Origin of the sequence: Microbacterium sp. B35-30 (assembly GCF_010634855.1) — a bacterium.
Lineage (GTDB): Bacteria > Actinomycetota > Actinomycetes > Actinomycetales > Microbacteriaceae > Microbacterium.
Genome location: NZ_MWLQ01000041.1, coordinates 1 through 44,005 on the forward strand (window position 1 = coordinate 1; position 44,005 = coordinate 44,005).

Sequence of the window (44,005 nt, forward strand, 5' to 3'; positions counted from 1 at the left end):
CCTGCGGCCCAGTGCCGACGGTGGTGCGGTCGTCGCCGAGTTCGCGGTCGCGCTGCCCGCCATCGTGCTGGTGCTCGTCCTCGGCGTCGGGGCGCTCGCCGGAGCGGCACGCCAGGTGCGGCTGCAGGACGCCGTCGCCGATGCCGCACGCCTCAGCGCCCGCGGCGAGCCCGATCAGCGAGCACGTGACGCCGTGTCGGCGGCGGTGGCGGGGGCGTCCGTGGAGATCGCCCCACGCGGCGACCTGGTGTGCGTGAGCGCATCGGCATCTGCACTGTTCGGCTTCCGGATCGAGGCCACCGGCTGCGCCCTCGGCGGTGGACTGTGAGCGGCGGACTGTGAGCGGGTGCGAGCGCGCCCGGCTCACCCGCCCAGGGCCCTGCGTCGGCGGTTGCCGCGCCATCGGGACCGAGCGCGATGCCGCGCGGCGCGGCGGCGCGCGTTCGGCCCGCGCAGGAGCCCACACAGACGGCGGCGGCGCCTGATGCCGGGAACCATGGCCGTCACCGGTATCGTGGCCGCCGCAGCACTCCTCACGTCCGGGCTCGCGATGGCGGGGGCTGCGGCCGTCGCGGGGCAGCGTCTCGCGTCGGCAGCGGACGCCGGCGCGCTGGCGGCCGCGGATGCCGCGTCCGGCGCGGTCCCCGGCATCCCGTGCGCCCGTGCGGCAGAGGTCGCGGGCACGTTCGGAGCGGTCGTGGACGCCTGCGATCTCGACGAACTGGTCGCGACGATCACCGTCTCGCTGCAGCTCGGACCGGTCACCGCGCGGACCTCCGCCCGTGCGGGCCCCCCACCCTGATCCGGGCTCACAGCGCCCGTACCGAGAACTGGCGTGTATGGTTTGCGTCGAAGAAAGGACGCCCCCGTTGGCAGAAGGCAAGAAGCTCGTCATCGTCGAGTCACCGACGAAGATGAAGTCGATCCAGGGGTATCTCGGCGACGGCTACGAGGTGCTGAGCTCGGTCGGCCATATCCGCGACCTCGCGGACAAGCGCGACATCCCGGCAGACAAGAAGCAGGCGTACGGGAAGTACTCGATCGATGTCGACAACGGCTTCGACCCTTATTACGTCGAGAGCGAGCGCGGCAAGAAGACCGTCGCCGAGCTCAAGCGCGCGCTGAAGGGGGCGGACGAGCTCCTGCTCGCCACCGATGAAGATCGCGAAGGCGAAGCCATCGCATGGCATCTGCTGCAGACGCTGAAGCCCAAGGTGCCGGTCAAGCGCATGGTGTTCCACGAGATCACCAAGGACGCCATCCAGGCTGCTGTCCGGAACACGCGCGAGCTCGACCTCGCGCTCGTCGACGCCCAGGAGACCCGCCGCATCCTCGACCGCCTGTACGGCTGGGACGTCAGCCCCGTGCTCTGGTTCAAAGTGCAGCAGGGCACGTCGGCCGGGCGCGTCCAGTCCGCCGCGACGCGGCTCGTGGTCGACCGGGAACGCGAGCGGATGGCGTTCGTGTCGGCGTCCTACTGGGACATCGAGGCGCTCGCCGCGCCCAACCGCCCGCAGGGCATCGACGAGTCGTTCTCGACGCGTCTGGCGCGCGTCGACGGCGCCGTGCTCGCCCGCGGCACCGACTTCGACGACAAGGGCCAGCTGAAGAAGGCCGTGGTCGTGCTCGACGAGGCGCAGGTGCGCGAGCTCGCCGCGGCGATCGAAGCGGCGGCCGAGGCATCCGTCACCGCGCTCGAGTCCAAGCCCGGAACCCGCAGCCCCAAGCCCCCTTTCACGACCTCGACGCTCCAGCAGGAGGCCGGTCGCAAGCTCTCGATGAGCGCAAAGCACGCCATGGGCGTCGCACAGCGGCTCTACGAGAAGGGGTACATCACTTATATGCGCACCGACTCGACCGCGCTGTCGACGCAGGCCATCCAGGCCGCGCGCGAGCAGGCGGTCGCGATGTACGGCGCCGCGTCGGTGCCGCTCAACCCGCGCACCTACCGCAACAACAGCAAGAACGCGCAAGAGGCGCACGAGGCGATCCGCCCGTCGGGCGAGACGTTCCGGACCCCCTCCGACGTCTCGGGGCAGCTCGATCGCGACGAGCTGCGCCTGTACGACCTCATCTGGAAGCGCACGATGGCCAGCCAGATGTCCGACGCGAAGTACGAGACCACCACCGTGACCCTCGAGGTCGCGGCAGGCGCCCGCCGCGCCGAGTTCACGGCATCCGGAACCGTCTACACGTTCAAGGGCTTCCTCGAGGCGTACGAAGAAGGCCGCGACGAGAAGCGCAGCGACGTCGACAAGTCCGACGACCAGGCGCTTCCGGCGATGGCGGTGGGCGACGTGCTGCGCCTGCGCGACGTCGAGCCGAAGGGGCACTCCACGAGCCCCAAGCCGCGCTACACCGAGGCGAGCCTGGTCAAGGCGCTCGAGGAGAAGGGCATCGGCCGCCCTTCGACCTTCGCCAGCATCATCGACGTGATCCTGAACCGCGGCTACGTCACCAAGCGCGGTCAGGCGCTGATCCCGAGCTGGCTCGCGTTCAGCGTGGTGCGCCTGCTCGAGCAGCACTTCGCCGACCTCGTCGACTACGACTTCACCGCGGCGCTCGAGGACGACCTCGACGCGATCGCGCGTGGCGAGCAGAAGCGCCAGGACTGGCTGAAGGACTTCTACTTCGGCTCCGACGACCAGGTGGGCCTTCGCAACATCGTCGACAACCTCGGCGAGATCGACGCCCGCGCGCTCAACTCGACGCCCATCGGCGATGTCGCCACGCTCCGGTTCGGCAAGTACGGCCCCTACCTCGAGGTGGCCGACAAGGAGAATCCGGATGCCGAGCCCCGGCGCGTCAACATCCCCGAGGACCTCGCCCCCGACGAGCTGACCCCGGCACGCGCGCAGGAGCTCATCGACGCCCCGGTCGCGGGCGACCGCGTGCTGGGGGAGAACCCCGCCAACGGCAAGCTCGTGGTCGTGAAGGACGGCCGCTTCGGCCCGTATGTGCAGGAGACCGACCCGCCCGTGGCGGAAGAGGTCGACGAGGCGACAGGCGAGGTCGTCGCGGTCGCCGAGCCCGAGCCGGCGCCGAAGAAGCGCGGCGCCAAGAAGGAAGCGGCGCCCAAGCCGCGCACGGCGTCGCTCTTCAAGTCGATGTCGGTCGACACCATCGACCTCGACACCGCGCTGCAGCTGCTCGACCTGCCCCGCTCCGTGGGTATCGACCCCGAGACCCAGACGCCGATCACCGCGCAGAACGGCCGCTACGGTCCGTACCTCAAGAAGGGCACCGATTCGCGCACGCTGCAGAGCGAGCAGCAGATCTTCGACATCACGCTCGAAGAGGCGCTCGCGGTCTACGCCCAGCCGAAGTACGGCGCGCGCGGCGCGAGCTCGGCCCTCAAGGAGTTCGAGGCCGACCCGACCAGCGGCAAGGCGATCAAGCTCAAGGACGGTCGCTTCGGGCCGTACGTCACCGACGGCGAGACGAACGCGACGATCCCGCGCGGCGAGGACGCGATGGAGGTCACGTTCGAGCGTGCCGTGCAGCTCCTGGCCGACAAGCGGGCGAAGGGTCCGGCGAAGCGCCCCGCGCGGCGCACGACCACCACCCGCAAGCCCGCGGCGAAGAAGTGACGGCGGACCCGGCCCCGCGATCCGCGCCCGCCGAGGGCCCACAGGCGGCCACCGGGCTGTTCGTCACGTTCGAGGGCGGTGACGGCGTCGGCAAGACCACCCAGGCGGCGCTTCTCGAGGAATGGCTGACGGATGCCGGCCGCACGGTCGTGCGCACCCGCGAGCCGGGCGGCACCGAGGTGGGCGTGCTGATCCGCGACATCGTCCTGCATCACCGGGGCGAGGTCGCGCCGCGCGCCGAAGCGCTGCTGTACGCCGCCGACCGGGCCCACCACATCGAGACCCTCGTGCGCCCGGCCCTCTCCCGGGGCGAGGTCGTGATCCAGGACCGCTACCTCGACTCGTCGGTCGCCTACCAGGGCGCCGGGCGTGTGCTCGGCCGCGACGAGGTGCGCGACCTCTCGCTGTGGGCGACCGAAGGCCTGCTTCCCGACGTCACCGTGCTCCTGGACCTCGACCCGGCGGCCGCCCGCGCGCGGCTCGACGCCGACGACAAGCCCTTCGACCGGCTCGAGGCCGAGAAGGAGCACTTCCACGCGCGCGTGCGGGCCGAGTTCCTCTCCCTCGCCGACGCGGAGCCCGACCGCTTCCTCGTGCTGGACGCGTCCCGGCCGGCCGACGAGCTCGCTGCCGCTGTGCGCGAGCGCGTGCAGACCCTGCTGGGCTGACCGTACGCCGGGCCGCCGGCGTCCGTTCCGAGTTCAGGTGATTACGCCGGGGTAGGAGAGTTGCCCGCAGATCGTCCTGCCTTCGCCACATCTCCTGATCTGTTGACGCGCGGATGCCCCCGTGCGGAGGGATGCTCCGGGAGGGATGCCCTGACGGATGTCCCGTGCGGACGGACTTCCCCGAGGCGGGGTGGTTCCCGCGCTTGTGTCTGTTGCGAGATCAGGTGATTTCACCGGGGTAGGACGTTTGGCCGCAGATCGTCCTGCCTTCGCCACATCTCCTGACCTCGAGACGTGGTCGCGCAGGGCATCGACCGAAGCGCGCGCTGTCAGCCCCCGCGGTTAGGCTGGGCGGGATGGATGCCGCGACCCTGCCCGCCGACGCGAACGAGCGCGACGCGCGCGACGCCGCGGGTGGCGGAGCGGCCGTGCCGTGGGGTGATGTGTGGGGGCAGCCGGAGGCGGTCGCCGCACTGCGGGAGGCGGCATCCGACCCCGCGTCGATGACCCACGCGTGGCTCATCACCGGACCTCCCGGCTCGGGCCGTTCGACGCTGGCGCACGCGTTCGCCGCGGCGCTCATCGCCGAGCCAGGCGACGAGCGAGCGATGCAGCAGGTGCTGGCCGGCACCCACCCCGATCTCACGGCGCTGCGCACCGAGGGCGTCATCATCTCGATCAAGGACGCCCGCGCGCTGGTGGAGCGCTCGTACTTCTCGCCCTCGCTCGGCCGGTACCGCGTCATCGTCATGGAAGACGCCGACCGCATGGCCGAGCGCACCTCTAACGTGTTGCTGAAAGCCCTCGAAGAGCCTCCCGAGCGCACCGTGTGGGTGCTCTGCGCGCCGAGCGATGCCGACCTCCTACCCACGATCCGCTCCCGTGTGCGCACGCTGCGCCTGCGCGAGCCCGACATCGCCGACGTGGCCGACCTGATCGTGCGGCGCAGCGGAGTCGATCCGGCGATCGCCGAGCAGTCCGCCCGGCACGCGCAGCGTCACATCGGCATGGCCCAGCGGCTGGCGACGGATGCCGCAGCCCGCGCGCGTCGCGACGCCACCCTGCGAGGGGTGCTGGCCGTGCGAGGGGTCGGCGACGCGGTCGAGGTGGCCGGCGCGATCGTCTCTGCCGCGACCGATGACGCCAAGGCGCTCACGGCGGAGCGGGACGAGGCCGAGCGCTCGTCGCTCCTGCGCACGCTCGGCATCGCCGAGGGCGGAGCGATCCCACCGGCGGTGCGCTCGCAGCTCTCGGCGCTCGAGGACGAGCAGAGGCGCCGCGCCACCCGCAGCCTGCGCGACGGCATCGATCGCGTGCTGACCGACCTGGAGTCGATGTTCCGCGACGTGCTGATGCTGCAGTTCGGCCGGGACGCCGTGCTCATCAACCGGGAACTCGAGTCCGACCTGCGCGCCCTCGCCGCGGCGTGGACGCCCGAGCGCACCCTGACGGTCGTCGACCGCATCGGCGTGACCCGTGAGAACCTCGAACTCAACGCCGCCCCCGCACTCGCCCTCGAGAGCATGCTCGTCACCGTTGCGAGCGGAAGGATCCCGTGAACACGACCCGCCCCCGCCGACCCGGCTCCTCGCAGTCCGGCAGGCTCGGCATCAGGACGAAGGCCGTGGCGGTCGTGGCCGGCCTCGTCGCGGCATCCGTCGCCCTGAGCGGCTGCCTCTCCAGCATGATCCCCGATGCGGCGCCTCGCCCCACCACGAGCAAGACGGCCGACACCGACGGGGTGCCGGCCGAGCTGCTGCCGTACTACGAGCAGACGCTCGACTGGAGCTCCTGCAGCGGTGACTTCGACTGCGCCACCGTCACCGCACCGCTGGACTGGGCCGATCCGTCGAAGGGCGACATCGAGCTCTCGCTGATCCGCAGTCGCGCCGAGGGCGGCGGCGAGCCGATCGGATCCCTTCTGACGAATCCCGGCGGGCCCGGGTCCAGCGGAGTGGCGCTGATCCGCGACTCGGTGTCGTTCGCGGTGAGCGACCCGGTGCGCCAGCAGTTCGATGTCATCGGCTTCGATCCCCGCGGCGTCGGCGAGTCGACCGCCGTGACGTGCTACGACGCGGCGGACATGGACGCCTACCTGTTCGACATCCCCGAGAACGAGCGCGGGACGGATGCCTGGACCGACGAGCTGCTCGCACGCCACGCGGCCTTCGGCGAGGCGTGCGAGGCGAGCAGCGACAGCATCCTCCCGTACATCACGACCGACAACTCCGCTCGCGACATGGACATGATGCGCGCCGTGCTGGGCGACGAGCAGTTGAACTACCTCGGCTACTCGTACGGCACGTTCCTGGGTGCGACCTACGCCAAGCTGTTCCCCGAGAAGGTCGGACGCCTCGTGCTCGACGGTGCCATCGATCCGTCGATTCCGGGGCTGGATGTCGGCATCACGCAGGGGATCGGCTTCGAGTCGGCGCTGCGGGCATACATGGCGGACTGCCTGAACGACGATGAGTGCCCGTTCCGCGGAAGCGTCGATCAGGCGATGACCGATCTCGGCACGCTCCTCGCGGAGGTGGACGGCAACCCCATCCCCAACGCGGACGGCCGCATGCTCGGCGCCGACTCGCTCATGACCACGATCGTCTCGGCACTGTATTCGCAGGACAGCTGGAGCTACCTCACCATGGCGCTCACCGAGGTCCTCCAGGGCAACGCCGACCTGGCCTTCCAGCTGGCGGACTTTTACTACAACCGGCAGGACGGCGCCTACCTCGACAACTCGACCGAGGCCTTCCGCGCGTACAACTGCATGGACTATCCCGTGGACGCGACCGAGCAGCAGCAGGCCGATGCCCAGGCGCTGCTGGCGGCCGAGGCACCGACGGTCGCACCGTACTGGAGCGGCCCGGATCCCTGCGAGGTCTGGCCGTACCCGGCGACGGGCGTCCGGGAGCGCATCACCGCCGAGGGCGCCGCTCCGATCGTCGTGGTGGGCACCACGAACGATCCCGCGACTCCGTACGAGTGGTCGGTGTCACTGGCCGAGCAGCTGTCGTCCGGCGTCCTGGTGACCCGCGTCGGCGAGGGACACACCGGCTACAACAAGGGCAACGCGTGCGTGGACTCGGCCGTCGAGACCTACCTGCTCGACGGCACCCCGCCCGAGGACGGCCTGCGCTGCGAATAGGAGCCGGAAGCGTGGCGACCGCCTATCCCCGAGGTGGGCCCACGCGCCCCGAGGCTCCGCGCAGCGCGAAGCGATGCGTGGAGAGGGCGTGGGGAGGATGCCGCAGCCGCAGCATCCGCTTCTCTCATCGGTGGCGGGGTCGCCCCAGCGGTCAGCGGCGCAGCACGCGACGTGCGAGTGCGTTGCCGATGAACTGCACGGCCTGGACGATCACGATGATGACGAGCACCGCCGCCCACGTGACCCACGGGTTGAACTGCTTGAAGCCGTAGACGATCGCGAACTCGCCGAGGCCTCCGGCGGCCACCGCGCCGGCGATGGCTGTCATGTCGACGAGGGCCACGACGATGAACGTGTAGCCGAGGATCAGGGGGCCGAGGGCCTCGCGGGGGAGCAGGCGCAGGAGAATCCGTGAGCGGCTGGCGCCGGTGGCGCGGGCGGCCTCGATGACACCGGGGCGGACCGTGAGCAGATTCTGCTCGACGATGCGGCTGATCGCGAACAGCGACGCGATGGTGATCGCGAAGATGCCGAACTCCGGCCCGATGCCCGGGATGCCGAGGCTCCGGGCGATCGGCTGCACCGCGGCGAGCAGGATCACGAACGGGATCGGGCGGAAGAAGTTGACGATCACGTTGATGGTCCCGAAGAGGAACCGGTTCGGGAAGAGACTCCCGGGTCGCGTCGCGTAGAGCGCCAGCCCGACGAACAGGCCCGCGATGCCGCCGAACACGAGGCTCAGCGACACCACGTACAGGGTCTCGGCCGTTGCGGCCCAGAGCTCGGGAAGCAGATCGACGAGCCTATCCACGGGCGTCCTCCTCGATGAGCGGCGCGAACGCCGAAGCGGCGTCGATCGCCTGCTGCACGGCATCCGGCTCTCCGGTCAGTGCCAGGGTGAGATGCCCGAAAACGCGCCCGGCGATGTCGTTGATCCCGCCGTGGATGAGCTCGAACCGCACGCCGTGCGACGAGAGCGCGGCGAACACGTCGGCCTGGGTGACATCCCCCTCGCGCACGGTGAACGTGACGATCCGCCCGGGGTGGCGATCCTGCAGCGTGCGCAGCTGGTCGCCGGCGGGCACGTCCTCGATGATGCTGGCGACGAACCTGCGTGTCGCCGCGTGCCGGGGCGCCGAGAGCACGTCGAAGACCGCGCCGCTCTCGATGACGCGGCCGTTCTCCATCACGACGACCCGGTCGGCGAGCGTGCGGATGACGTCCATCTCGTGCGTGATGACGAGGATGGTGACGCCGAGCTCCGCGTTGATGCGTGCGAGGAGCGCGAGCACCTCTTGCGTCGTGTCGGGGTCGAGCGCGCTGGTCGCCTCGTCCGCGAGCAGGATCCGCGGGCTCGTCGCAAGAGCGCGGGCGATGCCGACGCGCTGCTTCTGCCCGCCCGAGAGCTGCTCGGGGTAGCTGCGGGCCTTGTCGGCGAGCCCGACGAAGCGCAGCAGCTCATCGACGCGCGCCGCGATCTCGGCCCGCGGGCGCCCGGCGACCTCAAGGGGGTAGGCGACGTTCTTCGCCACAGTGCGCGATTCGAAGAGGTTGAACTGCTGGAAGATCATGCCGATGTCGCCGCGCAGCTCACGCAGCTCGCGCTCGCGAAGGCGCGTGATGTCGCGGCCGTCGATCTCGACGGTGCCGGCGGTGGGGGTCTCCAGCGCGTTCACCAGGCGCAGCACGGTGCTCTTGCCGGCGCCCGAGTAGCCGATGATGCCGCACACCTCGCCTGCTGCCACGTCGAGCGAGACGTCGTCGACGGCGACGACGTCTGCGCCGTCCTTGGCGGATGCCGGAAAGGTCTTGGTCACGCCGGTCAGGCGGATGAGGGTCATGGGTGCTCCTCGGCGGAACGCGCGTATGCGGCCCGGGCGCTCGAGGCGCCGGCGGGCCGCACAGGCGAGTGCCGCGGTGTGGCGGGCTTACGAGTTGGCGCGGATGTCGTCCTCGACGTCGGTGAGCGACGTGAGGAGCTCGTCGACGGGCGTCTTGACGAGGACGGCGGTGCCGCCCGACGCCTCCAGGACGCCGTCCTGCACGGCCTTGGTGTTCTGATAGATCTCCACGAGCTTGAGGTAGGTCGGGTTGTCGGCGTCCTCCGCCTTCGCGGCGAAGATGTTGATGTACGGGAAGGCCGACGGGTCGGCGGGGTCGTCCTGCGCGAGCAGCTCGTCCTCCGTCAGACCGGACTTCGTGACGAAGTCGTTGTTCACGATCGCGCCGGCGAAGTCGGGAAGCGACGACGCGGTGAAGTCCGCGGCGACAGCTTCGACGCGCACCTTCGACTCCGCCTCGATGACCTCGGCAGGAGTCGAGAAGGGTGAGCCGCCGTCCTCGAGTTCGATGAGGCCCGCGGACTGCAGCACCAGCAGGGCGCGCGCGCCGTTCGACTCGTCGTTGGGAATGGCGACCGTCGAGCCCTCGGGGATGTCGTCGACGGAGTCGTACTGGGTCGAGTAGAGGCCGAGCGGGTAGATCGCCGTGGCGCCGATCGGCTGCAGGTCGTCGCCGCTCTGCACGTTGTAGGTGGCGAGGTAGATGATGTGCTGAAACTGGTTGAGGTCCAGCTCGCCCGCAGACAGAGCGGGGTTGGGCTGCGAGTACTCCGTGAAGTCGACGAGCTCCACCTCGATGCCCTCTTCGGCGGCGGCCTCCTTGTAGGTTTCCCAGTACGGTTCCCCGGCGCCGACGACGCCGATGCGCACGACCTCGTCCCCGGCGGGGGCGTCGGCCGCGGCATCCGTCCCGCTACCGGCACAGCCGGCGAGGAGGAGGGCGAGGGGGAGTGCGAGTGCTGCTGCTGCGGTGAGCTTCTTGGGCGTGGACATGTGCGTGCTCCTGTGGATCGAGGCCCGTGTCGGCGGGTGGCCGCGTGCTCGATCCACCGGACCGCGCACGCTTCGTCGCGGACCGCGTTCGAACCTACGTGGCGTCCGCCTCTCGTCCGAACCCGGCCGTAACACGTCGACACCGAGCGGCTGCCGGCGCGGCAGCGGTGCGCCCGCCGCGGTGCACCCCGCGGTGTTCGCGAGCACTCCCGAGACCCTGTAAGATCGTTGCTTGTGCATCGCGCAAGCGAGGCGCGCCACCTTAGCTCAGTCGGCAGAGCGATTCACTCGTAATGAATAGGTCAAGGGTTCGATTCCCTTAGGTGGCTCAGAACCGGAACGGCCGCGGGAGCGGCCGTTTTCCGTATGCGAAGGACGGTGGTGCGGTGCCCCAGGCGATCGACGCCCTCGCCGAGATCTTCTCGTGGATCGGGTTCGGCATGGGCGCGCTGCTCGCCGGAGTCGCGCTCATCATGTACCTGTTCGACGGCACCTGGGTGCCGGTGCGGGCCGTCGTCGAGGCGTCCGAGCACGGTCGGCTGGTGCGCTGGTTCGACGAGGACGGCGGCGTGGGCGAGGCGCATCTGACCCACGAGCAGCAGCACCACATCGGCGACGCCGACATGACCGACATCTTCATCCGCCGAGGGTCCCTCAACCGGATGCGGCTGACGCAGGGGTCGCCGGCTGTCCGCGCGGTGGCACTCCTCGCCGTCGGGATGCTCGGGCTCGGCGTCGTCGCCCTGGTGACCTCGCTCGTCATGCTGTTCGCGCGCGGCTGACCGGGAACGCCCGCGCCCAGGAACCACGAGCGGGTGTATTTCCGCCGGCGGAAATACACCCTCTCGCGATTCGTTCCTTGCGCGATGCATCTGGCGTGCACGGCGCAGCTCAGGCGACGGCGAGCATGCCTCCGGCGGCGAGGGCGAGACCGAGGCCCACCCACTGGACGACGGCGACGCGCTCCCGCAGGACGACGGCCGCGAGCAGGATCGTGCCGGCGGGGTAGAGCGCAGTCAGCGCCGAGACCACCGCCAGGTCGCCGGTCCGCAGCGCCAGGAGCATGAGGGCGTTGGCGGCGGCATCCGCGATTCCGCACGCGATCGCGAGCGACCACGCCTGACGCGCCGTCGCGACCGTGGGGCGGGGATCGGTCGTCGCATGCTCGGGATCGGCGTGTCCGCTCGGGACAACGCCGAGCTGTGCGCCGGCGACGTGCAGAACCGACCGCGCGGGTGCGCCCCGCCGGACCGCCGCGACGGCGAGGATGCCGATAACACCTACCGTGACGACCGCGCTGGTGGCGCGGCCGGTGAGCAGGGGCACCAGGCCGCCGCCGGCGGAGGTCTGGTCGACGATGATGAGGAAGGCGCCGATCGCGAGACCTGCGCCGGCCGCCATCGCGAGCCCGCGCGCATTCGGCCGCACGATCCTCTCGCCGGGGATGAACCCGACGAGGACGACCGCGACCAGGGCGACGGCGAGCCCGGCGTACCCGATCGGCGCCAGCGCATCGCCCTTGACGAGCAGACCCCACAGCATCGGCGCGATCGCCGAGACGACCGCCGTCAGCGGCGAAAGGATGCTCATCGGCCCGATCGCGAGGCAGGCGTACAGCAGGGCGACCGCGACCACTCCGACCATGCCGGCGAGAACGCCCCATGCGACATCCGCGACCGTCCACACGCCGCCTACGAGAGGCTGCACGAGCAGCAGCGCGAGGAACCCCGAAAGAGCCGCCACGGCGGTGACGACGATCGCGCGCAGCCGCCGTGCCGCCAGGCCGCCGAGGAAGTCCGCGGAGCCGTAGACCACGGCGCCTATCAGGGCGAGGGCAGCGGAGAGCATCGCGACTCAGCATAGGAGCCGTGCGGGCCACGGGGTCGTTGCACCAACTTCGTTTCCGCAAAGCGATTTCGCTAGATAAGCTAGCGATATGTCTTCGCCTCACCACGCGAACCGCCGACCTTCCGGCTGGCTGCGCATCGGCATCCCGGCCCTTCTCGTGCTGATCTGGCTGGCCGCGGGATCGATCGGAGGGCCGTACTTCGGGAAGGTCGACGAGGTGTCGACCAACGACCGTTCGAGCTTCCTGCCCGAGAACGCGGATGCCACACAGGTGAACGAGAGGCTGACGGACTTCCTCGGCGAAGACAGCATCCCCGCCGTCGTGGTCGTCACCGGCGACGGTGAGCTCTCGGAGGATGACGTCGCCGACGCACAGGCGCTGGCCGACGACATCGCGGCGATCGACGGCGTGCAGGAAGGCGTGTCGCCGCCGATCCTGTCGGACGACGGTGAGGCCGTGCAGATCTTCGTCCCCATCGATGCCGCTGGCGAGGTGGGCGAGATCGTCGACGAGATCCGGACGCTCGTCGCCGACGAACTGCCTGAGGGGCTGGACGGGTGGGTCACCGGACCGGCGGGGTTCACGGCGGATCTGGTGGAGGGCTTCCTCGGCATCGACGGGCTGCTCCTCGGTGTGGCCCTGCTCGCCGTCTTCCTGATCCTCGTGATCGTCTACCGCTCACCCCTGCTGCCGGTCCTGGTGCTCCTCACGTCGATGTTCGCCCTGTGCGCAGCGCTCCTCACCGTGTGGTGGCTCGCGTACGCCGGCATCGTGGTGCTCAACGGGCAGGTGCAGGGCATTCTGTTCATCCTCGTCATCGGCGCCGCGACGGACTACGCGCTGCTGTACGTCGCCCGCTTCCGCGAGTCCATCGCGACGGGCGCGTCGAAGTGGGATGCGACGCTCTCGGCGTGGCGCGGAGCGTTCGAGCCGATCCTCGCGTCGGGCGGCACGGTGATCGCCGGCTTGCTGTGCCTGCTGCTCTCGGATCTGGCGACCAACCGCGCTCTCGGGCCGATCGCCTCGATCGGGATCGCCTTCTCGGTGCTCTCGGCGCTGACGTTCCTGCCGGCGCTGCTGGCCCTCTGCGGCCGCGCCGCCTTCTGGCCCTTCATCCCGAAGCAGCCGCTCGCCATGATCCCCGACGATCTGACCGAGCCGGTCAAGGGACTCTGGCCGCGGCAGGCGCGGTTCGTCGCGCGGAACGCGCGCGTCGTGTGGATCGCGTGCACGATCGTGCTGCTCGCCGGCGCGATCGGCATCACCCAGCTCAAGGCGGACGGCGTGCCCACGAGCGATCTCGTACTGGGGTCGTCTGAGGCGCGCGACGGCCAGGAGGTGCTCGCCGAGCACTTCCCGGCCGGCTCGGGGTCTCCCGTCTACGTGATCCTCCCCGAGGAAGACCTCGCCGGCGCCGTCGAGGTGCTGGCGGCGTCGGAAGGCATCGATTCCGTGGCGGTCGCCTCCGACGACTCCCCGACCGGCCAGGCAGGCGTCGAGGTCGAAGGCGGCGAGCCGGTGCTCACGGCGGTCGGCCCGCCCGGCACGCCTGCTCCGGAGGCGACGGTCTCGGACGGCGACGTGCTGGTGATCGGGACGCTGACGGATGCCGCAGACTCTGTCGCCGCTGAGGACACGGTGCGCGAGCTGCGCGCCGACCTCGATGACGCGCTCGGTGCGGGAACGGCGATCGTCGGCGGCGAGACGGCGACCGACATCGACACCAATGACACGTCGACGCGCGACCGGACGGTCATCATCCCGGTCATCCTGCTGGTGATCCTCCTGATCCTGATGCTGCTGCTGCGGTCGGTCCTGGCTCCCGTGCTGCTCATCGCGACGGTGATCCTGTCGTTCGCCACCGCGCTCGGGGTCAGTGCGCTCGTCTTCAACACGGTCTTCGGATTCCCCGGCGCCGACCCCGCGGTGCCGCTGTACGGGTTCGTCTTCCTCGTCGCCCTGGGTGTGGACTACAACATCTTCCTCATGTCGCGCGTGCGGGAGGAGTCCCTCGTCCACGGGACGAGATCGGGCATCCTGCGGGGTCTCGTCGCGACCGGCGGCGTCATCACCTCGGCCGGTCTCGTGCTCGCGGCGACCTTCGCGGCGCTGGGCGTCATCCCGATCCTGTTCCTGGTGCAGCTCGCCTTCATCGTCGCGTTCGGTGTGCTGCTCGACACCTTCGTGGTGCGGTCGCTCCTCGTGCCCGCCCTGTCCTACGACATCGGACGAGCGATCTGGTGGCCGTCGAAGCTCGCGCGACGGCAACCGGAAGCCGGCCCTTCGACAAGCTCAGGGACCAGGTCAGATCAGCCTGCCTCACCGGTCGCCGAGCCTGTCGAAGCGCAACTGCCGGTGGATGCCCCGCTGCCGGCCGACACGGATGCCGAGCTCGTGGCCGACGACGGGCACCCTCTCACCCGGGAGGAGTACAGGCGTACGCTCGAACCATGAGCAAGGCGCTGTTCATCGTCGATGTCCAGAACGACTTCACCGAGGGCGGTGCCCTCGGTGTAGAGGGTGGGGATGCCGTCGCGCAGCGCATCTCGGAGTACCTGGTCACGCACGGCGAGGAGTACGCCGTCATCGTCGCCTCGCGCGACTGGCACCACGGCGAGGGCGACAACGGCGGGCACTTCAGTCCCGAGCCCGACTTCGTCGACACGTGGCCCGTTCACTGCGTGAGCGGCACGGAGGGTGCCGAGTACGACCCCGGCCTCGACACCTCCGCGGTGACGCATCACGTCAAGAAGGGTCAGGGCAGGCCGGCGTACTCGCTGTTCGAGGGCACGACCGACGACGGGGTGACGGTGACCCACCTGCTCGAGGAGCACGGCGTCGTGGACGTCGACGTGGTGGGCCTTGCGACGGACTACTGCGTGCGTGCGTCGGCCCTCGACGCCATCGAGCACGGGCGGCACGTGCGGGTCCTCACCGACCTCGTCGCCGGGGTGGCTCCGGAATCGAGCGACGCCGCGCTCGCCGAGCTCGCGCACGCGGGGGCGGAGTTGAGCCACTCCGGTCTCTCCGGCGGTGACTGAGCCCGCCGGTGGGTCGCCGACGGCCGTGGGCGTCCGCGCGGCGCTCGAGGCCGCGGCATCCGCTGACGAACGGGCCAAGATCCAGCGGCGCATGACCGATCAGCGCACCGAGATCCTCGGCGTGCGCATGGGCACCGTCTTCGACATCGCCAGGACGAATGCACGGATGCCGCTGGCCGAGGTCGACCGGCTGCTCGACTCGGATGTCTACGAGCTGCGCGTGGCGGCGGTGTCGATCCTCGACTTCCAGGCCCGAACGAAGGATGCCGACCGCGCCGCGCTGTACGACCTCTGGATGCGGCGCCTGGACCGCATCGACACGTGGGACTACATCGACCGTGCGGCTCCGCGCGTGATCGGCGGATATCTGCTCGACAAGCCCCGCGACGTGCTGTTCGACCTCGCGCGGTCGGAGGATCGGTGGCACCGCCGCACGGCGATCACCGCGGCGTTCTGGATCATCCGCGCCGGCGACCTCGACGATCCGCTGGCGCTCTGCGACGTGCTGGCTGCGGATCCCGAGCACCTGGTGCAGACGAACGTGGGGGTGGCGCTGCGCGAGATCGGGCGGGTCGACCGCGTGCGGCTCGAGGAGTTCCTCGCGCGTCGCGGCGACGATCTGAGTGCTCATGCGCGGCGAACCGCGCGCTCCGCCCTGACATGATGCGCACCACACGTTAGCCTCGGGTCTTGTGACTGCGATCCGCCCACTCGCCCCTGCCGACCGCGAGGCCTGGCTGCCGCTCTGGCGCGGCTACCTCGCGTTCTACGAATCGGAGCTCTCGGATGAGCAGACCGAGCTGACGTGGCACCGCCTCCTCGATCCGCAGTTCCCGATCCACGGCGCGCTCGCCACCGGCGACACGGGGGAGGCGGTGGGGTTCGTGCACTGGCTGACCCACGCGGCCACCTGGTCGGCGGGCCCGTACTGCTACCTCGAGGATCTGTTCGTCCACCCCGACACCCGGGGCACGGGCGCGGGACGCGCGCTCATCGCCCACGTCACCGACTGGGCCCGTGAACAGGGCGCCGCGAAGGTGTACTGGCTCACGCAGGAGTCCAACGCCACGGCACGCGGCCTGTACGACCGTGTCGCGACCTCGACCGGCTTCGTGCACTACGAGATCGGACTGGCGTCATGACGGGCGGAGCGGCTCCCGCCGAGCGCAGCACCGGCGACCTCGTCGCCACGCTGCTGCTCATCGGCTTCTCGGTCGGGGGCGCGGTGGTGCTGTTCTTCGTCTCGCTGCTCTGGGCGGTCGGCACCTACGACAACACGCTCGCCATCGTGCTCGGCGGATATCTGCCGCTCGCCTTCGCGGTGATCGGCGGCGTCGCGGGCATCCTCGCGCTGTCCCGCAAGCGCACCGCGTTCTGGTACCCGCTCATCGCGCTGGTGCTGAGCATCGTGGCCTGGCTCATCGCCGCCGCGATCGCGCGCTGACAACGGGGCCGGCCAAGTGCTCCGGCGGCTCGAACGGTGTGGTGCCCCCACAGGGGCTCGAACCCTGGACCCACGGATTAACCTGCTGCACTGAGTTTCCCCAGCCACCGTCTCCGGCTTGCAGTCTGGACTATATCTTCACCTTCGGCCGGACCGGTCAGGTGCGCCGCGTGTAGTCTCTGAGGTTCCCTTGCGGTTACCTGCTGATTGCCCAATCCCTCGGATTTTCACTGCCAGGTGTCGTTCAGACGCTTGGCGAGTACCTCGGGCTCTCAGGGTGTTCCAGCATATAGCGGCGGTCATCCAGCGCATTTCGGCGCTGGCGCTCCATTTTGTTGTGTTGAAGTCCGTTGCTCTAACCAACTGAGCTATAGGGGCGCCTCCACCCTAGCAAGGCCACGCGGATGGTCGGAGCGTCGGAGCCCATCTCTAGGCTGTGGGTTCGCCCGTCTGGAGACGTCGCAGGAAAGGACCAGGAGGCGATGAGGAAGCACTGCGGTTCGTGCGGGCAGGAACAGCCGCTCACCGAGTTCAACCGCAAGTCATCCCGCGCCGACGGGCTCCAAGAAGTATGTCGCGAGTGCAACCGGCGGTCGTCGCGCGACTACTACGCGCGCAATCGTGAACGTCATGTGCGGGTCATCGTCGAACGCACTGCGAAGCGGCGCGCCGAGGCCAAAACGTTCCTCGTGACCTATCTGCGCGACCATCCGTGCGTCGACTGCGGCGTGACCGATCTGCGGGTCCTCGACTTCGACCACCGACCAGGGGCTGACAAGCGCAAGGACGTCATGGCGATGGTGAAGGAGGGGTTCAGCATCGCCAGACTGTCGGAAGAGATCGATAAGTGCGACGTGCGTTGCCGCAACTGTCATGCGATCGTGACCCTCGAGCGCGCCGGAGACAACTGGCGGTCGAGAGCGATGCGCGACCTCCGTGGCGCCTGACCGCGGCGCTCAGCCGTTGCCGCCCCCGTTGCCGCCGCCGTTGCCGTTGCCGTTCCCGCGCCCGCCGCTGCCGCCGCCGCCGCCGTTGTTGTTGCCCGGGCCGCTGTTGTCGTTGACGTCCCCGCCGCCTCCGGTGTCGGCCGGCGGCGGGTCGCCGGCCGGGGCCCGCTCAGCGGGCACGCTGGCCGGCACCTCCTCGACCGGAGCCTCCTCCGTCGGCGCCGGCGGAGCCTCCTCCGTCGGTACGGGCGGAGCTTGCTCCTCCGCGGGCGGGGTCGATGCGGGGTCGGCATCTGCGGACCAGCTGTTCGCCACCAGCACCGAGCCGAGCGCGAGTGCGAGCGCCAGCAGCGCCGCGACGACCACCCCGATCATCAGGGCACGGCGCGAGGCTCGCCCACGCTCGTCGGGCACGGCAGGGGCGACCGCTGCCGCCTCATCCGTCCCGGCCGAAGCTCCCGACGCGCGGGCGGCCACGCGCGCATCGCGGCGGAGCGCTCCGCGCTCGAGGGTGCCCGCAGAACCTGCGGCCAGCGCGCGCTGGGGAAAGACCTGGGTGGGATCGGCGACGGATATCGCGACAGGCGCCGTCGAGGGGTCGGCTGCTTGACGGGCGATGGTGTTCTCCATGGCAGCCAGGCGGGAGGCCGCCGTCACGACGTCGAGCGCGGCGGGTCGGTCGTCCGGGCGGATCGCCGTCATCCCGCGCAGCAGGCCCTGCCACGACGGGTGGAGCGACTCCGGGATCTCGGGCGCCGACGACAGCCGTGCCACCACCGTGCCGATGCCTTCGGCATCGCCGAACGGTCGTTCGCCGGTCAGCGCCTCGATGAGCAGGAGACCGAACGCGTAGATGTCGGCGGCCGGCGCCGGCGGCACCCCGCGCGCCTGTTCCGGAGCGACGTACGCCATCGTGCCGACGATGACTCCCGGGGTGGTCACACGGGCCGAGTCCATCAAGTAGGCGATGCCGAAGTCCCCGAGCTTCGCGCGCCACTCCCATCCGGGCCGCGGCGACGACCACAGGAGCACATTCGAGGGTTTGATATCGCGATGCACGACCCCGTGCTCGTGCGCGACGTGCAGGCCCTCCGCGATGTCGATCGCGATCGATGCGACGATCTTCGGATCGACGGGCCCCCGCGCGATGAGATCCCGCAGCGTGATGCCGTCGACGTGCTCCATGACGAGGTAGCTGGTCTCGCCCGTGCCGACGCGCGCATCGAACACGGTGACGAGGGAGTGGTGACTCAGAGAAGCGAGGAGGGTCGTCTCTGACAGTGCACGTTCGACGGAGTCGATGCCGTCGGTGGGTTCGCGGAACACCTTCACTGCCACCGAGCGCTGGAGGTGGGTGTCTTCGGCGCGATAGACGCGCGCCATCCCGCCCTCGCCGATACGCTCATGCAGGACGTAGCGATCGTCCAAGATCTCGCCGGTGGACAACTCCGCCGACGCGCGCAGGTCTGTCACGTCTCCTCCCACCTGGCGTCCGCACCCCTCCGGCGCAACCCCAGGCCCAGAATCACGTTAGACAGCGCGCCTGATTGTCCCCACACCCTTGACTCTTGCGCGAGCGCGTGCAATGCACGACGAGGCCGCCGACGTCATCCCCAGACGTCGACGGCCTCACCGCCCCCCTGCCGGCCGAAGCCGGCGGCGGTCACTGTGCCGGAGGCATCAGGACCGAGTCGATGAGATACACGGTGGCGTTGGCGGTCTGCACGCCGCCGCAGATCACGCTGGCGTCGTTGACCATCCACTCGTCTCCGCTTCCGGTCACCTCGAGATCGGAGCCCTGCACGGTGGTGTGCATGCCGGCGATGTCGGCAGGCTCGATCTGGCCGGGAACCACGTGGTACGTCAGGATCGACGTCAGCGTCGCCGTGTCGGTCTTCAGCGCCTCGATGGTCGCCGGGTCGAGGGCCGCGAACGCCTCGTCCACCGGGGCGAAGACGGTGAACTCGTCGCCGTTGAGGGTGTCGACGAGGTCGACCTCAGGGTTGAGCTGGCCGCTCACGGCGGCGGTGAGCGTGGTCAGCATCGGATTGTTGGATGCCGCGACCGCGACCGGATCGGCCGACATGCCCTCGATCGAGCCGTCGCCGTCCGGAACGGCCTCCGCATAGGCGGCGCAGCCGGGGCCGACGAGGTTCGCGGCGGGGTCGGCGGCCATCGGCTCCTCGCTCGCCTCCATGGCCGGTGTGGAGGGTTCTGCCGACGGCTCGGCGGCCGAGCCGCCCATCGAGCATGCCGACAGTGCGAAGGACGCGGCGACGGCGAGAGCGAGCCCGGCCGAAAGGCGCTTCCGGGTGATGCGAGACATTGTCTTCCTCCTCCATGCGGTCGTGCGACCGCGGTCTGGTGGCCCCCGGTGCGGGGAGCGTGCCGCAGGAGCGGCTACACGGACTGTTCGGAGGGCTCCCCGGAACGGATTGGACGACATGCGGATGCCGCTGCCTGGGCTCACGGCACCCGTTGTCAGTCCGTCCAATCCGAAGCGGCCTGTGGAGCGAACAACCGTCGACACCAAGGGGGATTCATGGAGCTCGTCATCATCGGTCTGCTCGGCGGGCTCATCACGGGGATCTCGCCGTGCATCCTGCCGGTGCTGCCGGTCATCTTCCTGACCGGCGGCGCGCAGTCCGCCCGTTTCGCCTCCGAGGCGGGCGACGGGCCGGCCCCGGCGTCGCGCTGGCGGCCGTACCTCGTCATCGCGGGGCTCGTCACCAGTTTCACGCTGGTCACTCTGCTGGGCTCGCTTCTGCTGGGTGCGCTCGGCCTGCCGCAGGACGTGCTGCGCTGGGCGGGGATCGCGGTGCTCGTCCTGATCGGCATCGGCCTGCTCGTGCCGGGATTCGAGCGGGTGCTCGAGAAGCCCTTCCAGCGGCTCGCCCGTCGCTCCGAAGTGCAGAACTCCGGGAGCGGGTACGGTGTCGGGCTGGCCCTCGGCACGGTCTTCGTGCCGTGCGCGGGACCGGTGCTGGCGGCGATCATCGTGGCCGGCTCGACCGGCCGCATCGACGTCGGCACAGTGGTGCTGACGCTCTCCTTCGCTGTCGGCGTCGCGATCCCGCTGCTGTTCTTCGCGCTGGCGGGTCGTGGCCTGGTCGAGCGCATCCGCGCGTTCCGCACGCACGAGCGGGGCCTGCGGATCGCCGCCGGCGTGGCGATGCTCGCGCTCGCGGTCGGGCTCGTCTTCAACGTGCCGCAGCTGCTCCAACGGCTCGTGCCGGACTACACGGCTGACATCCAGCGGCAGCTCACCGACAACCCCGATGCGCGCCGGGCGCTCGATCTCGGCGGGCTGGTGACGGATGAGAACCGCGAGCTCGACCAGTGCACCAACGGCGCGGCCGAACTGGAGTCCTGCGGGACGGCGCCGAGCATCCGGGGCATCGACGCGTGGCTGAACACGCCGGACGGCGCGCCGATCGCCCTCGACGACCTGCAGGGCGAGGTCGTGCTCATCGACTTCTGGGCGTACTCGTGCATCAACTGCCAGCGCAGCATCCCGCACGTCGTGGCGTGGGACGCGGCCTATCGAGAGGCGGGACTGCAGGTGATCGGCATCCACTCTCCCGAGTACGCCTTCGAGAAAGACGCCGCCAATGTCGCCGCAGGGGCGCGCGACTTCGGCATCACGTATCCGGTGGCTCTCGACAACAGCCTGTCGACGTGGACGAACTACCGGAACCGCTACTGGCCCGCCCACTACCTGATCGACGCCACCGGCACCGTGCGGCACATTTCGCTCGGCGAGGGCAGCTACGCCGCGACCGAGAAGCTGATCCGAGAGCTGCTGCAGGATGCCGAGCCCGACGTGGCGCTGCCGGGTCCGACCGACATCGCCGATGACACGCCGGATGCCGGCACCCGCACGCGAGAGACGTTCCTCGGGTCGGCGAAGGACGTCAACCACGGCGGTGACTCGCCGTACCGCGCAGGCGAGGCCGAGTACCGGCTGCCTGCCGAGCAGCCCGCGGATTCGTTCGCCCTCGATGGCTCCTGGCGCGTCGAGACGCAGTACGCCACGCCCACCACAGCCGCGGGTGGCGGCATCCGTCTGCAGTTCCATGCGGATGAGGTGCGGATGGTGCTGGCCGGCGAAGGCGAGGTGCGCGTACGGCTCGACGGCGGCCCAGAGCAGACGCTGGCGGTGTCGGGAACGCCTCGGTCGTACGCCGTCGCGGAAGGCGCGGTCGGGTCCGCCCAGGTGCTCGACGTGATCGTGTCGCCGGGCGTCGAAGTGTACTCGTTCACCTTCGGGTGAGGCGACGCCGGGGTGAAGGAGGGCGGGTAGGGCATGCTGGTGGACATGGTGATCGATGGGATCGACGTGCCGGAGGACGGCACGGAGCCCGTTGATCGCATCGGAGAGCTGCTGCAGCGCGTCGCCGTCGGAGACCAGGCGGCGTTCGCGCGGGTCTATGACCTCCTGTCGCCGCGCGTCTTCGGCCTCATCCTGCGAGTGCTCGTCAACCGGGCGCAGAGCGAAGAGGTGCTGCAGGAGGTGTTCCTCGAGGTGTGGCAATCCGCATCGCGGTTCGCTCCGAACAGAGGTCAGGGGAGATCGTGGGTCCTCACGATCGCGCACCGCCGGGCGGTGGACCGTGTGCGGGCCTCGCAGTCGAGCGCGGATCGAGACGTGCGAGCCGGATTCCGCGATCTCGGGGTGGCCCACGACGAGGTGGCGGAGCAGGTCGAGCTGCGCATCGAGGGGGAGCGGGTGGCGACGGCGCTGTCGGCACTGCCCGACGCCCAGAAGGAAGCGCTGACCCTCGCGTATTACGGGGGTTACAGTCAGAGCGAGATCGCGGCCCTGGTGGGAGCGCCGTTGGGGACGATCAAGACGAGGATGCGGGACGGACTGTCCCGCCTGAGAGCGGAGATGGGGGTGACCGCGTGATGGACGAGGAGGAGTTCGCCGAGCTCGCCGCCGGCGCTGCGCTGAACGCGCTGTCACCCGCCGACCGGGAGGCGTTCGAGGCCGCCCGGCGCCGGCACCCCGAGTGGCAGCACCTGGTGGACGCGGATGCCGCGACCGCCGCCGCCCTCGCGGACACCGTCTCGGACGCGCTGCCCCCGCTGACCCTGCGCTCGACCCTGCTCGCGCGTGTCGCGGCGACCCCGCAGTTGCCGACGATGGACGCGTCCGCAGCGGCGGCCGCCGAACCGGTCGAAGCGTGGTCGGACAGCGACGAGCAGCCGGCGGCCGAGCCGCCGCCCGCGACGGCCGTCATCCAGGCGGTGTCTCGGCAGCGCTGGACCCGCGGAATCCTCGGGCTGGCCGCATCGCTGGTGCTGCTCGTCGCCCTTGGGCTCGGCGCCGCCACGCTCAACGACTACCTGAACCGCTCGGCAGAGGTCGTCGCGCTCGAGCAGATCGAGGATGCCCCCGACGCCCAGTCGGCCACGGTCGAGGTCACCGACGGCGGCACGGCGACGGCGCACTGGTCGGAGTCCGTCGGCAAGGTCGTGCTGGTGTCCCAGGGGCTTCCGCGGATCGCCGACGACGAGAGCTTCGAGCTGTGGTTCGTGCGTGGCGACGATGCGGTCTCGGCAGGCACCTTCGAGTCCGCGGACGGCCAGGCGACGGCGTTGCTCGACGGTGAGGTGGAACCGGGCGACGTGATCGCGGTGACGATCGAGCCGCAGGGCGGCTCGCCCACCGGGGAGCCGTCGTCCGAACCCATCGTGATCATCCCCACCGCCTGAATCCTGCCGACGGACTGGTGCGACAGGGCGATCCGGGTAGCGTGAAACCCGTGGTTTCCGCCGTGCAGACGACCCAGACGCTCGCTCACCTCCGGCGTGCGCGCGATCTCATCGACCGTGAGTACGCGCAGCCCCTCGACGTGCCGACGATGGCGACGAAGGCGCTGATGTCGCCGGCGCATTTCTCGCGGGAGTTCAAGGCCGCCTACGGCGAGACCCCGTACGCGTATCTCATGACCCGGCGCATCGAGCGCGCCATGGCGCTGCTGCGCGAGGGCACGTCGGTGACGGATGCCTGCACCGCCGTCGGCGCGACCTCGCTCGGCTCATTCAGCTCGACGTTCACCGAGATCGTGGGGGAGACCCCGAGCTCGTACCGGTCCCGGCCGCATGACGCGGCCGAGGCGATGCCGCTGTGCGTCGCGAAGATCCTCACGCGCCCGACCCGGTACGCCTGACCGCTGTTCGACGGTCGTGCCAACTGAGCAGGATCGGAGAAGCGCGCGCCCAGGCGGGACCCTAGCGTGGCAGGCATGACGAACATCGCGCTGGCATACAGCCCCATCACCGTCGACGATGTCGACGCCGCCATCCCGTTCTACCGCGACGGCCTCGGTCTCGAGGTCGTCAACGACGTCTCCTACGACGGTCACCGCTGGGTGAGCTTCGGCTTTCCCGGTCAGCCCGGTCTGTCGCTCGTCGTCTCGGACCCGACCGCGGGCCGGTCTCCCGACGACGGCGAGACGCTGAATCGCCTCATCGTGAAGGGATCGGGCCCTGGGCCCTACGTGTTCACCACCGGCGACCTCGACGCCACCTTCGAGCAGCTGCGCGCCTTCGGCGCCGAGGTGCTGCAGGAGCCCAAGGGGCAGGACTGGGGACCGCGCGACTGCGCATTCCGCGACCCTGCCGGCAACCACATCCGCATCAACCAGGTCTGAGCGGACGGGCATTATGTGCCTGCCCTGGGCGGCTGCGCGCGAGCGGGAGCCCGTGCTCGTGGCGGCGAGTAGCCTGGACGGGATGAGCGATTCGTCCAGGGAGTTCCACAAGCCCGTCCGACGACCGGCGGAGCTCTTCGACCGTGTGTTCGCGGCCGAGGATCCGGCGGAGGTCTCGCGCGTCGCGCACACGACTGCGCACGCCCTGCTGGCGCGGGTGCGCGCCGACCCCGACGGCGACGTCGTCGACCGGCTCGTCGCGTTCACCGACGAGCACGGCATCGACGACCTCGCCGAACTGTGGTCGCGCTCGCCGGCGAAGACGCTCCCCGGAGCGCTGTGGCGGCTGTACCTCGTGCAGCTCATGATCCACGACGACCCGCGCACGGCCGCGCTCCTGTACGAGCGCGGCCGTGCCGAGCTCGCGTCCGCCGACGACGTCGTCGCCGGCGCGCCCTCACCCGCCGGCCCCGACGAGCTCGTCGCCCTGGTCGACACGATCCTGCGCGGTCTGTTCGAGGGCGACTTCGCCGTCGCGCTCGACCGCGCCGCCGCGTTCTGCCGCGTGCAGGCGTCGGGCGCGACGCATGTCGCCGACGACTACGAGGCGACCGAGCCTGATCGCGCATCGGCGTTCACCACGCGCGCCCTGCGGCTGTCGGACTACGCCGCCGACCTGACAGCCTGCGCCGCGCTGTGGCGCCGCGCAGCGCTCACCTGACGCGGTACAGAACGCCTCGGTGCTGATGCCGCTGCGCGGGAGAGGCGTTCCGCATCGCTCGGCGCTGCGCATCGCCCTGGGTATGGAAGTGCCGGGCCGCAGAACGCCTCGGTGCTGATGCCGCTGCGCGGGAGAGGCGTTCCGCATCGCTCGGCGCTGCGCATCGCCCTGGGTATGGAAGTGCCGGGCCGCAGGACGCCTCGGTGCTGATGCCGCTGCGCGGGAGAGGCGTTCCGCATCGCTCGGCGCTGCGCATCGCCCTGGGTATGGAAGTGCCGGGCCGCAGAACGCCTCTCGGCGCGAGGCCGCTCGGAGCGGCAGAAGATGGAGCCCGGGGTTACTGCGGCCCGGCTGATCCAGTGTAACGGAGGAGACCGGCGTGGCATTCCCCGCGCTCTAAGCTCGGGGCATGGCCCTGCTCTTCGCACTCGTCATCGACCCCTCGGCCTTCGCGGATACCCGGTCGGACTTCGCCGACACGTTCCGCGTCATCGATCCCTCCGCACCGGCACTGAGCGTCGGCGAGCTGAGCACGCAGCGTGGCGACGGCATCTTCGAGTCGATCGGGGTCGTCGATGGGCACGCGCAGGAGACGGAGGCGCATCTCGAGCGGCTCGCGCACTCGGCCCGGATCTGCGACCTGGCGCCCCCGAACCTCGAGCAGTGGCGGCAGGCCGTGGACGTCGCCGCACAGCACGCGCCGCGCCACGGCGAGGGCGTGATCAAGCTCATCCTGAGCCGCGGTGTCGAGCATGGCCCCGCACCGACGGCCTGGGTGACCGTGGCGGCCGCCGCCGACAACACCGCCGTGCGCGCTCGGGGGATCCGCGTCGTGACCCTCGACCGCGGGTATGGCATCGACACGCCCGCGAAGGCTCCCTGGCTGCTGCTCGGCGCCAAGACGCTGTCGTACGCGGTGAATATGGCCGCGATCCGCGAGGCCAAGCGCCGTGGAGCCGACGACGCCGTGTTCGTGAGCTCGGACGGCTTCGTCCTCGAAGCACCGACCGCGTCCCTCATCCTGCGGCTCGACGGCCGGTTCGTCACTCCCGCGCCCAACGGCGGCATCCTCCACGGCACGACGCAGCTGAGCCTGTTCGCCCATCTCGAGGAGCAGGGTCTCGAGACCGGCTACGCGACGATTCCGATCAGCGCGCTGGGGCAGGCGGATGCCGCGTGGCTGGTGTCGAGCGTGCGTCTCGCGGCGCCCATCACAGCGATCGACGGCGCCGCGGTCCCGGTCGACGCCGACCTCACGGCATCCTTCAATCGCTATCTGCTCAGCCCGCGCGACTGAGCCGCCCGCCCGACCCGCGCCCTACCGGAGCAACGACGAAGCCCCCGCCGAGCGGCGGGGGCTTCGTCAACGGGATGTCGTCGGCTCAGCCGAATCGGCCCGAGACGTAGTCCTCCGTGGCCTGCACCGACGGCGTCGTGAAGATCGCGGTGGTGTCGTTGTACTCGATGAGCTTGCCCGGCTTGCCGGTGCCCGCGATGTTGAAGAACGCCGTCTTGTCGCTCACGCGCGAGGCCTGCTGCATGTTGTGCGTGACGATGACGACCGTGTAGTCGTTCTTCAGCTCGCCGATCAGCTCCTCGATCGCGTAGGTCGAGATCGGGTCGAGGGCCGAGCAGGGCTCGTCCATGAGGATCACCTCGGGAGAGACGGCGATCGCGCGGGCGATGCAGAGTCGCTGCTGCTGGCCGCCCGAGAGGCCCGAGCCCGGCTTGTCGAGACGGTCCTTGACCTCGTTCCACAGGTTGGCGCCCATGAGGGACTTCTCGACGAGGGCGTCGGAGTCCGACTTCGACATCTTCTTGTTGTTGAGCTTGACGCCCGCGAGCACGTTCTCCTTGATCGACATCGTGGGGAACGGATTGGGCCGCTGGAACACCATGCCGACCTGGCGGCGCACGAGCACCGGGTCGACGTTGGCACCGTAGAGGTTGTCGCCGTCCAGCAGCACCTCGCCCTCCACGCGGGCGCCGGGGATGACTTCGTGCATGCGGTTGAGGGTGCGCAGGAACGTCGACTTGCCGCAACCCGACGGGCCGATGAAGGCGGTCACGCTGCGCGGCTCGATGTTGAGCGAGACGCCTTCGACGGCCAGGAAGTCGCTGTAGTAGACGTTGAGGTCGTTGACTTCGATGCTCTTGGACATGATTCCTGTCGATTCTTTCGGGTGGGGATGCTCAGCGGCCGAGCTTCGGCGAGAAGACCTTCGCGACGAGCCGCGCGATGAGGTTCAGGAGCATCACGATGACGATGAGGACGAGCGCGGCGGCCCAGGCCCGGTCGTGGTACGCCGCGACGGGGATGCCCGCGTTCATGTACTGCGTGTACACGAACACCGGCAGCGTCATCATGCGGCCCTCGAAGAGGTTGTAGTTCATGGAGGTCGCGACGCCGGCGGTGAGCAGCAGCGGGGCCGTCTCGCCGATGACGCGCGAGATCGACAGCATGACGCCCGTCGTGATGCCCGCGATCGAGGTGGGCAGGACGACCTTCGAGATCGTGCGCCACTTCGGCACGCCGAGGGCATACGCCGCCTCACGGAGCTCGTTCGGCACCAGGCGCAGCATCTCTTCGGTCGAGCGCACGACCACGGGGATCATGAGCACCGACAGCGCGATCGATCCCATGATGCCCATGCGGATGCCGGGTTCGAAGAGCAGCGCGAACACGGCGTAGGCGAACAGACCGGCCACGATCGAGGGGATGCCCGTCATCACGTCGACGAGGAACGTGATGCCGCGCGCCAGCCGGTTCCGTGCGCCGTACTCGACGAGGTAGATGGCTGTGAAGATGCCGATCGGGATCGAGATGATGGCTGCGGCGAGCGTGATGAGGAGCGTGCCGACGATGGCGTGCAGCGCACCGCCGCCTTCGCCGACGACGTTGCGCATGGACGAGGAGAAGAACTCGGCCGAGAGGCCCGCGACGCCGTTGACGATCACGGTGATCGCCAGCGACACGAGCGGCACCATCGCGACGAGGAACGCGAGCGTCACGACGCCGGTCACGAGCCGGTCGACGCCCTTGCGGCGGCCCTCCACCAGCGAGGAGATCGTGGCGATCAAGGCCAGGTACACGAGGGCGGCGACGACGGCGCACCCTGCGATGCTGAAGTCCTCGCCCGAGCCCATGGCGAGGATCGCGAAGACCACGGCGCTGACCGCGAGACTGCCGATCAGGATGGCCCACGGGGCCCACACCGGCAGGCGGCCGCTGGTCAGTCGCGGGGTCTCGCGCACGGGCACCTGCTGCGGCGCCGTCGGGGGAGCGGTTGTCACGGTCATGTCAGTTCGCTCCCGAGAATGCCTCGCGGCGGCTCACGATCCATCGTGCGATGGCGTTGACCGCGAAGGTGACGATGAAGAGGATGAGACCCGTCGCGATCAGGACGTTGACGTTGGTGCCGTACGCCTCGGGGAACGTCAGGGCGATGTTCGCCGGGATTGTGCTCGGGTTCTCCGAGGTGAAGAGCTGGAAGGTGACGACGCCCGTCGCGGACAGCACCATGGCGACCGCCATCGTCTCGCCGAGGGCGCGACCGAGCCCCAGCATTGAGGCGGACACGATGCCGCTGCGGCCGAAGGGGAAGACGGCCATGCGGACCATCTCCCACCGTGTCGCGCCGAGCGCGAGGGCGGCCTCCTCGTGGAGCACCGGGGTCTGCAGGAAGATCTCGCGGCAGATCGCGGTGATGATGGGGACCACCATGACCGCCAGCACGATGGCTGCGGTGAAGATCGTGCGGCCGGTGCTGGAGACGGTGCCGCCGAACAGCGGGAACCAGCCCATGTTGGCGTTGAGCCACGCGTACACCGGCTGCACGGCGGGGGCCAGCACGAGGATGCCCCACAGGCCGAAGACGACCGAAGGCACCGCGGCCAGCAGGTCGACGATGTAGCCGAGACCCTGCGCGAGGCGGCGCGGTGCGTAGTGCGAGATGAAGAGGGCGACCGAGACGGCCAGGGGGACGGCCATCAGCAGCGCCAGGAACGACGCCCAGACCGTGCCGAACGCGAGCGGCCAGACGTACTGCCAGAAGTTCCCGGTGAGGATGCTCGCCGTCTCGCTGGTGGCGGTCAGACCGGGGATGGACTGGATGATCAGGAAGAGCGCGACGGCGGCGAGCGTGACGAGGATCATCACGCCGGCGGCGAGGGCGGTTCCCGAGAACCAGCGGTCGCCCGGCCGCTGCTTGACCTTGCCCGCTGCCGGGGCGGTCGTCGTGGTCATGGTGTCCTTCTGATTCGGGTCTTCTCAGGGTGATACCCGGCCCGGTCGCCGAGCGACCGAGCCGGGTACCGTGGTCTTACTCTGCGACGATCGTCTCGATCGCCGCGTTGACCTTCTCGCGCAGGCTGTCCGAGATCGGCGCGTTGCCCGCAGCCGCGGCAGCGGCCTCCTGGCCCTCGGCGCTGGCGACGTACTCGAGGTAGCCCTTGACGATCGGGGCGACCTCCGCGTCCGCGAACTCCTGGCACGTGATCATGTAGCTGACGAGGACGATCGGGTAGACGCCGGCCTCCTGCGAGGTGCGGTCGAGCTCGATCGCGAGGTCGCCCTCGGAGCGGCCCTCCTCGAACGGCGACGCGTCGACGATCGCCGCGGCTGCCTCGGGCGAGTACTCGACGAACTCGTCGCCGACCTTGACGGCGGCGGTCGAGAGGCCCTCTTCGGCGGCGCGCGACGCGTCGGCGTAGCCGACGGTGCCGTTGCCCCCGGCGACGGCGGAGACGACACCCGAGGTGCCCTGCGCGGCCTCACCGGTCGTGAGCGGCCAGACGCCGTCGGGCTCGCTCGTCCACACGTCTCCGGCTGCCTGGAAGAGGTAGTCGGTGAAGTTCTCGGTGGTGCCCGAGTCGTCGGCGCGGTGCACCGGCGTCACGGCCGCGTCCGGAAGCGTCACGCCCGGGTTGAGGGCGGCGATCGCCGGGTCGTTCCAGGTGGTGATGGTGCCGGCGAACAGGCCCGCGATGGTCGCGGCGTCCAGGTTGAGCGAGTCCACGCCCTCGAGGTTGAAGATGACCGCGATCGGCGAGATGTAGGTCGGGAGCTCGACGATGCCCGAGCCCTCGGCGCACGCCTCGAAGCCACCGGCCTCGATCTCTTCGATCTTGAATGCGCGGTCCGAGCCGGCGAACGGGAAGGCGCCGGCCTGGAAGGACTCGCGGCCTGCACCCGAGCCCGCCGGGTCGTAGTTGATCGTGACGTCGGGGTTGGCCTCCTGGAAGCCGGCGGTCCATGCCTGGACGGCGACCTCCTGCGACGAAGCGCCACCGCCGGCGATCTCGCCGGACAGGTCTGAGGTGGGGGCGTCGGTGGTGCCACCGGACGGGGTCTCGTTCGAAGCGCAGCCGGCGAGGGCGAGGGCCGCGATTGCGGCGACAGCGCCCACCTGGGCGATGCGAGAGATCTTCACTGTGTGAATCCTTCACGTGTCAGGGAAACAGGCCCGAGAAGGCCTTCGGGTTCGAACCCGGTGCGGGGTTCGCTCTGAAACGTAGGCTCGGACTCTTAAGAGCTTGCGCTGCGCGGGTGAACGGAAGGTGAACGGGATGCCGACATCCATGCGTCCGCATCGAGGTCGCCGCGCCGTCAGGCCGCGGAATTCCGCGGCTCTCGAGGCAAGCTGTTCACTCGAGGTGCTGAGTCGCCCCCGCTTCAGTCCTTGGGGATGTGCGTCTCGATCGCCACGATGCCCGAGCCGGGATTGTCCACCGACATGTGCACGACCGAGAAGGCGGCGGGATCGAGCGCCGAGGCGCTGCCGAGATACGATCCGCGCAGTGTGCCCGTCGCGAGCGCGAGCTCGCTGAGGATGTCGGGAAGCACCGGCCCGTGGCTGCACAGCACGGAGGGCTTTCGGGCACGAACCCGATCGCCGACCACGGTGCGGGCGTCGGACTTCCCCTCTTCCCAGGCGTCCTGGCCGATCAGACCGGTGGTGTCGATCTTGCGCCCGATAGCGTCCGACAGCGGCTTGACCGTCTCCAGGCACCGCACCGCAGGGCTCGACACGATCCTGCGGACGCCGAAGGCGAGGAGCGGGCCGACGATCGAGGCCGCCTGCCTGCGGCCGCGCGGTGACAGCGCGCGCGCGACATCCTTCCCCTTCCATTCCTCGCGGGAGAGCGCCTTGGCATGCCGCAGTGCGACGATCGGAAACGTCCGCAGCACGCCCTCGTCGACCAGCCGGACGAAGGTCTCCAGGATCTCGGTGTCGACGGGGTAGCTGAGACGCCGTAGGGCCTTCTTCGGCGACACCCACTCCAGCGCGGCGATCTCTTTGTTCGGCAGGAACGCCGAGGCGCGGATCGCCGCCTCGGTCGCCTCGGCCGCCCAGTAGTGCACGATCTTGATGCGCTTGCTGGGCAGCCGGTAGCGCGAGACGCCGACCGGCACGCCGAGGGCGACACGGATGCCGGTCTCTTCGTGGATCTCGCGCACCGCCGTCTCTGCCAGCATCTCGCCGGGGTCGACCTTGCCCTTGGGCAGGGTGACATCGCGGTACTTCGTGCGGTGGATCAGGAGCACACGCAGCTTGCCGTCGACGACCCGCCAGACGACGCCCCCGGCCGCGTAGACGGCCGTCTCGGTCATCGCACCGCCCGTGCCCGCCGACGGCGCTGCACGTTGGTCATGGTCCTGTCCTGGAGGTCCAGGAGCGGCTTGCCGTCCTCGCCGATGTTGTGCCGCACCCATTCGCCGTCCGGCCTCAGGTGCCACGAGCTCGTGTTGTCGCTCATCGAGAGTGTGAAGAGGTCGTTCAGCTCCTTGACGTGGGCGGGCGTCGACACCCGCACGAGAGCCTCGACCCGGCGGTCGAGGTTGCGGTGCATGATGTCGGCGCTGCCGATGTACACCACCGGCTCGCCGTCGTTGTGGAAGGCGAAGATGCGCGAGTGCTCGAGGTAGCGGCCGAGGATCGAGCGGACCGTGATGTTCTCGCTCATCCCCTCGACGCCGGGCTTGAGCGAGCAGATGCCGCGCACGCACACCTCGACCTTCACGCCCGCCTGGCTGGCGCGGTACAGCGCGTCGATGATCTGCTCGTCGACCATCGAGTTGACCTTGATGCGCACGCTCGCCGGCTTGCCGCCGAGGGCGTTGCGCCGCTCCTTCTCGATCAGCCGCAGCAGGCCCTTGCGCAGGTGGAGCGGCGCGACGAGGATCCGCTTGAACTTCTTCTCGATCGCGTAGCCGCTCAGCTCGTTGAACAGGCGGGTCAGGTCGCGACCGACCTGGTCGTCGGCGGTGAAGAGCCCGAAGTCCTCGTAGATGCGGCTGGTCTTGGGGTTGTAATTGCCGGTGCCGACGTGGCTGTAGCTGCGCAGCACGCCGCTCTCTTCGCGGATCACGAGCGCGAGCTTGCAGTGGGTCTTGAGGCCCACCAGGCCGTAGACGACGTGGACACCCGCCTTCTCGAGCTTGCGAGCCCACACGATGTTGTTGGCTTCGTCGAAGCGCGCCTTGATCTCGACGAGCGCCAGCACCTGCTTGCCGGCCTCGGCGGCGTCGATGAGCGCCTCGACGATGGGGCTGTCGCCCGACGTGCGATAGAGGGTCTGCTTGATGGCGAGCACATGCGGGTCCTTCGCCGCCTGCTCGAGGAAGGACTGCACGCTCGTCGCGAAGGACTCGTAGGGGTGGTGTACGAGCACGTCGCCCTTGCGGATGGCGGCGAAGATGTCGGCGCGCTCGTTGTTGTCGCCCGGTTGGAACGCCAGCGCGGTCGTGGGCAGGTGCGGCGTGAAATGCAGGTCCGGGCGATCGATCCGCGAGAGGTCGAACAGTCCGCGCAGATCCAGCGGCCCGGGCAGGCGGTAGACCTCCTGCGCAGTGATGTCGAGCTCCTTCACGAGGAGGTCGAGCGTCACGTCATCCATGTCGTCGGTGATCTCGAGGCGGATCGGCGGCCCGAACCGGCGACGCAGCAGCTCCGCCTCGAGCGCCTGGATGAGGTTCTCGGTCTCGTCCTCCTCGATGACCATGTCCTCGTTGCGGGTCAGGCGGAAGGCGTGGTGGTCGAGCACCTCCATGCCGGGGAAGAGGTCGTCGAGGTGGTTGGAGATGAGGTCCTCGAGCGGCAGGTACCTCACCGCGCCGGCGGCCGGCGGCAACTCGACGAACCGGGGGAGCATCGGCGGCACCTTGAGCCGGGCGAACTCCTGGCGGCCGGTGCGGGCGTTGCGGATGCGGATCGCGAGGTTCAGCGACAGCCCCGAGATGTACGGGAACGGGTGGGCGGGGTCCACCGCGAGCGGCATCAGGACGGGGAAGACCTGCGCCTGGAAGTACTCGTACAGCGCGGCGCGCTCGCCCTCGTCGAGCGTGTCGTACGAGACGACGCGGATGCCGGCATCCGCCATCGCGGGCATCACCAGCGACGTCCACGCCTGCGCATGCCGCATCTGCAGGCGATGCGCCTCGGCCGAGATGTCGGCGAGCACGTCGGCGGGGGAGCGCCCGACGTTGGTCGGCAGCGCGAGGCCCGTCGCGATGCGGCGCTTGAGGCCCGCGACGCGGACCATGAAGAACTCGTCGAGGTTGCTCGCGAAGATCGCCAGGAAGTTCGCCCGTTCCAGGGTGGGCATGTTCGGGTCTTCGGCGAGTTCGAGCACACGCAGGTTGAAGGCGAGCCAGCTGAGCTCGCGATCCAGATAGCGGTGGTCGGGAAGCTGCGAATCGAAGACCTCCGACAGGTCGAAGTCGTCGTCGTCCGCATCGCCCAGGCCGGCGTCGAGCACCTCGGGTTCGATCATCCCCTCATCATTGCAGGGTCGCGTGACGAGAGTGTGAACGGGACGGATGCCGCGTTCAGAGGCGGTCTACGCGCCGGTGCGCTCGCGGGGGGCGGGTTCGGGCTCGTCCTCGTAGACGTTGAACCGGTAGCCGACGTTGCGCACCGTGCCGATGAGCTGCTCCATGTCGCCGAGCTTGGCGCGCAGGCGCCGGACGTGCACGTCGACAGTGCGCGTCCCGCCGAAGTAGTCGTAGCCCCAGACCTCGCTCAGCAGCTGCTCGCGCGTGAACACACGCGAGGGATGGGTGGCGAAGAAGTGGAGGAGCTGGAACTCCTTGTAGGTCAGGTCGAGCGGTCGCCCGTGCACCTTGGCCGAGTACGAGGACTCGTCGATGGTGATGCCCGAGGTCTGGATGCGGGTCGACACCTGCTCGGCCGACTGACGCCCGACTGCGAGCCGGATGCGCGCATCCACCTCGGCGGGGCCGGCCGTGTAGAGGATCACGTCGTCGACGCCCCAATCGGGGGAGACGGCGGTGAGACCGCCCTCCGTCACGATGAGCAGCAGGGGGGCGTCGAGGCCTGTCGTGTTGAGGATCTTGCACAGCGACTTCGCGCCGACGAGGTCTACGCGGGCGTCGACGAAGATGATGTCGGCACTCGGGGCGTTGACCAGCTGGGCGGGTTCCGCGGGGATCAGGCGCACGCGGTGGCTCAGCAGTTCGAGCGAGGGCAGCACGGGGCCGCCTCCGTGCGTGGAACTGAGAACCAGGAGCTGTGCCAATGGGACGCCTTCCCGGCGCGTGGGGGCGCGCGCCGCGAACCCCAGTGTAGAGCGTGGGCGGCGGCCACCCGTCTACGTGACCGTCCTCGGAGCGCCGCGACCGTCGTGGGCCCGGCGGCGGCAGGTGCGGCCGGCGACGTGATGGGCGATGATGGAGACGTGGCCCTGCCTGAACTCGCTCCTCGTCGCACCTTGGGCGGCGTCGTCGCCGTGTGGGTGCTGGCGGCGGTCATCGCGATCCTGATCGGGATCTTCGCGACGCCGGACTGGCGTGCCGCCTGGCTGGGCGTCGGATTGGGCGGATGCCTCATCGCGGCGTTCGCGACGCAGCTCTGGTCGGGGCGCTCGCAGGGATTCACCGAGCGTGTGGCGGCGAGCGTCCTGGGCGCGGCGCTGGTGATGGGTGTCGTCAGCCTGGGCTTCGGGCTGGCCGCCCTCGTTCCCGGCTAGACTCATCGTCATGGATCTCGTCGCGCTCGAACTGTTCTTCGTGGGCCTGCTCGGCCTCGCGTCGCTCGCGATCGTCTTCGTATCGGGCGTCGTCGTCTGGAACCTCTACCGCGGCCAGCGCTGACGGGTCGCGTCGTGCTCGACATCCCGACCGACCTTCCTGCGGAGCTCGTGCCGCTGTCGTGGCTCATCGGCGTGTGGGAGGGCACCGGCGTCATCGATTACGGTGACCACGCGTACACCGGCGAGTTCACGCACCGCGTGAGCTTCAGCCATGACGGCGGCGATTACCTCAACTACTCCGCCGAAGCCTGGTTCCACAGCGCCGACGACCCCGAGGCGCGCACGCGCCTCGTGGCCGAGCTGGGGTACTGGCGTCTCGTGCTCCCGGCGACCGAAGCCGATGCCGGCCCGGGCCTGCTGCCGGCGCTCGCGCCCGCCGTCGCGCGCACGGCCGATGACATCGAGCGGCTGCGCAACGGCGACGGCGGCTTCGACATCGAGGTGGCCCTCGTCCACGCCGACGCCGTGAGCGAGCTGTACCTCGGTCAGATCAAGGGCCCTCGCATCGACATCGCGACCGACGCCGTCGTGCGTCCGGCGAGCGCGAAGAACTACGCTGCAGGGACCCGCATGTACGGCCTCGTCGACGGCCACCTGCTGTGGGCATGGGACATCGCGGCCCTCGGCTTCGAACTCGGCGCGCACGCGTCGGCACGCCTTGCCCGGGTCGAATGAGCGCGGGAACGAGCACGTACTGATGGGCAGGACTTCCGATGACCAGATCGATGACTGACCCGTTCGCGGCCGTTCCCGGGGCCGTCGTCGACGACGCGGGCCTGCAGCACGTCGGCAGTCCTCTCGTGGAGCAGCGCCGCCTCGCCGCCGGTGCGGCGCTCGCGCCGCGCCGCGATCGCGCGGTCATCGCCGTGCCCGGGGAGGACCGCCTGACCTGGCTGGACTCGCTGTCCTCGCAGGCGCTCGCGCGCCTGGCGCCCGGCGTGAGCACCGAGCTGCTCATCCTCGACCCGCAGGGACACGTCGAGCACGCGGCATCCGTCGTCGACGACGGCGAGACCACGTGGCTCATCGCCGATCGCGCCGACGTCGAGGGCCTCTTCGGCTGGCTCCGCAAGATGCGCTTCCGGCTGCGCGTCGATCCCCGCATCGCCGATGACGAGTACGCGGTCGTCGGCGGCACGGCCGCGGCACTCGAGCGCATCTCGCCCGCCTCGCCGTCGGGGGTCCCGCTCGTGTGGCGCGACCCGTGGCCCTCGGTCGCGCCCGGCGGTCATGCCTACGCTCCGGTCGATCCGCACCCCGGCGCCGACCGCGACTGGGCCGAGGCGATCGTGACGCGTGAGGAGGAGCTGCGCATCGCGGATGCCGCGACCCGCGGTGAGCTCGAGCTCGCCGGCATCGCGGCGGCTGAGGCGCTGCGCGTCGCCGCGTGGCGTCCGCGTTGGAGCACCGACGTCGACGAACGCGCGCTGCCGCACGAACTGGACTGGCTGCGCACCGCCGTCCATCTCGAGAAGGGCTGCTACCGCGGCCAGGAGACGATCGCGAAGGTGCACAACCTCGGCCACCCGCCGCGGCGGATCGTGGCGCTGCAGCTCGATGGGTCGGGCAGCGTGCTGCCCGAGCACGGCGCGGCAGTGCGGCTCGGGAGCGTGAACAGCGCCGAGGTGGGCACCGAAGTGGGCACGGTCACGTCGGCGGCGCTGCACTACGAGGAGGGGCCCATCGCCCTCGCGGTGGTGCGTCGCACGACGCCGGTCGACGCGCCGCTGACGGTCGACACCGCCGACGGCCCCGTCGCCGCCGCGCAGGAGACGGTGGTGCCGCCCGACGCCGGCGCCACGGCCAACGTGCCGCGGATCACCCGGCTGTCGCGGCGCGCGGCGGCGCAGTAGGAGCACCAGCGGTGAGCGGCGACGGCGACACCGCCGCGATCACGCAGACCGTCCCGACGGGCTGGCGGGCCCGGCTCGACCTTCGGCCGCACCTCGCCCGCGTCCGCGGGTCGGCGATCGCGATCGTGCAGATCACGCTGGCGGCGACCGCGGCGTGGGCCTTCGCGCACTATGTGGTGGGGCATCCGGCGCCCCTCCTCGCGGCGACCGTCACGATCTCGAGCCTCGGCCTCGTGCGCGACGCCCGCCCTCGCCGCGTGCTCGAGACGGTCGTCGGGATGCTGGTGGGCATCCTGGTCGCCGAGGGGTTCGTCGTGGTCGTCGGGCCGGGGTGGTGGCAGCTGGCGCTCGCGCTCGGCGTCACGCTCGTCGTCGCGCGGTTCCTGTCCCCGTATCCGCCCTTCGCGATCATGGCCGGCATCCAGGCGTCCATCGTGATGTCGCTGCCGGCGTCGCAGCCTTTCTCTCGGCTCATCGACGGGATCGTGGGCGGTGTGGCCGCCCTCCTGGTGACAGCGTTGATTCCGCGCAATCCCCGCAGCGAAGAGGCCCGCGACGGCCACGCCGTGTTCGCGGCGGCCGATGCCGCCGCGCGCACCATCGTGCAGGCGCTCCGCCGCGGCGACGCGATGCGGGCGACGCGTGGCCTCGAGAAGGCGCGGGCGATCGCGCCGCAGATCGACGAGTGGCGCGCATCGCTGGAGTCGGGGCTCGCGGTGGCCGGCTTCTCGCCGTGGCTGCGGCCGCAGCGCGCCGAGCTGCGGCGCCATCAGACGGTGCTGCAGGCCATGGACTTCGCCACGCGCAACCTCCGCGTGGTGGCGCGGCGAGCGGTGTACCTGTGCGACGACGGCCAGCGCCGACCTGTGCCCGCCGAGCTGCTGGCGGAGCTGATGCGGGCGGCCGCCCTGGTGGGCGAGAGCCTCGACGACATCTCGCTGCAGCCCGCGGCGCGCGAGGCGGTGCGCGCGGTGGCCGTGCGTCTGGATCCCGCGCAGATCCTGCCGGACGGCACGCAGGGCGAGCAGAACCTGCTGACCGCGCTGCGCCCGCTCGCGGTCGATCTGCTGACCGCGACCGGCATGCCGTCGGCCGAGGCGCGTGCCGTGCTGCCCCGGGTGTGACGGCGCCGGGCATCAGCGCGGGGCGACCGCCTCCCAGGGGACGGTGACCTCGCCCAGGCGCCACCGCGACCGCTCGAGGATCGGCCACCCGCCGGCGACGAGCGCCGACAGCGCCGTGCGCCACCGATGCACCGGGCCGAAGGGCGAGACGCTCGCCGCGCGCTCCCACTCGGCGTCGAGCGCGGCCAGATACGCGTGCACCCGCTCCCCGGGGACGTTGCGGTGGATGAGCGCTTTGGGAAGCCGCTCCGCGGCGACGGACGGATGCTGCAGCCCGGCCAGCCGCAGCGACACGGTCAGCGTCCGGGGTGCCGCGTCGGGCCCGATCGCCGCCCACGTCGCGATGCGCCCGATCTCGTCGCAGGTGCCCTCCACCAGCAGCCCGTCGGGCGCGATGCGGCCGGCCATCGTCGCCCAGGCCTCGGCGACCTCGTCCTCGTCGTACTGCCGCAGCACGTTGAAGGCCCGCACGACGGCCGGCCGGCGTCCGCCCGCGACCGGGACCTCGAATCCACCCCGGGCGAACGACACGCGCGAGTCGGGCGCGAACGAGGTGACGCCGCTTCGCACCTGATCGAGCTGTGCACGGGCGCGTTCCACCCGTGCCGGGTCGATCTCGAGACCGAGCACCTCGACGTCCGGGCGCACGCGGACGAGGCGCGAGTGCATCTCCAGCGCGGTGACGCCGCTCGCGCCGTATCCGAGGTCGACCACCAGCGGGTCCGAGGCCCGGCGGAGTGCGGGCTGCCGCGCGATCCAGCGATCCACGCGCCGCAGCCGGTTTGTCCCGGTCGTGCCGCGCGTGATCTGCCCGACCGGTCCCCGCGCCATCCCCCCATGATGCCAGGCCGTCGCCATCGTCGAGCCGATGGTTCTCGCCCGCCGACACAGCGCCGGGACGGGCGTCATCGCCCGGATATCATGGGGCGCATGACCGCGCCCCATACGCTGATCCTCCTCCGTCACGGCCAGAGCGAGTGGAACAAGACCAACCAGTTCACGGGGTGGGTCGACGTCCGCCTCACCGAACAGGGCAAGGCCGAGGCCGCTCGCGGCGGCGAGCTGCTCGCCGAGTCCGGCATCCTGCCCGACATCCTGCACACCTCTGTGCTGAGCCGCGCCATCCAGACCGCCGACATCGCGCTCGACGCGGCCGACCGTCTCTGGATTCCGGTGAAGCGCTCGTGGCGCCTGAACGAGCGCCACTACGGCGCCCTCCAGGGCAAGGACAAGGCGCAGACCCTCGAGGAGTTCGGCAACGAGCAGTTCATGCTGTGGCGTCGCTCCTTCGACGTGCCTCCGCCGCCGCTGGCGGCCGACGACCAGTACAGCCAGGTCGGCGACCCGCGCTACGTGGGCATCGACGGCGAGGTGCCCGACACCGAGTCGCTGAAGATCGTGATCGACCGCATGCTGCCCTACTGGCACAGCGACATCGTGCCCGACCTGAAGGCCGGCAAGACGGTGCTCGTGACGGCTCACGGCAACTCGCTGCGCGGCCTGGTCAAGCACCTCGACGGCATCAGCGACGCCGACATCTCCGAGCTCAACATCCCCACCGGCATCCCGCTCGTGTACCGCCTCGACGGGAACCTCGAGCCGCTCAGCCCGGGGGAGTACCTGGACCCCGAGGCTGCCGCCGCGGGGGCTGCCGCTGTCGCGAACCAGGGCAAGGCCTGACGACTGCCCCATCTGTCCGGTCGTTGAGCGAGGAGCGAAGCGACGCAGACGAAACGCCTCGAACCGACGTGCGACGCAGGTTCGAGGCGTTTCGTCTCGCTTCGCTCGCTGAACGACCGAGACGTACGACGCCGATTTCTACTGCGGCGTGATGATGTCGATGGTGTCGGTGCTCGTGGTCCAGTCGCCCGTCGACAGGTAGGCGACCTTCTTCGCCACCGACACCGCGTGGTCGCCGAAGCGCTCGTGGTATCGGCTGGCGAGCGTCGCGTCGACGGTGGCCGACGGGTCGCCCTGCCAGCTGTCGCTGAGCACCTTCTCGAACACCGAGACGTGCAGCTCGTCGAGCTTGTCGTCGGCGTTGCGGATCTCGTCGATGAGGTCGCCGTCCTGCGACCGCAGCAGCTCGGTGAGCTGGCGCGCTGCCTCGACGTCGAGCTCGCCCATCTTGAGGAACGTCGACTTGAGGCCCTTGGGGATGGCCCGCTCGGGGAATCGCATGCGCGTGAGCTGCGCGATGTGCTCGGCGATGTCGCCCATGCGCTCGAGCGAGGCGCTCATGCGCAGCGCGCTGACGACGATGCGCAGGTCGCGGGCCACCGGCTGCTGACGCGCCAGGATCTCGATGGCGAGCTCATCGAGCTCGATGGCCTTCTCATCGATGACCGCGTCTGCTTCGATGACCTCCTCCGCCAGAGCGACGTCGCTGGTGCCGAACGCGCGCGTCGCCTTGTCGATGGCGACCGTGACGAGTTCGGCGATCTCGACGAGACGCCCCTGCACGTCCTCGAGGGACTGGTGGAAGACTTCGCGCATTCCGACGCACCTTTCATGGTTTTCGGGGGAGAGGCTCGTCCCGCGCCCCGCCGATTGTCGCCAGGGAAGGTTAACGGATGGTGCCCCCGTGGTGAACAGTACCCGGATCCTCTGCAGGCCTTCCCTCTCCGGTCCGATGCCGCGTCGCGGGTGCCTCTACGCTGGTCGCATGGACACGACGCAGCTCGCGCTGCTCGCCCTCCTCGCGGGGATCATCATCGGCGGTTCGATCTCCGCCGTCGTCGTCGCGGCGATGCGGGCGCGGGACCGCGCGCAGGCGGAGAGGTCCGTCGAGATCCCCGACGGCGTTCGCGGCGTGCTCCACGGGATGGATGACGCGGCGCTCGTCGTGGACGCGTCGTTCACGGTGCTGGCCGCCTCCGCCGCCGCCGCCGCCTTCGACCTCGTCGAGGGCGGCACGCTGCCGAACGACGAGCTGCGCGCCCTCGTGCGGCGCGTGCGGACGAGCGATTCGGTCGCGACCGAATCCAGCGCGACCGAGACGATGCGGCTGCGCCGAGGGGCGCCACCGGCGGAACCGCGCCTCGTGGTCGTGCGGGCGTCGCGCATCTCGCCGCGGCTGACGCTCTTCGTACTGCGCGACATCACCGAGCGCGAGCGGGTCGAAGAGATGCGCCGCGACTTCGTGGCGAACACCAGCCATGAGCTCAAGACGCCGGTGGGCGCCGTGAGCCTGCTCGCCGAGGCCATCGAGTCCGCCTCTGACGACCCGCCGCAGGTGCGCATCTTCGCGACGCGGCTGCAGGCCGAGGCGAACCGCCTGGCGCTGTTGACATCGCGCATCATGAACCTCTCGCGCCTGCAGGCATCCGACGAGCTGCCGCAGCGGGACGTCTCGGTCGACGAGGTCGTCGCCTCGGCGCTCGATGCGCACGCGATCCAGGCGGACTCCGCCGGGGTCGAGGTGGTGCGCGGCGGCGCGCGAGGGCTGTACGTCCACGGTGACGCGCAGATCCTCAGCGAGGCGGTCGGCAACCTCATCGCCAACGCCATCGCGTACTCGCCGCGCGGCTCCAGCGTGGGGATCGGCGTCAAGGCCGTCGACCGCGTCGTGGAGATCGCCGTGACGGACCGCGGCATCGGCATCGCCGAAGGCGAGCAGGACCGCGTCTTCGAGCGTTTCTACCGCGCCGATCCGGCCCGCGCCCGCCGCACCGGTGGCAGCGGGCTGGGGCTCTCCATCGTCAAGCATGCGGTCCAGCGTCACGGCGGCGAGGTGCGGCTGTGGTCGCGACCCGGACGCGGGTCGACCTTCACCATCCGGCTGCCGCAGATCGACGCGCCCGACATCCAGCCCGAGCCCAAGCGCCCGCGCAGGAAGAAGCGGCCCGCCGTCGAGCCGACCACCGCCGCACCGCGGGCGGCTGCGCCGTCTACCGCTGCGGCCCTCGCCGCCGCGAGCGGGCCCCCGCCCGCCGCCGCGAGCATGCCCCCGCCCGCCGACCCGAGCGCGTCCGCGGCATCGGCAGCAGGACGGCCTGCGGCCCCGGCCGCGGCCGCTGACCCGAGCGCGCCCACTGACCCCCGAACCCCCGTCGGCCCGGCCGCCGGCAAGAACCTCGCCTCCGGCAGGAATGGAGATCCCGCATGACCCGCGTCTTGATCGTCGAGGACGAGCCCGACCTGGCCGACCCGCTCGCCTACCTCCTCCGCCGCGAGGGCTACGACGTGGAGATCGCCGAGGACGGCCCCGCCGCACTCACGTCGTTCCGGGAGCGCGGCGCCGACATCGTGCTGCTCGACCTCATGCTCCCCGGGATGCCGGGCACCGAGGTGTGCCGGCAGATCAGGACCACCTCGGCGGTGCCGATCATCATGCTGACAGCCAAGGACTCCGAGGTCGACATCGTAGTCGGACTCGAGCTGGGGGCCGACGACTACGTCACCAAGCCTTACTCCGCGCGTGAACTGCTGGCGCGCATGCGGGCCGTGCTGCGGCGCTTCTCCCAGATCGACGCCGACCTCGAAGACCGGGTGCTCGAGGGTGGGCGGGTCGTGCTCGACATCGACCGCCACACCGTTGCGGTCGAGGGCGGCGAGATCAACATGCCGCTCAAGGAATTCGAACTGCTCGAGGTGCTGATGCGCAACGCGGGCCGGGTGCTCACGCGCGGCCAGCTCATCGACCGGGTGTGGGGCAGCGACTACTTCGGCGACACGAAGACGCTCGACGTGCACATCAAGCGGATCCGCTCCCGCATCGAGCGGAACCCGGGGTCGCCCGAGATGCTGGTCACGGTGCGCGGGCTCGGCTACCGCTTCGAGGGCTGAGCGGCCGCGTACGAACGAAGAGGGCGCCCCTGCTGGGGCGCCCTCTTCGTCGTGCGTGTGATCCGGCCGTTCAGGGAGCGAGCGCGGAGAGGTAGTCGAGCGATCCGTCGAGCACCGGCACGGAGGCCAGCGCGCCCTCGGCGTCGCCCGACTGGAAGAACGCGGTGACGTCGGTGCCGGGCAGGGCGTCGAGCTCTTCGACCAGCAGCGGCTCGTCCTCATCGGAGCCGAGGCTCACGGTCGTGTTGGCGGGCACGCGCACGGTCAGCGAGGCGCCGTCCTCGCCGATCTCGATGTTGAGCGTCTGCGAGTCCTCGGTGCGGTTGACGATCGCGGCGACGAAGTTGCCCTCCGAGCCGTCCTCGTTCGCCACGATCAGGGCGTTGCGCACCTCGAGGGGGCCGGAGTCGTAGACGTTCGTGCCCTCCGCGGCCGAGTAGGCGATGGTGGTCGCCTGAGGCGAGATCATGCTGCATCCGGTGGCGGTGAGGACGAGAGCGCCGCCGATGGACAGCGACGCGATCAGCCGGCGGTTGCGGGGACCGAGTGCCGCGGCGGATCGGCCGCGCGTCAGACCGTTGCGGCGGTGTATCGAGATCACGGATCCTCCTAGACGGATGACGGTTCTCCAGCATTCTAGGGGCTCGCTGTCGAGCACGCGGAGCACCTCGGTGGCCGATGCCCGGTGGGGGATGTGTCGCCGCCCGACCGGTGGGGCGGAGAACCTTAGCGTATTTCTCCTGTGGTATCCTGGAGGTTGCCGAAAGGACATAACTCCATGCTTTTTGAGGTTGGCGAGACGGTCGTCTACCCCCATCACGGGGCGGCAACGATCATCGAGGTCAAAGACCGGATCATCAAGGGCGAGACGAAGAAGTATCTGAAGCTCAACGTCACGCAGGGTGATCTCATCATCGAAGTCCCCGCAGAGAACGTCGATTTGGTCGGCGTCCGAGATGTCATCGGCAAGGAGGGTCTCGACAAGGTCTTCGAGGTGCTGCGCGCTCCGTTCACGGAGGAGCCGACCAACTGGTCGCGCCGCTACAAGGCCAACCTCGAGAAGCTCGCCTCCGGTGATGTCATCAAGGTCAGTGAGGTCGTGCGCGACCTCTGGCGTCGTGACCAGGACCGCGGCCTGTCGGCCGGAGAGAAGCGGATGCTCGCCAAGGCGAAGCAGATCCTGATCTCCGAGCTCGCCCTCGCGGAGAAGACCGACGAGGAGAAGGCGAGCGTCCTTCTCGACGAGGTCCTCGCGAGCTGAGACTCTCAGAACGGCGCCCCGCGGG

Annotated in this window: 44 protein-coding genes and 1 tRNA gene; 29 read left to right on the forward strand and 16 right to left on the reverse strand. The window is 70.1% G+C overall.

Going from position 1 to position 44,005, the window contains the following annotated elements; all coding sequences use genetic code 11:
• The first annotated feature begins 1 nt into the window (after window position 1).
• The 6 genes from B2K11_RS18310 to B2K11_RS18335 all read left to right on the forward strand — a co-directional run bounded on the left by B2K11_RS18310 (window position 2) and on the right by B2K11_RS18335 (window position 7,406).
• On the forward strand, window positions 2-328 hold the full coding sequence (locus B2K11_RS18310) for a TadE family type IV pilus minor pilin (protein ID WP_163620532.1): 327 nt from the start codon (window positions 2-4) through the stop codon (window positions 326-328).
• Between the two features lie 156 nt (window positions 329-484).
• Window positions 485-802, forward strand: a complete 318-nt coding sequence (locus B2K11_RS18315; RefSeq protein WP_163620533.1) for a helicase — start codon at window positions 485-487, stop codon at window positions 800-802.
• Window positions 803-869: 67 nt separating this feature from the next.
• The gene (gene topA / locus B2K11_RS18320; protein WP_163620534.1) at window positions 870-3,590 is read left to right on the forward strand and encodes a type I DNA topoisomerase; all 2,721 of its coding nucleotides are present in this window, start codon (window positions 870-872) and stop codon (window positions 3,588-3,590) included.
• Window positions 3,587-4,258, forward strand: a complete 672-nt coding sequence (tmk, locus tag B2K11_RS18325; RefSeq protein WP_163620535.1) for a dTMP kinase — start codon at window positions 3,587-3,589, stop codon at window positions 4,256-4,258. The genes topA and tmk overlap by 4 nt, the downstream gene beginning before the upstream one ends.
• Before the next feature lie 356 nt (window positions 4,259-4,614).
• Complete coding sequence (locus tag B2K11_RS18330; RefSeq protein WP_239526248.1) at window positions 4,615-5,817, forward strand: DNA polymerase III subunit delta'; 1,203 nt, start codon at window positions 4,615-4,617, stop codon at window positions 5,815-5,817.
• Entirely contained in the window at window positions 5,814-7,406 is a 1,593-nt protein-coding gene (locus B2K11_RS18335) for an alpha/beta hydrolase (RefSeq protein WP_163620536.1), read from the forward strand. The genes B2K11_RS18330 and B2K11_RS18335 overlap by 4 nt, the downstream gene beginning before the upstream one ends.
• Before the next feature lie 151 nt (window positions 7,407-7,557).
• On the opposite strand, the gene B2K11_RS18340 is transcribed toward B2K11_RS18335, so the two are convergent.
• The 3 genes from B2K11_RS18340 to B2K11_RS18350 all read right to left on the reverse strand — a co-directional run bounded on the left by B2K11_RS18340 (window position 7,558) and on the right by B2K11_RS18350 (window position 10,240).
• Window positions 7,558-8,217: a methionine ABC transporter permease gene (locus B2K11_RS18340; protein WP_163620537.1), complete on the reverse strand. Its 660-nt coding sequence runs from the start codon at window positions 8,215-8,217 to the stop codon at window positions 7,558-7,560.
• A complete protein-coding gene (locus B2K11_RS18345; RefSeq protein ID WP_163620538.1) occupies window positions 8,210-9,247 on the reverse strand; it encodes an ATP-binding cassette domain-containing protein in 1,038 nt (345 codons plus the stop codon). The genes B2K11_RS18340 and B2K11_RS18345 overlap by 8 nt, the downstream gene beginning before the upstream one ends.
• Before the next feature lie 87 nt (window positions 9,248-9,334).
• Entirely contained in the window at window positions 9,335-10,240 is a 906-nt protein-coding gene (locus tag B2K11_RS18350; protein ID WP_163620539.1) for a MetQ/NlpA family ABC transporter substrate-binding protein, read from the reverse strand.
• Window positions 10,241-10,496: 256 nt separating this feature from the next.
• On the opposite strand from B2K11_RS18350, the gene B2K11_RS18355 reads away from it, so the two are divergent.
• Window positions 10,497-10,569: transfer RNA gene (locus tag B2K11_RS18355), tRNA-Thr, on the forward strand.
• Between the two features lie 57 nt (window positions 10,570-10,626).
• On the forward strand, window positions 10,627-11,022 hold the full coding sequence (locus B2K11_RS18360) for a hypothetical protein (RefSeq protein WP_163620540.1): 396 nt from the start codon (window positions 10,627-10,629) through the stop codon (window positions 11,020-11,022).
• 109 nt (window positions 11,023-11,131) lie between these two features.
• Here the strand turns inward: B2K11_RS18360 and B2K11_RS18365 are convergent, their stop codons facing one another.
• Window positions 11,132-12,088 carry an EamA family transporter gene (locus B2K11_RS18365; RefSeq protein ID WP_163620541.1) on the reverse strand — a complete coding sequence of 319 codons (957 nt, stop codon included), beginning with the start codon at window positions 12,086-12,088 and terminating at the stop codon, window positions 11,132-11,134.
• 88 nt (window positions 12,089-12,176) lie between these two features.
• On the opposite strand from B2K11_RS18365, the gene B2K11_RS18370 reads away from it, so the two are divergent.
• The 6 genes from B2K11_RS18370 (at window position 12,177) to B2K11_RS18395 (ending at window position 17,521) form a co-directional block, all read left to right on the forward strand.
• Window positions 12,177-14,543, forward strand: coding sequence for an efflux RND transporter permease subunit (locus B2K11_RS18370; RefSeq protein WP_163620542.1), 2,367 nt, complete (start codon window positions 12,177-12,179; stop codon window positions 14,541-14,543).
• Window positions 14,540-15,130: an isochorismatase family protein gene (locus B2K11_RS18375; RefSeq protein ID WP_163620543.1), complete on the forward strand. Its 591-nt coding sequence runs from the start codon at window positions 14,540-14,542 to the stop codon at window positions 15,128-15,130. Before B2K11_RS18370 ends, B2K11_RS18375 begins: the two co-directional genes overlap by 4 nt.
• The gene (locus B2K11_RS18380) at window positions 15,123-15,794 is read left to right on the forward strand and encodes a DNA alkylation repair protein (RefSeq protein ID WP_204260184.1); all 672 of its coding nucleotides are present in this window, start codon (window positions 15,123-15,125) and stop codon (window positions 15,792-15,794) included. Before B2K11_RS18375 ends, B2K11_RS18380 begins: the two co-directional genes overlap by 8 nt.
• Before the next feature lie 28 nt (window positions 15,795-15,822).
• On the forward strand, window positions 15,823-16,272 hold the full coding sequence (locus B2K11_RS18385) for a GNAT family N-acetyltransferase (protein ID WP_163620544.1): 450 nt from the start codon (window positions 15,823-15,825) through the stop codon (window positions 16,270-16,272).
• Window positions 16,269-16,574: a hypothetical protein gene (locus tag B2K11_RS18390; protein ID WP_163620545.1), complete on the forward strand. Its 306-nt coding sequence runs from the start codon at window positions 16,269-16,271 to the stop codon at window positions 16,572-16,574. Before B2K11_RS18385 ends, B2K11_RS18390 begins: the two co-directional genes overlap by 4 nt.
• Window positions 16,575-17,056: 482 nt before the next feature.
• A complete protein-coding gene (locus B2K11_RS18395; RefSeq protein WP_163620546.1) occupies window positions 17,057-17,521 on the forward strand; it encodes a hypothetical protein in 465 nt (154 codons plus the stop codon).
• Between the two features lie 9 nt (window positions 17,522-17,530).
• Here the strand turns inward: B2K11_RS18395 and B2K11_RS18400 are convergent, their stop codons facing one another.
• Window positions 17,531-18,994 carry a serine/threonine-protein kinase gene (locus B2K11_RS18400; RefSeq protein ID WP_163620547.1) on the reverse strand — a complete coding sequence of 488 codons (1,464 nt, stop codon included), beginning with the start codon at window positions 18,992-18,994 and terminating at the stop codon, window positions 17,531-17,533.
• A 190-nt stretch (window positions 18,995-19,184) separates the two neighbouring features.
• The gene (locus B2K11_RS18405) at window positions 19,185-19,847 is read right to left on the reverse strand and encodes a fasciclin domain-containing protein (protein WP_163620548.1); all 663 of its coding nucleotides are present in this window, start codon (window positions 19,845-19,847) and stop codon (window positions 19,185-19,187) included.
• Window positions 19,848-20,063: 216 nt separating this feature from the next.
• Here B2K11_RS18405 and B2K11_RS18410 point away from each other — a divergent pair, with 216 nt between their 5' ends.
• The 7 genes from B2K11_RS18410 to B2K11_RS18440 all read left to right on the forward strand — a co-directional run bounded on the left by B2K11_RS18410 (window position 20,064) and on the right by B2K11_RS18440 (window position 26,198).
• Window positions 20,064-21,794 carry a cytochrome c biogenesis protein CcdA gene (locus B2K11_RS18410; protein WP_163620549.1) on the forward strand — a complete coding sequence of 577 codons (1,731 nt, stop codon included), beginning with the start codon at window positions 20,064-20,066 and terminating at the stop codon, window positions 21,792-21,794.
• A 33-nt stretch (window positions 21,795-21,827) separates the two neighbouring features.
• Window positions 21,828-22,430, forward strand: coding sequence for an ECF RNA polymerase sigma factor SigK (sigK, locus tag B2K11_RS18415; protein ID WP_204260185.1), 603 nt, complete (start codon window positions 21,828-21,830; stop codon window positions 22,428-22,430).
• Window positions 22,430-23,239 (forward strand): anti-sigma factor, encoded by an 810-nt coding sequence (locus B2K11_RS18420; protein ID WP_163620570.1) that lies wholly within the window; start codon window positions 22,430-22,432, stop codon window positions 23,237-23,239. The genes sigK and B2K11_RS18420 overlap by 1 nt, the downstream gene beginning before the upstream one ends.
• 50 nt (window positions 23,240-23,289) lie before the next feature.
• Window positions 23,290-23,697, forward strand: a complete 408-nt coding sequence (locus B2K11_RS18425) for a helix-turn-helix transcriptional regulator (RefSeq protein WP_204260186.1) — start codon at window positions 23,290-23,292, stop codon at window positions 23,695-23,697.
• 75 nt (window positions 23,698-23,772) lie between these two features.
• Entirely contained in the window at window positions 23,773-24,180 is a 408-nt protein-coding gene (locus B2K11_RS18430; protein WP_163620551.1) for a VOC family protein, read from the forward strand.
• A gap of 82 nt (window positions 24,181-24,262) precedes the next feature.
• Window positions 24,263-24,901, forward strand: coding sequence for a DNA-directed RNA polymerase subunit beta (locus tag B2K11_RS18435; RefSeq protein ID WP_163620552.1), 639 nt, complete (start codon window positions 24,263-24,265; stop codon window positions 24,899-24,901).
• Between the two features lie 409 nt (window positions 24,902-25,310).
• Window positions 25,311-26,198: an aminodeoxychorismate lyase gene (locus B2K11_RS18440; protein WP_163620553.1), complete on the forward strand. Its 888-nt coding sequence runs from the start codon at window positions 25,311-25,313 to the stop codon at window positions 26,196-26,198.
• Between the two features lie 85 nt (window positions 26,199-26,283).
• Here the strand turns inward: B2K11_RS18440 and pstB are convergent, their stop codons facing one another.
• The 7 genes from pstB to B2K11_RS18475 form a co-directional block, all read right to left on the reverse strand.
• Entirely contained in the window at window positions 26,284-27,063 is a 780-nt protein-coding gene (gene pstB / locus B2K11_RS18445) for a phosphate ABC transporter ATP-binding protein PstB (RefSeq protein WP_163620554.1), read from the reverse strand.
• A gap of 31 nt (window positions 27,064-27,094) precedes the next feature.
• Window positions 27,095-28,201, reverse strand: a complete 1,107-nt coding sequence (gene pstA, locus B2K11_RS18450; protein ID WP_163620555.1) for a phosphate ABC transporter permease PstA — start codon at window positions 28,199-28,201, stop codon at window positions 27,095-27,097.
• Window position 28,202: 1 nt separating this feature from the next.
• Complete coding sequence (gene pstC, locus B2K11_RS18455; RefSeq protein ID WP_163620556.1) at window positions 28,203-29,147, reverse strand: phosphate ABC transporter permease subunit PstC; 945 nt, start codon at window positions 29,145-29,147, stop codon at window positions 28,203-28,205.
• Between the two features lie 76 nt (window positions 29,148-29,223).
• Window positions 29,224-30,333: a phosphate ABC transporter substrate-binding protein PstS gene (gene pstS, locus B2K11_RS18460; RefSeq protein WP_163620557.1), complete on the reverse strand. Its 1,110-nt coding sequence runs from the start codon at window positions 30,331-30,333 to the stop codon at window positions 29,224-29,226.
• A 242-nt stretch (window positions 30,334-30,575) separates the two neighbouring features.
• Window positions 30,576-31,514 (reverse strand): NUDIX domain-containing protein, encoded by a 939-nt coding sequence (locus tag B2K11_RS18465; RefSeq protein ID WP_163620558.1) that lies wholly within the window; start codon window positions 31,512-31,514, stop codon window positions 30,576-30,578.
• Window positions 31,511-33,676 (reverse strand): RNA degradosome polyphosphate kinase, encoded by a 2,166-nt coding sequence (locus B2K11_RS18470; protein ID WP_163620559.1) that lies wholly within the window; start codon window positions 33,674-33,676, stop codon window positions 31,511-31,513. Before B2K11_RS18470 ends, B2K11_RS18465 begins: the two co-directional genes overlap by 4 nt.
• Window positions 33,677-33,742: 66 nt before the next feature.
• The gene (locus B2K11_RS18475; protein ID WP_163620560.1) at window positions 33,743-34,441 is read right to left on the reverse strand and encodes a response regulator transcription factor; all 699 of its coding nucleotides are present in this window, start codon (window positions 34,439-34,441) and stop codon (window positions 33,743-33,745) included.
• A 159-nt stretch (window positions 34,442-34,600) separates the two neighbouring features.
• Here B2K11_RS18475 and B2K11_RS18480 point away from each other — a divergent pair, with 159 nt between their 5' ends.
• The 4 genes from B2K11_RS18480 to B2K11_RS18495 all read left to right on the forward strand — a co-directional run bounded on the left by B2K11_RS18480 (window position 34,601) and on the right by B2K11_RS18495 (window position 37,931).
• Window positions 34,601-34,891: a hypothetical protein gene (locus tag B2K11_RS18480; RefSeq protein WP_163620561.1), complete on the forward strand. Its 291-nt coding sequence runs from the start codon at window positions 34,601-34,603 to the stop codon at window positions 34,889-34,891.
• Window positions 34,892-35,026: 135 nt separating this feature from the next.
• Window positions 35,027-35,629 carry an FABP family protein gene (locus B2K11_RS18485; protein ID WP_163620562.1) on the forward strand — a complete coding sequence of 201 codons (603 nt, stop codon included), beginning with the start codon at window positions 35,027-35,029 and terminating at the stop codon, window positions 35,627-35,629.
• Between the two features lie 50 nt (window positions 35,630-35,679).
• Window positions 35,680-36,807: a folate-binding protein gene (locus tag B2K11_RS18490; protein WP_163620563.1), complete on the forward strand. Its 1,128-nt coding sequence runs from the start codon at window positions 35,680-35,682 to the stop codon at window positions 36,805-36,807.
• An 11-nt stretch (window positions 36,808-36,818) separates the two neighbouring features.
• Complete coding sequence (locus B2K11_RS18495) at window positions 36,819-37,931, forward strand: FUSC family protein (protein ID WP_204260187.1); 1,113 nt, start codon at window positions 36,819-36,821, stop codon at window positions 37,929-37,931.
• Window positions 37,932-37,943: 12 nt separating this feature from the next.
• Here B2K11_RS18495 and B2K11_RS18500 read toward each other — a convergent pair whose 3' ends face one another.
• Window positions 37,944-38,762, reverse strand: a complete 819-nt coding sequence (locus B2K11_RS18500; RefSeq protein WP_163620564.1) for a class I SAM-dependent methyltransferase — start codon at window positions 38,760-38,762, stop codon at window positions 37,944-37,946.
• Window positions 38,763-38,861: 99 nt separating this feature from the next.
• Between B2K11_RS18500 and B2K11_RS18505 the strand changes: the two genes are divergently transcribed.
• Window positions 38,862-39,611, forward strand: a complete 750-nt coding sequence (locus B2K11_RS18505) for a phosphoglyceromutase (RefSeq protein WP_163620565.1) — start codon at window positions 38,862-38,864, stop codon at window positions 39,609-39,611.
• Between the two features lie 138 nt (window positions 39,612-39,749).
• Here B2K11_RS18505 and phoU read toward each other — a convergent pair whose 3' ends face one another.
• The gene (phoU, locus tag B2K11_RS18510; RefSeq protein WP_163620566.1) at window positions 39,750-40,427 is read right to left on the reverse strand and encodes a phosphate signaling complex protein PhoU; all 678 of its coding nucleotides are present in this window, start codon (window positions 40,425-40,427) and stop codon (window positions 39,750-39,752) included.
• 169 nt (window positions 40,428-40,596) lie between these two features.
• Here phoU and B2K11_RS18515 point away from each other — a divergent pair, with 169 nt between their 5' ends.
• Both B2K11_RS18515 and B2K11_RS18520 read left to right on the forward strand, forming a co-directional pair.
• Window positions 40,597-42,039 carry an ATP-binding protein gene (locus B2K11_RS18515; protein WP_345770793.1) on the forward strand — a complete coding sequence of 481 codons (1,443 nt, stop codon included), beginning with the start codon at window positions 40,597-40,599 and terminating at the stop codon, window positions 42,037-42,039.
• Window positions 42,036-42,719, forward strand: a complete 684-nt coding sequence (locus B2K11_RS18520; protein WP_163620567.1) for a response regulator transcription factor — start codon at window positions 42,036-42,038, stop codon at window positions 42,717-42,719. The genes B2K11_RS18515 and B2K11_RS18520 overlap by 4 nt, the downstream gene beginning before the upstream one ends.
• Window positions 42,720-42,789: 70 nt before the next feature.
• Here B2K11_RS18520 and B2K11_RS18525 read toward each other — a convergent pair whose 3' ends face one another.
• Window positions 42,790-43,320, reverse strand: a complete 531-nt coding sequence (locus B2K11_RS18525; protein ID WP_239526251.1) for a DNA modification methylase — start codon at window positions 43,318-43,320, stop codon at window positions 42,790-42,792.
• A gap of 177 nt (window positions 43,321-43,497) precedes the next feature.
• On the opposite strand from B2K11_RS18525, the gene B2K11_RS18530 reads away from it, so the two are divergent.
• Window positions 43,498-43,980, forward strand: coding sequence for a CarD family transcriptional regulator (locus B2K11_RS18530; RefSeq protein WP_045298114.1), 483 nt, complete (start codon window positions 43,498-43,500; stop codon window positions 43,978-43,980).
• Window positions 43,981-44,005: the final 25 nt, after the last annotated feature.

What these genes read in the sequence shown, in the direction of transcription:
- B2K11_RS18395 (WP_163620546.1), top strand. Translation starts at nt 17,057, where the DNA reads ATGAGGAAGCACTGCGGTTCGTGCGGGCAGGAACAGCCGCTCACCGAG.
- B2K11_RS18375 (WP_163620543.1), top strand. Translation starts at nt 14,540, where the DNA reads ATGAGCAAGGCGCTGTTCATCGTCGATGTCCAGAACGACTTCACCGAG.
- pstB (WP_163620554.1), bottom strand. Translation starts at nt 27,063, where the DNA reads ATGTCCAAGAGCATCGAAGTCAACGACCTCAACGTCTACTACAGCGAC.
- B2K11_RS18370 (WP_163620542.1), top strand. Translation starts at nt 12,177, where the DNA reads ATGTCTTCGCCTCACCACGCGAACCGCCGACCTTCCGGCTGGCTGCGC.
- B2K11_RS18420 (WP_163620570.1), top strand. Translation starts at nt 22,430, where the DNA reads ATGGACGAGGAGGAGTTCGCCGAGCTCGCCGCCGGCGCTGCGCTGAAC.
- B2K11_RS18470 (WP_163620559.1), bottom strand. Translation starts at nt 33,676, where the DNA reads ATGATCGAACCCGAGGTGCTCGACGCCGGCCTGGGCGATGCGGACGAC.
- pstA (WP_163620555.1), bottom strand. Translation starts at nt 28,201, where the DNA reads ATGACCGTGACAACCGCTCCCCCGACGGCGCCGCAGCAGGTGCCCGTG.
- pstC (WP_163620556.1), bottom strand. Translation starts at nt 29,147, where the DNA reads ATGACCACGACGACCGCCCCGGCAGCGGGCAAGGTCAAGCAGCGGCCG.
- B2K11_RS18430 (WP_163620551.1), top strand. Translation starts at nt 23,773, where the DNA reads ATGACGAACATCGCGCTGGCATACAGCCCCATCACCGTCGACGATGTC.
- B2K11_RS18520 (WP_163620567.1), top strand. Translation starts at nt 42,036, where the DNA reads ATGACCCGCGTCTTGATCGTCGAGGACGAGCCCGACCTGGCCGACCCG.
- B2K11_RS18530 (WP_045298114.1), top strand. Translation starts at nt 43,498, where the DNA reads ATGCTTTTTGAGGTTGGCGAGACGGTCGTCTACCCCCATCACGGGGCG.
- B2K11_RS18350 (WP_163620539.1), bottom strand. Translation starts at nt 10,240, where the DNA reads ATGTCCACGCCCAAGAAGCTCACCGCAGCAGCAGCACTCGCACTCCCC.
- B2K11_RS18465 (WP_163620558.1), bottom strand. Translation starts at nt 31,514, where the DNA reads ATGACCGAGACGGCCGTCTACGCGGCCGGGGGCGTCGTCTGGCGGGTC.
- phoU (WP_163620566.1), bottom strand. Translation starts at nt 40,427, where the DNA reads ATGCGCGAAGTCTTCCACCAGTCCCTCGAGGACGTGCAGGGGCGTCTC.
- B2K11_RS18405 (WP_163620548.1), bottom strand. Translation starts at nt 19,847, where the DNA reads ATGTCTCGCATCACCCGGAAGCGCCTTTCGGCCGGGCTCGCTCTCGCC.
- B2K11_RS18505 (WP_163620565.1), top strand. Translation starts at nt 38,862, where the DNA reads ATGACCGCGCCCCATACGCTGATCCTCCTCCGTCACGGCCAGAGCGAG.
- sigK (WP_204260185.1), top strand. Translation starts at nt 21,828, where the DNA reads ATGCTGGTGGACATGGTGATCGATGGGATCGACGTGCCGGAGGACGGC.
- B2K11_RS18365 (WP_163620541.1), bottom strand. Translation starts at nt 12,088, where the DNA reads ATGCTCTCCGCTGCCCTCGCCCTGATAGGCGCCGTGGTCTACGGCTCC.
- B2K11_RS18515 (WP_345770793.1), top strand. Translation starts at nt 40,597, where the DNA reads ATGGACACGACGCAGCTCGCGCTGCTCGCCCTCCTCGCGGGGATCATC.
- B2K11_RS18410 (WP_163620549.1), top strand. Translation starts at nt 20,064, where the DNA reads ATGGAGCTCGTCATCATCGGTCTGCTCGGCGGGCTCATCACGGGGATC.
- B2K11_RS18345 (WP_163620538.1), bottom strand. Translation starts at nt 9,247, where the DNA reads ATGACCCTCATCCGCCTGACCGGCGTGACCAAGACCTTTCCGGCATCC.
- B2K11_RS18390 (WP_163620545.1), top strand. Translation starts at nt 16,269, where the DNA reads ATGACGGGCGGAGCGGCTCCCGCCGAGCGCAGCACCGGCGACCTCGTC.
- B2K11_RS18435 (WP_163620552.1), top strand. Translation starts at nt 24,263, where the DNA reads ATGAGCGATTCGTCCAGGGAGTTCCACAAGCCCGTCCGACGACCGGCG.
- B2K11_RS18330 (WP_239526248.1), top strand. Translation starts at nt 4,615, where the DNA reads ATGGATGCCGCGACCCTGCCCGCCGACGCGAACGAGCGCGACGCGCGC.
- B2K11_RS18490 (WP_163620563.1), top strand. Translation starts at nt 35,680, where the DNA reads ATGACTGACCCGTTCGCGGCCGTTCCCGGGGCCGTCGTCGACGACGCG.
- B2K11_RS18440 (WP_163620553.1), top strand. Translation starts at nt 25,311, where the DNA reads ATGGCCCTGCTCTTCGCACTCGTCATCGACCCCTCGGCCTTCGCGGAT.
- B2K11_RS18315 (WP_163620533.1), top strand. Translation starts at nt 485, where the DNA reads ATGCCGGGAACCATGGCCGTCACCGGTATCGTGGCCGCCGCAGCACTC.
- B2K11_RS18500 (WP_163620564.1), bottom strand. Translation starts at nt 38,762, where the DNA reads ATGGCGCGGGGACCGGTCGGGCAGATCACGCGCGGCACGACCGGGACA.